56 protein-coding genes and 1 other RNA gene (1 of these 57 running past the window's edge) are annotated in these 57,671 nt (G+C 38.3%); 51 read left to right on the top strand and 6 right to left on the bottom strand.

Annotated elements, in window-relative coordinates; translation table 11 throughout:
- Positions 1 to 320: 320 nt before the first annotated feature.
- Positions 321 to 1,007, bottom strand: coding sequence for a lytic transglycosylase domain-containing protein (locus tag EFD62_RS11160; protein ID WP_128706142.1), 687 nt, complete (start codon positions 1,005 to 1,007; stop codon positions 321 to 323).
- A 167-nt stretch (positions 1,008 to 1,174) separates the two neighbouring features.
- Entirely contained in the window at positions 1,175 to 1,495 is a 321-nt protein-coding gene (locus tag EFD62_RS11165) for a hypothetical protein (RefSeq protein WP_069195771.1), read from the bottom strand.
- 351 nt (positions 1,496 to 1,846) lie between these two features.
- Between EFD62_RS11165 and EFD62_RS11170 the strand changes: the two genes are divergently transcribed.
- The 23 genes from EFD62_RS11170 to EFD62_RS11285 all read left to right on the top strand — a co-directional run bounded on the left by EFD62_RS11170 (position 1,847) and on the right by EFD62_RS11285 (position 25,855).
- Complete coding sequence (locus EFD62_RS11170) at positions 1,847 to 2,317, top strand: DUF402 domain-containing protein (protein ID WP_069196405.1); 471 nt, start codon at positions 1,847 to 1,849, stop codon at positions 2,315 to 2,317.
- A gap of 36 nt (positions 2,318 to 2,353) precedes the next feature.
- Positions 2,354 to 3,208 carry a PHP domain-containing protein gene (locus tag EFD62_RS11175; RefSeq protein ID WP_069195772.1) on the top strand — a complete coding sequence of 285 codons (855 nt, stop codon included), beginning with the start codon at positions 2,354 to 2,356 and terminating at the stop codon, positions 3,206 to 3,208.
- A gap of 153 nt (positions 3,209 to 3,361) precedes the next feature.
- On the top strand, positions 3,362 to 3,826 hold the full coding sequence (gene smpB / locus EFD62_RS11180; RefSeq protein ID WP_069195773.1) for an SsrA-binding protein SmpB: 465 nt from the start codon (positions 3,362 to 3,364) through the stop codon (positions 3,824 to 3,826).
- Positions 3,827 to 3,860: 34 nt separating this feature from the next.
- Positions 3,861 to 4,246: a transfer-messenger RNA gene (gene ssrA, locus EFD62_RS11185) on the top strand.
- Between the two features lie 325 nt (positions 4,247 to 4,571).
- The gene (locus EFD62_RS11190; RefSeq protein WP_128706143.1) at positions 4,572 to 5,858 is read left to right on the top strand and encodes a ComEC/Rec2 family competence protein; all 1,287 of its coding nucleotides are present in this window, start codon (positions 4,572 to 4,574) and stop codon (positions 5,856 to 5,858) included.
- 10 nt (positions 5,859 to 5,868) lie between these two features.
- Positions 5,869 to 6,081 (top strand): DUF3006 domain-containing protein, encoded by a 213-nt coding sequence (locus EFD62_RS11195; RefSeq protein ID WP_069195878.1) that lies wholly within the window; start codon positions 5,869 to 5,871, stop codon positions 6,079 to 6,081.
- Positions 6,082 to 6,177: 96 nt separating this feature from the next.
- The gene (locus EFD62_RS11200) at positions 6,178 to 6,360 is read left to right on the top strand and encodes a hypothetical protein (RefSeq protein WP_128706144.1); all 183 of its coding nucleotides are present in this window, start codon (positions 6,178 to 6,180) and stop codon (positions 6,358 to 6,360) included.
- 114 nt (positions 6,361 to 6,474) lie between these two features.
- A complete protein-coding gene (locus EFD62_RS11205) occupies positions 6,475 to 7,116 on the top strand; it encodes a TetR/AcrR family transcriptional regulator (protein ID WP_069195879.1) in 642 nt (213 codons plus the stop codon).
- On the top strand, positions 7,113 to 8,477 hold the full coding sequence (locus EFD62_RS11210) for a phenylacetate--CoA ligase family protein (RefSeq protein ID WP_128706145.1): 1,365 nt from the start codon (positions 7,113 to 7,115) through the stop codon (positions 8,475 to 8,477). The genes EFD62_RS11205 and EFD62_RS11210 overlap by 4 nt, the downstream gene beginning before the upstream one ends.
- A gap of 157 nt (positions 8,478 to 8,634) precedes the next feature.
- Positions 8,635 to 10,245: a potassium/proton antiporter gene (locus tag EFD62_RS11215; protein ID WP_069195881.1), complete on the top strand. Its 1,611-nt coding sequence runs from the start codon at positions 8,635 to 8,637 to the stop codon at positions 10,243 to 10,245.
- A 204-nt stretch (positions 10,246 to 10,449) separates the two neighbouring features.
- Entirely contained in the window at positions 10,450 to 10,899 is a 450-nt protein-coding gene (locus EFD62_RS11220; protein ID WP_069195882.1) for an HD domain-containing protein, read from the top strand.
- A gap of 317 nt (positions 10,900 to 11,216) precedes the next feature.
- Entirely contained in the window at positions 11,217 to 12,032 is an 816-nt protein-coding gene (locus tag EFD62_RS11225; RefSeq protein WP_128706146.1) for an ADP-ribosylglycohydrolase family protein, read from the top strand.
- Positions 12,033 to 12,423: 391 nt separating this feature from the next.
- The gene (locus EFD62_RS11230; protein ID WP_128706147.1) at positions 12,424 to 12,918 is read left to right on the top strand and encodes an RNA polymerase sigma factor; all 495 of its coding nucleotides are present in this window, start codon (positions 12,424 to 12,426) and stop codon (positions 12,916 to 12,918) included.
- Complete coding sequence (locus EFD62_RS11235; protein ID WP_128706148.1) at positions 12,918 to 13,649, top strand: zf-HC2 domain-containing protein; 732 nt, start codon at positions 12,918 to 12,920, stop codon at positions 13,647 to 13,649. The genes EFD62_RS11230 and EFD62_RS11235 overlap by 1 nt, the downstream gene beginning before the upstream one ends.
- Positions 13,650 to 13,757: 108 nt before the next feature.
- The gene (locus EFD62_RS11240) at positions 13,758 to 14,252 is read left to right on the top strand and encodes a hypothetical protein (protein ID WP_128706149.1); all 495 of its coding nucleotides are present in this window, start codon (positions 13,758 to 13,760) and stop codon (positions 14,250 to 14,252) included.
- Positions 14,253 to 14,436: 184 nt separating this feature from the next.
- A complete protein-coding gene (locus tag EFD62_RS11245) occupies positions 14,437 to 15,735 on the top strand; it encodes a helix-turn-helix transcriptional regulator (RefSeq protein ID WP_128706150.1) in 1,299 nt (432 codons plus the stop codon).
- Positions 15,722 to 16,774 carry a WYL domain-containing protein gene (locus EFD62_RS11250; protein WP_128706151.1) on the top strand — a complete coding sequence of 351 codons (1,053 nt, stop codon included), beginning with the start codon at positions 15,722 to 15,724 and terminating at the stop codon, positions 16,772 to 16,774. Before EFD62_RS11245 ends, EFD62_RS11250 begins: the two co-directional genes overlap by 14 nt.
- A gap of 456 nt (positions 16,775 to 17,230) precedes the next feature.
- Positions 17,231 to 18,697: a TROVE domain-containing protein gene (locus tag EFD62_RS11260; RefSeq protein ID WP_128706152.1), complete on the top strand. Its 1,467-nt coding sequence runs from the start codon at positions 17,231 to 17,233 to the stop codon at positions 18,695 to 18,697.
- Between the two features lie 596 nt (positions 18,698 to 19,293).
- Complete coding sequence (locus EFD62_RS11265) at positions 19,294 to 20,538, top strand: RNA ligase (RefSeq protein WP_069195890.1); 1,245 nt, start codon at positions 19,294 to 19,296, stop codon at positions 20,536 to 20,538.
- A complete protein-coding gene (locus tag EFD62_RS11270; protein WP_069195891.1) occupies positions 20,539 to 21,441 on the top strand; it encodes an AAA family ATPase in 903 nt (300 codons plus the stop codon).
- A 31-nt stretch (positions 21,442 to 21,472) separates the two neighbouring features.
- Positions 21,473 to 22,870, top strand: a complete 1,398-nt coding sequence (locus EFD62_RS11275; RefSeq protein WP_069195892.1) for a 3' terminal RNA ribose 2'-O-methyltransferase Hen1 — start codon at positions 21,473 to 21,475, stop codon at positions 22,868 to 22,870.
- Entirely contained in the window at positions 22,867 to 25,479 is a 2,613-nt protein-coding gene (locus tag EFD62_RS11280) for a polynucleotide kinase-phosphatase (RefSeq protein ID WP_128706153.1), read from the top strand. The genes EFD62_RS11275 and EFD62_RS11280 overlap by 4 nt, the downstream gene beginning before the upstream one ends.
- 190 nt (positions 25,480 to 25,669) lie before the next feature.
- Positions 25,670 to 25,855 carry an ankyrin repeat domain-containing protein gene (locus EFD62_RS11285; protein WP_268919983.1) on the top strand — a complete coding sequence of 62 codons (186 nt, stop codon included), beginning with the start codon at positions 25,670 to 25,672 and terminating at the stop codon, positions 25,853 to 25,855.
- Positions 25,856 to 26,007: 152 nt separating this feature from the next.
- On the opposite strand, the gene ric is transcribed toward EFD62_RS11285, so the two are convergent.
- The 3 genes from ric to EFD62_RS11300 form a co-directional block, all read right to left on the bottom strand.
- Positions 26,008 to 26,709, bottom strand: a complete 702-nt coding sequence (gene ric / locus EFD62_RS11290) for an iron-sulfur cluster repair di-iron protein (RefSeq protein ID WP_128706154.1) — start codon at positions 26,707 to 26,709, stop codon at positions 26,008 to 26,010.
- A gap of 20 nt (positions 26,710 to 26,729) precedes the next feature.
- Positions 26,730 to 27,959: an FprA family A-type flavoprotein gene (locus EFD62_RS11295; RefSeq protein ID WP_069195895.1), complete on the bottom strand. Its 1,230-nt coding sequence runs from the start codon at positions 27,957 to 27,959 to the stop codon at positions 26,730 to 26,732.
- Positions 27,960 to 28,111: 152 nt separating this feature from the next.
- On the bottom strand, positions 28,112 to 28,810 hold the full coding sequence (locus tag EFD62_RS11300; protein ID WP_128706155.1) for a Crp/Fnr family transcriptional regulator: 699 nt from the start codon (positions 28,808 to 28,810) through the stop codon (positions 28,112 to 28,114).
- Positions 28,811 to 29,044: 234 nt separating this feature from the next.
- Between EFD62_RS11300 and EFD62_RS11305 the strand changes: the two genes are divergently transcribed.
- From EFD62_RS11305 to nadR, 4 genes are all read left to right on the top strand, one after another.
- A complete protein-coding gene (locus EFD62_RS11305) occupies positions 29,045 to 29,404 on the top strand; it encodes a PadR family transcriptional regulator (RefSeq protein ID WP_069195897.1) in 360 nt (119 codons plus the stop codon).
- Positions 29,368 to 30,030, top strand: a complete 663-nt coding sequence (locus EFD62_RS11310; protein WP_128706156.1) for a permease prefix domain 1-containing protein — start codon at positions 29,368 to 29,370, stop codon at positions 30,028 to 30,030. The genes EFD62_RS11305 and EFD62_RS11310 overlap by 37 nt, the downstream gene beginning before the upstream one ends.
- A gap of 1,243 nt (positions 30,031 to 31,273) precedes the next feature.
- The gene (gene pnuC / locus EFD62_RS11315) at positions 31,274 to 31,978 is read left to right on the top strand and encodes a nicotinamide riboside transporter PnuC (RefSeq protein ID WP_128706157.1); all 705 of its coding nucleotides are present in this window, start codon (positions 31,274 to 31,276) and stop codon (positions 31,976 to 31,978) included.
- Complete coding sequence (gene nadR / locus EFD62_RS11320; protein ID WP_128706158.1) at positions 31,971 to 32,993, top strand: multifunctional transcriptional regulator/nicotinamide-nucleotide adenylyltransferase/ribosylnicotinamide kinase NadR; 1,023 nt, start codon at positions 31,971 to 31,973, stop codon at positions 32,991 to 32,993. Before pnuC ends, nadR begins: the two co-directional genes overlap by 8 nt.
- 238 nt (positions 32,994 to 33,231) lie before the next feature.
- On the opposite strand, the gene EFD62_RS11325 is transcribed toward nadR, so the two are convergent.
- Positions 33,232 to 33,474 (bottom strand): PepSY domain-containing protein, encoded by a 243-nt coding sequence (locus EFD62_RS11325; RefSeq protein ID WP_069195901.1) that lies wholly within the window; start codon positions 33,472 to 33,474, stop codon positions 33,232 to 33,234.
- A gap of 231 nt (positions 33,475 to 33,705) precedes the next feature.
- Here EFD62_RS11325 and EFD62_RS11330 point away from each other — a divergent pair, with 231 nt between their 5' ends.
- The 24 genes from EFD62_RS11330 to EFD62_RS11445 form a co-directional block, all read left to right on the top strand.
- Entirely contained in the window at positions 33,706 to 34,392 is a 687-nt protein-coding gene (locus EFD62_RS11330) for a hypothetical protein (RefSeq protein ID WP_069195902.1), read from the top strand.
- A gap of 381 nt (positions 34,393 to 34,773) precedes the next feature.
- Positions 34,774 to 35,514 (top strand): N-acetylmuramoyl-L-alanine amidase, encoded by a 741-nt coding sequence (locus EFD62_RS11335; protein ID WP_069195903.1) that lies wholly within the window; start codon positions 34,774 to 34,776, stop codon positions 35,512 to 35,514.
- 247 nt (positions 35,515 to 35,761) lie between these two features.
- Positions 35,762 to 37,054, top strand: coding sequence for an O-acetylhomoserine aminocarboxypropyltransferase/cysteine synthase family protein (locus tag EFD62_RS11340; protein WP_069195904.1), 1,293 nt, complete (start codon positions 35,762 to 35,764; stop codon positions 37,052 to 37,054).
- A 216-nt stretch (positions 37,055 to 37,270) separates the two neighbouring features.
- Positions 37,271 to 38,317 carry an ABC transporter substrate-binding protein gene (locus EFD62_RS11345; protein WP_069195905.1) on the top strand — a complete coding sequence of 349 codons (1,047 nt, stop codon included), beginning with the start codon at positions 37,271 to 37,273 and terminating at the stop codon, positions 38,315 to 38,317.
- Between the two features lie 27 nt (positions 38,318 to 38,344).
- Positions 38,345 to 39,364, top strand: a complete 1,020-nt coding sequence (locus tag EFD62_RS11350) for an ABC transporter permease (RefSeq protein ID WP_069195906.1) — start codon at positions 38,345 to 38,347, stop codon at positions 39,362 to 39,364.
- Entirely contained in the window at positions 39,358 to 40,155 is a 798-nt protein-coding gene (locus EFD62_RS11355) for an ABC transporter ATP-binding protein (protein WP_069195907.1), read from the top strand. The genes EFD62_RS11350 and EFD62_RS11355 overlap by 7 nt, the downstream gene beginning before the upstream one ends.
- A 67-nt stretch (positions 40,156 to 40,222) precedes the next feature.
- The gene (locus EFD62_RS11360; RefSeq protein WP_083225265.1) at positions 40,223 to 40,384 is read left to right on the top strand and encodes a YezD family protein; all 162 of its coding nucleotides are present in this window, start codon (positions 40,223 to 40,225) and stop codon (positions 40,382 to 40,384) included.
- A 14-nt stretch (positions 40,385 to 40,398) separates the two neighbouring features.
- Complete coding sequence (locus EFD62_RS11365) at positions 40,399 to 41,736, top strand: nitrogenase component 1 (protein WP_069195908.1); 1,338 nt, start codon at positions 40,399 to 40,401, stop codon at positions 41,734 to 41,736.
- Between the two features lie 15 nt (positions 41,737 to 41,751).
- A complete protein-coding gene (locus EFD62_RS11370; RefSeq protein WP_128706159.1) occupies positions 41,752 to 43,272 on the top strand; it encodes a nitrogenase component 1 in 1,521 nt (506 codons plus the stop codon).
- Between the two features lie 22 nt (positions 43,273 to 43,294).
- Positions 43,295 to 44,185 carry a radical SAM protein gene (locus EFD62_RS11375; protein WP_083225266.1) on the top strand — a complete coding sequence of 297 codons (891 nt, stop codon included), beginning with the start codon at positions 43,295 to 43,297 and terminating at the stop codon, positions 44,183 to 44,185.
- Positions 44,186 to 44,212: 27 nt separating this feature from the next.
- Complete coding sequence (locus tag EFD62_RS11380) at positions 44,213 to 44,548, top strand: NifB/NifX family molybdenum-iron cluster-binding protein (protein WP_069195910.1); 336 nt, start codon at positions 44,213 to 44,215, stop codon at positions 44,546 to 44,548.
- 18 nt (positions 44,549 to 44,566) lie between these two features.
- Positions 44,567 to 45,445, top strand: coding sequence for a nitrogenase iron protein (gene nifH, locus EFD62_RS11385; protein ID WP_069195911.1), 879 nt, complete (start codon positions 44,567 to 44,569; stop codon positions 45,443 to 45,445).
- 18 nt (positions 45,446 to 45,463) lie between these two features.
- Complete coding sequence (locus EFD62_RS11390; RefSeq protein ID WP_069195912.1) at positions 45,464 to 46,939, top strand: nitrogenase component 1; 1,476 nt, start codon at positions 45,464 to 45,466, stop codon at positions 46,937 to 46,939.
- Entirely contained in the window at positions 46,936 to 48,252 is a 1,317-nt protein-coding gene (locus tag EFD62_RS11395) for a nitrogenase component 1 (protein WP_069195913.1), read from the top strand. The genes EFD62_RS11390 and EFD62_RS11395 overlap by 4 nt, the downstream gene beginning before the upstream one ends.
- A 26-nt stretch (positions 48,253 to 48,278) precedes the next feature.
- Entirely contained in the window at positions 48,279 to 48,491 is a 213-nt protein-coding gene (locus EFD62_RS11400; RefSeq protein ID WP_069195914.1) for a hypothetical protein, read from the top strand.
- Positions 48,492 to 48,672: 181 nt separating this feature from the next.
- Positions 48,673 to 49,608, top strand: coding sequence for a cysteine synthase A (gene cysK, locus EFD62_RS11405; RefSeq protein ID WP_069195915.1), 936 nt, complete (start codon positions 48,673 to 48,675; stop codon positions 49,606 to 49,608).
- A 144-nt stretch (positions 49,609 to 49,752) separates the two neighbouring features.
- Positions 49,753 to 50,409 carry a corrinoid protein gene (locus EFD62_RS11410; protein ID WP_128706160.1) on the top strand — a complete coding sequence of 219 codons (657 nt, stop codon included), beginning with the start codon at positions 49,753 to 49,755 and terminating at the stop codon, positions 50,407 to 50,409.
- The gene (locus tag EFD62_RS11415) at positions 50,409 to 51,527 is read left to right on the top strand and encodes a uroporphyrinogen decarboxylase family protein (protein ID WP_128706161.1); all 1,119 of its coding nucleotides are present in this window, start codon (positions 50,409 to 50,411) and stop codon (positions 51,525 to 51,527) included. The genes EFD62_RS11410 and EFD62_RS11415 overlap by 1 nt, the downstream gene beginning before the upstream one ends.
- A gap of 37 nt (positions 51,528 to 51,564) precedes the next feature.
- A complete protein-coding gene (locus EFD62_RS11420) occupies positions 51,565 to 52,632 on the top strand; it encodes a methylcobamide:CoM methyltransferase MtbA (protein WP_069195918.1) in 1,068 nt (355 codons plus the stop codon).
- Entirely contained in the window at positions 52,592 to 54,268 is a 1,677-nt protein-coding gene (locus EFD62_RS11425; protein ID WP_128706162.1) for an ASKHA domain-containing protein, read from the top strand. Before EFD62_RS11420 ends, EFD62_RS11425 begins: the two co-directional genes overlap by 41 nt.
- 11 nt (positions 54,269 to 54,279) lie before the next feature.
- Complete coding sequence (locus EFD62_RS11430) at positions 54,280 to 54,936, top strand: DUF1847 domain-containing protein (RefSeq protein ID WP_069195920.1); 657 nt, start codon at positions 54,280 to 54,282, stop codon at positions 54,934 to 54,936.
- A gap of 28 nt (positions 54,937 to 54,964) precedes the next feature.
- Positions 54,965 to 56,029: an ABC transporter substrate-binding protein gene (locus tag EFD62_RS11435; RefSeq protein ID WP_235832637.1), complete on the top strand. Its 1,065-nt coding sequence runs from the start codon at positions 54,965 to 54,967 to the stop codon at positions 56,027 to 56,029.
- A 15-nt stretch (positions 56,030 to 56,044) separates the two neighbouring features.
- On the top strand, positions 56,045 to 56,851 hold the full coding sequence (locus EFD62_RS11440; protein ID WP_128706163.1) for an ABC transporter ATP-binding protein: 807 nt from the start codon (positions 56,045 to 56,047) through the stop codon (positions 56,849 to 56,851).
- Between the two features lie 26 nt (positions 56,852 to 56,877).
- Positions 56,878 to 57,671, top strand: the 5' portion of a protein-coding gene (locus EFD62_RS11445; RefSeq protein ID WP_069195922.1) for an ABC transporter permease. Its footprint extends 115 nt past the window's final position; the window shows 794 of its 909 coding nt (coding positions 1-794); the start codon lies at positions 56,878 to 56,880; its stop codon lies off the right edge, out of view.

The raw sequence follows: 57,671 nt of genomic DNA on the forward strand, positions 1-57,671 counted from the left end.
ATGGTATCAAGGGGAAAACCGCCCTTGACACCATTTCACCCGCCTGTTGAAGAATGGTTAAGGTTGGAATGATAAATATCATCAGGTTTCTTTAAAAAGTGTTGCATTTAATATTGCAATTTAAGATCAAAAAGATATTTTCATTTTTTGATTTCCAATGTTGTAGAAGGTTTTGCTGAATTGTGAATTCAATTTTTGCTGTATAGCTTGTAAAAAATTATGTCAACTTCTGCTAATATATTCTATTGATATGATTAAATCTCCTATGAGGTGAAAGTATTTAGAAAGGGCCTTATAAAAGGTATTCGGGTGGATAAATATCATCCACCCGAATACAGAGAGTAGTACTGCATAACTTTTTTAACGTAATTTTGGGTTTCATTAAAAGGCGGAACACCGCCGTACTTGATAACGTTGTACGGTCCGGCATTATATGCTGCGAGGGCAAGAACCATATCACCGTCAAACCTTGCAAGCTGGTCCTTAATGTACCTTGTTCCACCGTCAATATTCTGTGCAATATCCCAAGGGTCAGTGACTTTCAAGGCATCGGCGGTACCCGGCATGAGCTGCATCAGACCTTGGGCACCCGAGTGGGAAAGAGCATAAGGGTCAAAGCCCGATTCCTGTTTGATAATTGCTCTTATTAGATTTTTGTTGACACCGTACTTTGCAGAGGCATTGTCAATACACTGATTTATTAAATCCATGCGAGCATTTTTGTCCTCGGGAATGTATGCGGTGCTCTTTGCACGGGAAAGCTTGGCTCTTTGAACATCAAGACTTCTGTCATTGCCTTCTTTGTCCACTGCTTTTGCTGTTGAAGTCGAACTGGTAGCGCCATAGGTTTCCAAGCTGAAGGTGCCGATATTTTCATTAACAGCATTGCTGCTATCCATGACCGAGTTTAACACCTTGTTGAAGCTATTGGAAGATTTGCTTAATTTAATCGGAACTCTGCTTTGAATCTCATTTAATTTTTGATTAAATATATCGCTGACTCTCAAGTTTTATCACCCGTCCTGCTTTAATATTTTGATGGTAAACTATAAAACTCTATGCAATTTACATACAAAGCGTATAACTTTAAATAGAATATCGGCATCAATAACCTAGAGCATAACACCAAATGTATAAAACGGGTGAGGATCGCGAACTGGCAATTAAAAGCTATCTAGCAAACTTCTTTTTTTATCCTTTTAAGAAATTTGGAGCACACCTTTTTCTTTCTGCCGTCATATTTCCGCACAGTAAATAATTGGCATATACCGACAGCCCTATCTTCTATATTGGAGGTATCGAAGATAATAAAGTGCTCACAGTCCATGCAGGTATTTATCTTCCTATTTATAGAGCAGAGAGCGGGCATAAACCTGTGTTTCGAACAAACGTAATCCGATGACACTATTCCTTTTTCAATGCATAATATATCACTATTAATATTTATTGCGGTTCCTTTAAGACAATTGCTGCATGTTCTTTTTACTTTCTTCAAAGTTTACTCCTCCCAACCAAATATTACTGGAATACCTATTATCTTCGTAAAGCTAACTTAAAATCAAATAGCTTTAGCAGTTGAGACTTTGGAAATGTCAAGCGGACATATTACCCTTCGACTCTTATATAAAAAATAGTGAAAAATGACTATATTACTAATGCAATTTTTCTGATTAATAATATTCTGATTAATAATATGTAGTTGTCTTAGCACACAATATTATAACATTAGAAAACGGCCTGTGGAAGGATGTGGGAAATAATATTCATGAATTTTGTTTCAAAAAACTGCTCATTGAGGTATAATAGTGTAAAATACCTCGGAATAATATTTTTAAAGGAGACGGTTATGAAAAACCCAATTATATTGAGAAAAAGATACATACCCTCTGAAGTTATTGATATATCTGGCGACGAGCTGATTTTGAGGAATGAAGAGCTTTTGGTGACAAAGTGGAAGCCAATAAGGGAAAGGGCGGATATTTCCGGAGGGATTTCGTTTACATTTCTAAAGGAGGGCTATAAGGCCAGTAAATTCTTTGGCCCATCCGGTGAGTTTAAATACTGGTACTGCGACATAATAAATGTTTTATATGACGAAGAGCAGGATAAATACACATTGGTGGATTTGCTTCTTGATGTGAAAATAATGCCTGACGGTCGAGTAGAAGTGCTTGATGCCGATGAACTGGCCGAGGCATTGAAGAATAATATTATAAGTATGGAGGAAGCCTGCATGTCGCTTGGTATATTGGATAAAATACTTAAGATGGCATATAGCGGCAAGTTTCCGCCGGAGATTTGTTTGAAGGATTATTAATTGCAGCATATTAAACTATCTAAGGAGCATTTAATAATGGATAAATTTGTTGACATGCATACCCACTCTGTTGCATCCGATGGTAGCATGCTTCCGTCAGAGCTTATAAGGCATGCAAAGGAAAGCGGTTTGTCGGCGGTGGCACTTACGGATCACGATACTGTCGATGGTATAAAGGAGGCCCTCGAGGAAGGCGAAAGGATTGGATTTGAGGTTGTTCCTGGGGTGGAGATAAGTCTCGATTTTGATACTGAAATGCATATGCTGGGCTACTTTTTCGGTCAAAGCTATCTTAATATTGAACCCCTCCTTAAGAGAATGAGGGCAAACAGGGAAATAAGGAATCCCAAAATTGTTGAGAAGCTTAACCGCTTGGGATTTGATATCACCATTGATGAGGTTATAGCCGAGGCCAAGGGTAGGGTGGTGGCAAGGCCGCATATAGCAAGTGTAATGGTGAAAAAGGGCTATGTAAAAAGCGTTAGCGAAGCTTTTGAAAAGTATATTTCCAACGGCAAGCCTGCCTACGTAAAAAGGGACACGTTGACCCCGGAAGAGGGTATAAGGGCAATAAGGGATGCGGGAGGAATTCCCGTTTTGGCTCATCCCATTTACCTAGGACTTAGCCTGGAAAAGCTTGATGGGCTTATTGCAAGGTTGGTTGCGGTCGGTCTAAAAGGGATTGAAGCATACTATGTAGATAACTCCAGTGACGATACCGGCAATCTCTTGAGGTTGGCGATAAAGCATAATATTATACCTACAGGGGGAAGCGATTTTCACGGCAGGTTTAAGCCTGATATCAGTATAGGAAAGGGCAGGGGAAATTTGAGAGTGCCTTATGAGGTTCTTGAGAGGTTGAAAAGTATCGGAAGCTTGCAAAATACTTAAATTAAATCCCAATTCAAGGGTGTTGACAGATAAATTAAAAGTGGTATAATATTTACGAATGATGAATACACTTTGATATATGCCCTTTCTCTGTGAAGGGTTATTTTTATCCGGTCAATTTGTAACATTAAAGTGACAGGCGGTAGTATAATAATGGCAAAGGAAGAAAAAAGAGTTATAGCACAAAATAGAAAAGCAAGGCATGACTATTTTATCGAACAGAGTATTGAGGCTGGCATAGTCCTGTCAGGTACTGAAGTTAAGTCGATAAGGGCTGGCAAAGTAAGTCTCAAGGATAGCTATGCCAATATTAAAAACGGTGAAGTATTCATATACGGCATGCATATTAGTCCCTATGAACAGGGTAACATATTCAATAAGGATCCTTTGAGGGACAGGAAGCTTCTTTTGCACAAAGCTGAAATAAATAAGCTTATAGGTTATATTCAGCAGAAGGGAATGACTTTAGTGCCGCTGGAAGTCTACTTTACACACGGCAAAGTGAAGATTGAACTGGGTATAGGAAAAGGTAAGAAGCTCTACGACAAGAGAGAGGATATTGCTAAAAAGGACGCACAGAGGGAGATTGACAGAAGGCTCAAGGAGAGCTTTAAGTAGTGAAGTTTAAGATTAATATTTGAAAATTTAATATGGGGGCGTATTGGTTTCGACGGGATTGTTGAGACTTGAGTAGCGGGTAGAGGATTCTCGTTGGCCTCTTAAAAAAACGGGAAACTAAAATAAACGCTAAAAACGATAATTTCGCTTTAGCTGCTGCCTAATATAGGCGGCCCGTCAGTCCAGGGTTCCTGCGCCTTGGGTAGCTGGCGTCATTAAGTCAGGCCTTTTGAGCGGGAAGGTTAAACTCTAGAACTATCACAGTGGTAGCCTTGAGCTGTGACGGATTTTAAAGGATACTGATATCCAAAGCCTGCCCTTGGGCGTTGGGTTGAGGGAATTTTAAAATGAGGGCTGCACCCGGAGAAGCTCTTGTGGAGATGGTTTCGGACAGGGGTTCGACTCCCCTCGCCTCCACCAGCAAAAGTCACTAATATAGTGGCTTTTATTATTTTTACGGATTAGATATTTATACCTTAGTAACAACTCATTTCTATATTATTGGCGCTGCTTAGGAATTATTCGAACAGGAAAGTATCCCCCAAATACGCAGTTATCAGTGAGTGGAAAAATAATAGTTATAGACATCTGGATAGTTTCCATAATAACATGTATAATAAATGTTATTGTAAAGTTTTTATAAGATAATAGATAGAATAAATACATGAAATAGAATAAGTGTTGTTAAGCAAGTTAATGAATATATTAAATTAGTACAGCCAAAAAATTTTTAGGGGCGTTTATTATGCGTAGGTCTTCCAACAGAAACAGGGATTGCCGGTACTATATTAGACCTGGATACCTTGTTCAAGTTTTACTTATTACTGCTTTTATTATATTATCGGGGTGTGGTGTTGATAGTAGGGAATCCAATAGTGATCGTTCAACAGTAATGTCAGAAGGAACTCATGCCGATAATGACAATTCTACATCTATTGATATAACCAAAATACCACAATCATCTCATAGTCTGAATACGCCACAGAAATTCGTTAAATCACAACAATCAGATACAATAGAAAATAGTGTTTTGAATGATCAACTGCAAATAACATTTCTTGATGTCGGGCAGGCAGACTCAATCCTTATATCGCAAGGCCAACGCTACATGCTTATTGATGCCGGAAATAATGCCGATGAGGAGCTGGTGGTTAATTATCTCAAAAGCAAAGGAATAGGTAAGCTGGACTATGTGATTGGAACCCATGCCCATGAAGACCATATCGGCGGCCTTGATGCCGTCATTAACGATTTTGAAATAGGCAAAGTTTTAATGCCAAAGCAAATAAGTACAACAAAGACTTTTGAGGATGTATTGGTTGCAATAAAGAATAAAGGTATGAAGGTTACTACTCCTAAAGTCGGAGATGTTTATGAACTTGGTAAGGCAAAGTGGACTATTTTAGCCCCAAATAAGGAAAAATACGAGAATATCAATAACTCTTCGCTAGTGGTCCGGATGACCTTTGGCAATAACTCCTTTATATTTATGGGCGATGCTGAGGAATTATCCGAACGGGAAATTTTATCAAATAACCTTGAAATACAATCAGACTTAATAAAAATTGGACATCATGGAAGCGGTTCATCTACTACAGCTCTTTTTCTAAAGAAAGTTTCCGCGAAGTACGCAGTTATCAGCGTAGGGAAAGATAATAGTTATGGACATCCGGATAGCCTCATATTAAATCGACTTAAGACCTTTGGAGTAGAAGTGTTTCGCACAGATGAAATTGGAACTATTGTTGTAACCAGTGATGGTGACACAATAAAATTTGACAAGAACGCTTCAGCCATAAAAGAGCAAGCGCCACCCGTGGAAAGTAAAGCACCAAATACACATTCAAGTGTCGTAACGAGCTCACCCGAGAAGACAGAAATAAAGGAAATCACGGTCTATATAACAAAAAACGAAGAAAAATACCATGCGGCAGGCTGTAGCTATCTAAGAAAAAGCAGTATTCCCATAGAATTATTTGATGCAAAGAACAGCGGATATACACCTTGCAGTAGGTGTAATCCACCAAGATAGGAGGATGATTATGAGATTAATTGTAGATAGGTTTGAAGGTGATTTTGCTGTGTGCGAAAATGATAACAAAGAAATGATTAATATTAGTAAGTCAAAATTGCCCCCGGATGTCAAAGAGGGAGATGTTCTACTGAAAATAGATGACAAATATATAATTGACACTGAAGAGACGGAAGCCAGGAAGCAAAAAATATCGAATATGCTTGACGACCTTTGGGAGTAATTTTGGACATATAAGAGACCGTTTCTTAAGGTTTACAGAATATAACTCCGAACTAGCTTTCCAATCTACCCCAATACTGGAACATCAATTGGCAGAGTGCTAGAACCCAATTCTTATAGCTTTGAATCCGCTGCGGCCTCTCCTACCGCAACACTTACAGTAGAGGGAATACTAATTGCCACTTTTGCATCTGTACAAGAGGCAGTAGATGCGGTTACGACTACTCCAGGAAGCAACTTTATGTTGATGTTAAATATAAATAATTATAATGGAGCATAGCACTCACTACACGGTGGTGCATTTTTCTGTATTTGCACAGAACTTGACTGGTGAGTCAATAAAATATATAATAGATTTATAGAGTTTGACTAACTAGTCAATGTGGAGGCGTATATGGTAAGAGATGCATTTAAGAAATTATCGGAGGATAAGAAAAATACTATTATTAAAAGCGGGATAACTGAATTTTCAAAGAAATCCTATTCAGAAGCAAGTACAGATGAAATAACGAAAAATAGCGGTATATCTAAGGGGATACTCTTTCACTACTTCGGAAGCAAAAAAGAATTCTATTGTTATTGTCTGCAACAGGCCTTAGAACGACTTATTACAGAACAGCTGGAGCATAAAGAAAATGATTTTTATGAAATTATCTTTTCCTTTATGGAGGAGAAATTCAGCGTGTGCCGCAAGTTTCCGGAGGAGATGCGGTTTGTAAACATGGCAGCACGAGAAACAAATAGTCAGGTCTTTGAGCAAAGAAATGAAGTTCTAGCAAAGTATATGAAAAAAGTCAAGGAAAAATCAGCTAAAGTAATGGCTAAGGCCGTGGCAACCCTCAATCTGAAAGAATCAAATACAAAGAAAATAACAGAAGCGTTTATCTTGTACACCGGAGCAATTATTAACAGATATTTGGAGGTATATAAAGAGGCGCCGGATCAATTCTTTCAACAATCAGAAGAGATAAAAGCGGAAATAAGAGAGTATATGGACTTTTTATTATACGGTGTAGTGAAGGGGGAAGGGGAATGAAGAAAACTGGGATCATTAAAGCTATGATGCTATGTTGGAAGTATGAAAAAATGAGCGATGCTAAAAAGTCAAGTATACGCCAAGAACGGCTTCATAAGCTTGTAAGTTATGCAAAACAGTATAGCCCCTATTACAAAGAGCGATATAAAAACTTAGGGGATAAGTTCGAGCTCTCAGATTTACCGCCGACAAATAAGAGGGAGCTGATGGCTCATTTCGATGAGTGGGTAACGGACCGTTCTATAAAGCTGTCAGATATAAATGAATTTATGAAAGACCTTGATAATATTGGGCGCAAACTAAAGGGGGATTACCTGGTGTTTACCACCAGCGGGTCAACAGGCGATCCGCTGGTAATGCTTTGCGATAGAAATACCAATAATGTGATGGGTGGAATTAGCGCGACACGAACTTTCGCTAGAAAACAAGATATGAAAGCATTTTTAAAGTCCAGAAAAAAGACAATAGGAGTATTTGCAACAGGTGGATTCTATTTGGGCAACAGTTCGGTACGCTCAAGATTACTGGCGATGCCTTGGAAGAAAAGGCAGATGGCCGTGACGAGTGCGCTGTTGCCTATATCCCAGATAGTAAATGAACTGAATGATTTTCAACCTGCGATGCTTGGAGGATATCCAACTATTTTGGAACTCCTTATTGATGAACAAAAAAGTGGTCGTCTGAATATAAAGCCTGTGATTATTATGACTGGTGGTGAGTATTTGGGTGACTCTCTGCGTGAAAAACTATCGGAGGCCTTTAAATGTTATGTTCAGACCAGTTATTCCTGTACAGAAGCAGGAACGATTGCGTGTGAATGTACAGAACGTCATTTTCATATCAATGACGATTGGGTAATTGTTGAACCTGTTGATAAGAATAATAAACCGGTTTCCAATGGCATCCAGTCCGATAAAATTCTCCTAACAAACCTATTTAATTATACTCAGCCATTTATTCGTTATGAGGTTACTGACCGTGTAGTAATGCATCATGAGCCTTGTCCATGCGGCAATCCATCTCCATGGTTGACTTTAGAGGGACGTACTGATGATATTGTCACATTTTTCGAGGAAGGGAAAGAAATAAAAATTGCTCCTCTTGCCATATATGCAGTACTGAAAGAGGTAAATAATCTTCAAAGATTCCAAGTCGTGGTTCATAAGAATAATAAAATAGAATTAAGAATTAATTTGAAAAACGGATATAACAAAGAAGAAGTATTTCAATCGGCTTGTTTGGCTTTAACAGAGTTTCTTGCATCCCATGATATTGAACATGTTGAGATTTCTCTTTCTAAAGAAGAACCAAAGCAGCATCCTAAAAGTGGTAAGTTTAAACATATAATAAACAAGCAATGAACAACCTAGAGGGATATTAATAGCTTTGAAATAACTAAGAATATATGATAATATAATTATTAATGATATTCTCCATAAAAAATTCAGAAGAATGATTATAAAAATTTATGATTAATTTAGCTATTATTTAATCATGTATAGTTGGAAGGGATTATATATGAGTTATTTAACTATTGGTATTATTTTTATCCTTGCATTATTTGCTATTCGATTTTCAAATAAACATGGGATACCTGCGCTATTATTATTTATTGTGCTGGGTATGATTTTTGGTATAGGGATTGATTTTGGCGATTACGAATTTGCTGATAGCTTTGCTACAGTGGCACTAATGGTCATTATGTTTTATGGTGGTTTCGGGACCAATTGGAAGATGGGTAAACCGGTGGCAAAAGAAGCGATTGTACTGAGTTCCTTAGGTGTTGTTGCGACTGCATTAATAACAGGTCTGTTTTGTCATTATGTTTTAGGTTTGGGATTGTTGGAAGGTATGCTCATTGGTTCTATTGTTGGTTCCACAGATTACGCCAGTGTCTCAAATATTTTACGTTCAAAAAACTTGAATTTAAAATACAATACAGCATCTTTACTGGAACTTGAAAGCGGATCAAACGACCCGACAGCGTTTACAATGACGATGGTGTTTTTATCTGCAATAATAGGCTCAAAGCTCTCTATACCGATTTTAGTTCTATCTCAGGTAGTTCTTGGAATTGCTATGGGTTGTATTTTTTCATTTGTTATTGGAAAATTGCTAAAAAATTATTCACTGGAATCAGAAGGACTTTATGCCGTCCTCATGGCTTCTATAATGCTTATTACATACGCCACGACAGATCTTTTGGGTGGTAATGGATACTTGGCGCTCTATATCCTAGGGATTTATCTAGGTAATATAGAGTTTAAAGGTAAGCGTAATATCATCTTTTTCTTTGATGGCTTTACTGAAATTATGCAGATAGGTTTGTTTTTCATCTTGGGTCTATTGTCCGACTTAAATAAATTCATTATGGCATTACCGTTGGCCCTTGCTATTATGTTATTTATGACTATCATTGCTCGTCCGGTAACCGTTTATGGATTAATGTTGCCATTTAGACTTAAACTCAATCAACTAAACATAATTTCATTAGCGGGCATTCGTGGTGCTGCTGCTATTGCCTTTGCAATCATGGCTGTGAATAGTCCGGCGGTTTTATCTGTCGATATTTATCATATAGTATTTGGTATATGTGTGCTTTCATCATTGATTCAGGGCGGCTTAATGCCATTTGCGGCAAAACGGTTGAAAATGCTGGATCCTGGGGATACGGTCTTAAAAACCTTCAACTATTATCAAGACAAAGCAGAAATTGGCTTCTTAGAAACAAGAATTCGCCCGAATAGTAGTTTAATAGGTAAAAAGGTAAAGGATTTGAACCTCACATTCGACTTCATAGTTGCAAAGATCGAGCGTAATGGCAAAACTATTGTACCTAGAGGAAATGTCACAATAAAAGAAAATGATCTGATTGTCATAGCTGGGGAAGTACATTTTGATAAAACTGGTCAAGAGCTTACTGAATTTACTATTTCAAAAGGTCACAAATGGCAAAACAAATATATCAAGGACCTAGAATTGCCGTATAACAACCTTATCATCATGGTGCAACGCAAAGGTAGTAAAATCATTGTTCCTGTTGGCGATACCCTACTTTTAGAAGACGATAAAGTCATTATGATTAAAGTGGAGCGTTCCCTTGAGTTTACGGTGGCTAATGTGAAATGATGACGTAATTTTTAGCTTAAGACATAAGCTTGAAAACAAGCGCCCTTGGAAAAGGGCGTTTGTTTCCTTTTAACAGCCGTTTACTTTTTGCAATATCAGATATAGCTATCGGCATCTATACATGATATAGTTTTAGGAATTGTAGCAGGGATTATTAGAAATACACAGCTCTAAGAATTACAGAACTTAAAAGGAGGATTATTTATGCTTAACAAAGCCATAGAAATTGCGGCCCGTGCGCATGCAAGGCAGGTTGATAAGGGAGGAGAGCCTTATATACTGCATCCACTAAGGGTCATGCTTTCAACAAAAAATGAACTTGAAAGGATATGTGCAGTTTTGCACGATGTTGTGGAAGATTCGGAGATTACCTTTGAGGATCTTCGCAAAGAGGGATTTTCAGAGGATGTTATTACTGTACTGGATTGCCTGACCAAGCGCAAGGGTGAAAGCTATGATGAGTTTATTGATAGGGTATTAAAGAATGAAACAGCATGTAGAGTTAAGCTCGCAGATTTGCATGACAATATGGATTTAACAAGAATTAAAGACCCAACGGATGAGGATATAGCAAGAATTAAAAAGTACAGAGAAGCTGCAGACAGGATTTTTGATGCCTTGCCTTTAAAGGATGGTATAAAGGATGAGCGGTAATCAGGATAGATGGGTGTGTATATATCCAGCCATTCCTAAGCCACGATGATTTTTTAAACACATTTATTGACTTCATTGAAATGCATGTATGGTACTTGGGAGGTGGTACGAAAGATGTTACATATGAAGATGAAGAATAACACTAAGGAAATGTTGTGTACGGTAAGATATAAAAGAAAACTTTCTTTATATATTAACTATAAATATTGAGTGATCTTCATGATGGTATTATGATTAGAAGAGAATTACTCATATTTGAGTCGAAAGTTTGATAAAAATGGCTATATAAGAAATAGTAAAAGAATTAGGAGATATTTATGTTAGGTGCAATTATAGGTGATGTTATCGGTTCAAGGTTTGAATGGCATAATGTGAAGACTGTTGATTTTAAATTGTTTAACAGTCAGTCAAGATTTACTGATGATACAGTTATGACAATAGCAATAGCTGATGCCATATTGAATAAAGAACACCATAAGAATTTTATAATTGATACAATTCAATCAAAGAGAAGCTATGCATATAAGTTAAAGGAGTATGGCAAGAAATATCCTAATGTGGGTTATGGGCGAATGTTTGAGCAATGGTTATCAAGCGAGGAATTGAAACCCTACAATAGTTATGGAAATGGCTCTGCAATGAGGGTTAGCCCTATCGGTTTTGCTTTTGATACTTTGGAAGATGTGATGAAAGAAGCTAAGAGAAGTGCAATTGTAACACATAATCACAGGGAAGGAATAAAAGGTGCTCAAGCTGTTGCCAGTGCAGTTTTTTTAGCCAGGACAGGCAAAAGTAAGAAGGAAATAAAAGATTTTATTGAGAAGAAGTTTAGATACAACCTTGACCAGCGATTGGATGATATAAGACCTAATTATAAGTTTGATTCCTCATGCAAAGGTTCAGTGCCACAAGCCATTATCGCTTTTCTTGAGTCAGAAAGTTTTGAAGATGCCATAAGGAAGGCTATTTCTATTGGAGGGGATAGCGATACGATAGCCTGTATTACAGGAGGAATAGCACAAGCTTACTATAGAGAAATACCTGGATTTATTGTAGATAGAGTAAGGCTTATTCTAGATTCGGGACTAAAAAGGGTATTAGATAGATTTAATGATAAATACGATAATAAATAGTGTTAAGTAAGTGAATTGGGTTTGTACAGTCTTTTCATAGAAATGTATTTTAGTACTTCTGTTTCATATTAACTTGAGTATTTACTATAAAAAGTGTTTCAAGTTAAGTCATAAAAGATATTCCTTCACATTTTAATATCCAATCAAGATGTACCAAATTGCATCGAAATTATATTATAAAACTATGCCATTAGAACATGGACTGTTATAAAAATCTAGTACAAGATTAAAGGCTTACTTAAATTTATGAAGATTTTAAGTTCAGGTAAAAAGTAGGGAGCTACTTATAGGTATTAATATAAGTCTTTTTAATATAAAAAATGATAAAATAATAAAAATTTGTAACAAAATCCACTTATGAAAGTCTTATATATAGAACGGTGGTGAAATAGTGAAGAAAGAATTTGATGAAATATACAGGCTTTATGTCAATGATGTATATAGATTCTTGATATCCATTACAGGGGACGAAAAAATAGCAGAGGAACTAACGCAGGAAACATTTTACAGAGCACTGCGAGGCATTGATAAATTTAAGGGGAATTGCAAAATGTCTGTCTGGCTCTGCCAGATAGCTAAAAATCTATATTATAGCTATAGCAAAAAAGAAAAGGCAAATTATAAACAAGAACTCAATGAAACTTTACATACGGATACAGAGATTGATGAAAGGGTTATTACTTCACAAAATAATATCTCTCTTCACAAAATTCTTCACTCCATCGAAGAACCGTACAAGGAGGTTTTTAGTTTAAAAGTGTTTGCAGAACTATCCTATCGGCAGATCAGTGAAATATTCGGAAAGAGTGAAGCTTGGGCTCGAGTTACATATTACCGTGCAAAAGAAAAGATTAAATCATTGTATATGGAAAGCGAGGGGCTATAATGAAAATAAATTGTAATATAATCCAGGATTTGCTGCCATTATATATAGATGATTTTTGCAGCAAGGAAAGCAGCTCATTGGTAGAAGAGCATTTAAGAGAGTGCGAGACTTGCAGTAAAATATATAATGAGCAGAAAAGTGAAATAAAAGTAAACGCAGAAGTTATCAAGGATAATTTAAAAGCTAAAAAACCCTTCAAGAAAATTACTAGAAATTTTATAGTATCGTTAGTTTTAGTTTTCATCTTATCAGTTACAGCAATATTGACTTATAATACTTTAGACGGTGAAAGGGTAGGGTTTTCTACCATATCCGGAAGAGTAAAATCTGAAATATTTCTAAGACACCTTGAAAAAGGCGAGTTTGAAAAAGCAGCTGAAAAGTTACGATTTTTTGGAGTAATTTATGAGGGACTCACAGCGGAAGAGGAAAAAAGCCAATGGATTAATGGAATGAAAAAGTTAAAAAATGAGGGTATAGAAATTGTTTCGCATAGGGAAACAGTAATTGAAACTGATGACGGTTTTACTTGTGGGTATACAACAATAGAAATAAAGTATAATAATAAGCTTTATGATTTTACTCTCGGATTATATACGAATTCAGAAAAGGTTGAGTTAGGCTATTTGGGATATTCAGTTGACCCTACTCTAAGTGAAGCTGAGGTTGAGATTAAAGAAATGATCGCGAACAAGTTTAATGAATTTATTAGAACATACTATCCGGGATAAGACGATTTGAGTTGATATTGAGAAAAATTTAGTTATAAATTTATCAAGAACAAGTGATAAAAAAATCTAGTCTATTTTAGATTTTTACCAAGTAGTAAGGAGGACATTATGCATTGTATAAGATGTTTTATCGGAAAAAAAGACTTGATGAATGCTTTTGCAGATAGATGGGTAGAGGCTGAAACTATTGACTTATCTCAAGGATTTTCACTTATTTTTTTGACAGATGAATTATATGACGGTATTGAGGAATTAGTCAATAGCAAGCTTGATGTTGCTTATAACGAATTTTTTAATTACTTATCTCCGTCCATTTATGAAGTTTTAGTTCAAGAGTCAAGAAAAGGAATGATAGCTTACATTGAAACCGATTATTTTGGAGGTGTTGGTAGACAGTCAGCTATTTTATTTGAAAATTCAAAGGTTAAAATGGAACCCCTTAAGACTGAAAGTTTTTGGGATGAAAAGACTTATAGTTATTATCATAAACCTGAAGGAGAAAAGGCCATTAATTTAGTACTAAAAGAACTGGGAGTATACAAGCAAAAAGAAAAGGATGAGTTTGATAGCGTAGGATTGGGAAATTTTAGGCGTATGGATTAAATTTATTGGGCAAATGTGATAAGAAATGAATCATAATTATTTTGAAGAGAGAGCTACATCTGCTGAATATAAGTTATTATCAAGTTATACATTTAAGAAGTTAATCTGTTTGCTGGTTTTGAATTCTACTTCCAAATAGTATATTATAGAATGAGAACATGGATTTATATATAGGAGTTGTTTCATGTTTAATGATTTTATAAAGCATTACAATATCATAAGGGATATCCTTAGGGATTGTTTCCTATACGGATGCTATTCAAGAGATGGCTTGGAAAGCAAAAGAAATGTGAGTTCAAGAAAAGTAAGCTATGAGATGCGTCGTATCCAGCAGTATGTGGAGGAGAAATATATCAAGGTTGACAAAGACGGCAGATACAAGCTTCTAAATCTGACTTACGATTTTATGCGGCATTCAGATAATTTTCTTGTGAGCACCTATATGACCAAGAGTTTTACACGCGCAGACTTGCTTACATATTTTTTTATTCTGTTATATATACAGTCACAAAATTGCCCTTGTTGTCTAAGTGATATTGAAGACGGACTGGCACAGGGTGGGTATTTGTCCTATGACAAAATCAGCAGCAAGACCATTGAAAGAAAACTTTCAGAAATGTGCACAAGTTTTGGAATGTTATCATGTGAAGTGGTAAAGCGAACAAAATTCTATTCCATTGCTCCGGACATATTAAAGACACTGGATAATAATGAGTTGGTAGAATTGCTTATAGCTATTGGTCTGTTTAAAAATATAATCTTTCCGGTAGTTTCGGGCTACTTCTGTGAACAGACGCTTAAAGATTATATGCATTTTGAGAGAAATGTCAGTGGAATTGATAACCATTACTTTAATTATAGGAATGTGCATTTTCATCCTGCAATTGAAGAACAAGTTTTGTGGGAGATTTTGAAGGCCATACACCTGAGGCAGAAAGTAAAGCTTTTCTACCATTTGCCTAAAAAATGGGACAATGCTTGTGAACAGCACAGCAGCAATGTTCTAATTCCATATAAAATAAGATATGATGTGCGTCATGGTAGATTTTATCTGGTATCCTTCAACAGTAATAAAAATTGCATAGTATCAAGACTTGATAGGATAGAGTGTATAGAAATATTGGAGGATACATTTCAAAGAGAGGACTATGATGAATTATACGATAAACAGATGTGCTGCAGTTGGTCCAGTGTATCTCTAGAAGGTAGAAATGAACCGGAGAAGGTAAAACTTGAAGTTGTTATTGATGAAAAAACAGAAGGATATATTGTTGAAAAGATTCTTAATGAATCACCTAACGGTATATTGAATAAGATTGAAGATGGGCGATATCACATAACAATTGAAGTTAACGATAGTGGGGAGCTTATTCCTTGGATCAGAGGATATGCAGGATATGTTAGAGTACTAGAGAGCAAAAAACTGGCAGATAAAATTCTTGATGACTGGAAGGAGATGCTTTCATCCTATGGAGTTGTTTAGTGAAATTAAAAACAGGTACTTTCAGTTGATGTTTAGAATTATAAATGAATGTGCCGGTGGTAAGACAAAAAATGAAATAATGAGAATCATCGATGAAGGAGAATTTGAACAGAAGGTTATAGGAAAGAATCAAAAGTCTTTTGCAGACTTTGTTTTAAATAAATGTGAACCGGATGAAAATTTTAATCTGTTAACTGAGAAGAATGGCATGTACTATCCCTCTATTGAGATTGCTGATAAGTCAAAAGGTACTGAGAGTGATACAGCGAAGCACAATAATCAGCCTCCTCTTCCGGTGCGCTTTTCTATAATTGAAAAGGCGTGGCTGAAGGCCCTTTTGGATAAAGAGGGGGTAAAAATGGTTCTTAGTAAAGAAACCTATGACAAACTTCAAAAAGAGCTCGCTGATATTGATACTCCCATAAAAGACGAGTATTTTGAACTCACAAACACAATAAAACTACCTGCAATTACAGATCAGGATGCGTATGAAGCGAATTTCCGACTGTTATTGAATGCTATAATACAAGAAAAACCTATAAGATATAACAATACCGATAGAAATGGAAACATATACAGTAACAGGCTAGCTCTGCCTGTAAGCATTGAGTATTCCATGAGAGATGGGAGATTTCGCGTTTCCATGTACCTATTGGATGAAAATCGTCCTATCATGGCCAACATTTTCACCTTATCGGATATAAGGATTGTGGATGAAGAGGGTGATATTGATAGAGAAACAGCCAAAAGGCTGCTGTTTGAACAGAAACATTCGGAAGAGCCGATAGTTTTAGAGGTAACCGATAAAAAGGCAGCAATGGAACGGTGCTTTATGTGCTTTTCAGGAATGGAGAGAACAGCAAGAAGCTTAGGCAATAATAAATATGAGATTAGGCTCAATTACTACCTTTTTGAAGAAGAAAATCTTATCCGAAACATCATCTCACTAGGGCCCTATGTGAAGGTCATATCTCCCCAAAGGATTGCCGATGAGATTATAGCAAGGGTTAAAAAGTCTATAAGCTTGTATAATATATAAAAAGTTTGCATTACTTTAAAAGTTGCAAACTTTTTGTCTGTAAATTGGTAAATTATTCTCGTATACTAAAAATGTAGTGAGCAGTGCAGAAAAGAGTTACTTCATATCAGGGAAAAATACTCTTCTCGATTTTCTCTCACTAAAAAATAGAGGTTGGGCAGTGCAGATTAGAGATACTTCGCCTTTTAAGCGAGAGGTCGCCGGTTCGAGTCCGGTCATGGACATTCCATGTAGCTCAGATGGATAGAGCACTTTATAAGCTCTAATCGATTTTCTCCCAACAAACACTTGGGAAGTGCAGGAAGGAGTTACTTCGTTGGGGCCGGTACGTGAAAACGTGTGCAGGTGAGAATCCTGCTCTCAAATTTTGGGGTGGCGGAAAAATAAGACGCGCCGGATAATAGTCTCCTTCCGATTTTCTCCCAAGTAATAATTTCCTATGAAAGGGGAGTAACTATGTCAAAGTTTAATTTAGGAGTCTTTAGAGCAAATAAAACGGTAAATAACGAGGGAGCAATCGCTTATTCTATGAGTGATAAGGAAAAGTTGGTAACGCAAGTATTGACGAGCTTTTTCAATGAGAATAAATTTTATGGAGACAACTCCCAGGATATATTGAACACCGTTAGAAATGTAATAAAAACTGATCCAAGATTTGTAGCTAACTTGAGTGTTTTTGCAAGGAAAGAGATGCATTTGAGAACAATATCTCATGTTTTGGTGTCCGAGCTTGCAAAAAGTATAGAAGGTAAAGAGTATGTGAGAAGAACTTTGAATAAGGTAATTGAGCGCCCCGATGATATGACTGAGGTCTTGGCATATTACATGAATACATATGGTAAACCTATACCAAACTCGATAAAGAAAGGTTTGGCCGATAGCTTCGGTAAATTTGACGAGTACCAGTTGGCTAAATACAACAGAAAAAATTCAATTAAATTAAAAGATATCTTATGCCTGGTTCACCCAAAGGCTAAGGATGAAGCTCAAAATGATCTCTGGAAGAGACTATTGGATGATAGGCTTGAAACTCCTGTTACATGGGAGACAGAGTTGTCATCAAAAGGGAATAGCAAAGGAACTTGGGAAAGCTTAATTGATGAAAACAGACTGGGATATATGGCCATGATGAGAAATCTTCGTAATATAATCAACTCGGGAGCGTCAAATATAGATAAAGTATACGCGTACTTGACTAATGAAGAGAGGGTTTTAAAGAACAAGCAGTTGCCTTTCAGGTACTATAGCGCGTATAAGGTATTGAAAAATGAAGGAATAGGAACCTCAAAGATTTATGATGCTTTGGAAACCGCTATAAAAACATCAACAAAAAATATTAACAGACTCCCGGGTAAAACATTAATCGCTGCGGACGTTTCCGGTTCTATGAATTCTCGTATAAGTGCCAAAAGCGATCTGACCTGTGCTGAAATTGCCGTATTGATGCTGTCAATTGCAAACTATATATGTGAAGAAACCATTACGATGACTTTTGACGACAGTCTATATGCATGTAATTTGTCAACACAAAACGGTATAATTGCCAATGCCAACAGTATCAAAGTAAACGGCGGGGGAACTGATATTACTTTACCGTTGCGTTATTTACTGGACAAGAGGATATTTGTTGACCGTATTATTTTATTGTCTGACAATGAGATAAACAGAGGATATTCCTATAGTATGGGTTATGGCGGAACTAAGACCACCTGCCAAGCATTGGTCGAGAGATATAAGAAGTGGATAAATCCTGATGTTTGGGTTCATGCGATAGATATGCAGGGATATGGTACGCAGCAGTTTGAAGGTAGAAATGTAAACATTATCGCTGGATGGAATGAGAAAGTATTCGATTTTATTTCCTCCATTGAACAAGGTGTGGACTCTTTGATTGACAAAATCAACAGCTACTATTTTAAGTAGGGCCGTCTTGCTATCAGCCAGCTATAATAATTGCAAAAGTACTGGATTTACATTGATTGGCAGATGATGGATGGTATAGTAAAATAAACTCAGAGTTATTGGTATAATACAGTAAATTAGTTTTTTGAAAGGAGGATGGACAATGTATATAGCTAATTACCGAGAATCGATAAAAAACTACATATCCCTTCAACTGATTCATAAACCAAGTATAAATATGCATATACAGTGGCTTAATCCTCTATTATTCAAGTTCAAAGACAGATGATACTTTCAGTGAATAAGACATTACATATATAATAAATAATAGGTGGTTAAGTCTAGCAAATAGATTTAGCCACTTTTTTATTACCTAAGAAAATACATTTATTTTTTATCTACTAACAGTTGATAGGTGAGTAAAGAAAAATATGGAAGAAACATTGTGAAGCAAGTTGTAGAGCCTGTTAATACGACGAGGAAAGGGAGAGCATTGTTTGAGCGAAGCGAGTTTTGCTCGACCCCGAGGAGTATTTACAGGATCTAAACTGCGAAACTTTAGTTTCTGGAATATTTTCTTTATCTCAGTTCTTAATGTTGAAATTTGAGGTGAGGTTATGAGTATTTACAATTGGAATCCTGTGTTTAATTTGGCAATGCAAATTAAAAGCGATTATAAGGATAAATTCGGTTCAATTGATACTGTCAGGTTTGAAGACTGGCTGTCTAGACTTGATAATAAAGAATACAATAATATTTTTTTCCATTTGAAAGTAAAACAGCATAATAACTTTATTTTAATTCGATACAGTATGGATGAAATGCATGAAAGTATGTGGACAAATCCCGAGAGTATTTACAGGGAATGTAGAAGCATTGTTATTGACGTTGTAAATGAGCAATTGGTTATAGCTCCTTTCAGAAAGTTTTTCAATCTCAACGAAGTTGAGGAAAACAAGCTTGAAAACGTTTTAAATGAAATCAAAAATGCTAAATCAATTGAAATTACCGATAAACTTGATGGTTCAATGCAAAATGCAAGGTATTATAATGGGGAAATTTACATTTCCGGAAGTATGGCTATTGACAGAAATAGCTCTTGGAGGCTAGAGGATGGCTATAGTAAATTAACCGAATACCATAAAAAGATGATTATAGACAACCCTAATTTTACCTTTATTTTTGAGTACATAAGCATTAAAGACGCGCATGTAGTTAATTATTTGCCTGAGCAGGAAGACATGTACTTAATCGGAATGAGGAATGTTTTAACCGGGAGACAACTATCTTACAACGAGGTACAACAGTATGCATCCATGTATAAAGTTCCTATGACTAAGATAGAAAACCGATCTTTTGAGGAGATAATGCAAGATGTTAAGAGGTTAAAATCCAGCGAAAAGGAAGGATGGGTTTTAAATATTGACGGGCACATGATAAAGATTAAGTGTGATGACTACGTTAATCTGCATAGAGCATTAAGCAAATTTTCCTCAGTTAATGCAATAATCAAGAGTATTGCAGACGGTATGTATGATGACCTAATCAGTAAGGTGCCCTATAACTATAAGCAAAGAATAAATTGCGTTGCAAGGCTTATTTATGACTACATGAAAAACATGAATCAAAAGATCGAGGCTTATTACAGCATAGCTCCTAAGGAAGATAAAAAGGTATATATGATTTGGGTCACTGAAAACTGCCCAAAAGAAGTACAGGGATATCTACGGCAGAAATACCTAAATGGCGAATACCATGTCTTAAAAACTTGCTACGTTAATAGTATAAAATACAAAAAAATAAGCGAGATGGGGCTGGAACAAACATATGCTGCTTTATTTGATGGCTTGGAGGCAGGATAGATGAATAAGCTTATAATGATGGTTGGACTACCCGGAAGCGGGAAAAGCACCCTTGCAAAAGAACTATCTCTTAGAGAAAATGCTGTCTTACATTCTTCAGATGATTTGAGAGAAGAGTTGTTTGGGGATGCCGGCAATCAAGATAGTAATGAGCTGATTTTTCAAGAATTGCATAGAAGAATCTATCGTGATTTGTCAGATGGCAAAAGTGTAGTTTATGATGCAACCAATTCAAGTTACAAAAAGAGAAAAGTCTTTTTAGAGGCGTTGAGAATAGAATGTTATAAAGAATGCTATATGGTTGTTACCCCATATGAAAAGTGTTTGAGACAGAATAGCACCAGGAGCAGAAGAGTCCCTGATACAGTAATAGAGAATATCTATAAAGGTATTTTTATTCCTCAATATTTCGAGGGGTGGGATAATATTGAGGTTGCAAGAAACTATGATGATACTTTTGACATAGCTGAACTTTTCGATGATCTGGATGCAATTTCCCAGGATAATCCTTATCATACATTAACGATAGGAGAGCACTGTAAAAAGTGCATGGAGTATATCAAGGAGTATTGCGATAATGATGTCCTGGAAATCGCAGCATTAATGCATGATGTTGGTAAAAAGTTCACCAAAAAATTTGAGGATTCAAAGGGAAATCCCACTGAGGTTGCACATTTCTATGGTCATCAAAATGTATCGGCATACATGAGCTTATTTTATTTAAAGCAACTGCCAAAGGGAAAAATGCTTGAAATAGCGAAATATATCCAATGGCACATGCACCCAATGAATATTTCAACATCAAAGGCAAGACGCAGAACAATTAACCTATTAGGTGACGAGTTTTACAATAACTTACTAATGTTGCATGAGGCAGATATCTATGCCAAGCAATTAACATAATACTTATAAATGAAAGATTAGAGGTGTAAACATGATACTTACAATTACATATACTCAGCCACCGGCAACGGATTTAGGGTATCTATTATATAAAAATCCATCAAGACCCCAAACCTTTGAGTTAAGCCATGGGAAAGCTCATATATTCTATCCGGAGGCAACAAAAGAAAGATGTACAGTTGCACTAATCCTCGATATCGACCCTATTGATTTGGCCCGAGGAAAGAAAGGCTCCTCGGGAGAAGGCGGATTGTTTGATTATGTAAACGACAGACCTTATGTTGCATCTTCCTTCTTGAGTGTAGCAATGTCAAGAGTGTTTGGAACAGCAATGTCCGGTAAATCTAAGGATAGGCCTGAGCTGGCAGCAATGGAATTACCGCTGCAGGCCAAAATAACGATGCTTCCCTGTAAAGGAGGGGAAGAAATCATCCACCGGCTGTTTGAACCCTTAGGTTACAAGGTAGCCGTCGAAGGATATATGCTGGATGAGAAATTCCCTGAATGGGGTAAAAGCAAGTATTATACGGTTTCTATTGAGGGGAAAGTCAAGCTTCGGGATTTGTTAAATCATATCTATGTTCTAATACCTGTACTTGACACTGAAAAGCACTACTGGGTCGGGGAAGATGAAATTGACAAGCTGCTTCAACATGGAGAGGGTTGGCTCATTAATCATCCTGAAAAAGGGCTAATCACGGGAAGGTATCTAAAGAGAAAGAAGAGTCTTATTAATCAGGCATTTAAAAGACTAGTAGAAGATAGTGGTGTAATAGATGAAGAAGACGAACCGGATCAGCCTTCACAGCCACAGGAAACTGAAAAGAAGCTCAATTTAAATCAGCAAAGACTCGGCACTGTAGTTGCGGTACTAAAAAGTGTTAATGCAAAAAGAGTAATAGACATAGGGTGCGGAGAAGGGAATCTTATCTCATTGCTTTTAAAGGATAAGGAGTTTGAGCAAATCACTGGTGTTGATGTTTCATACAATGTTCTTGAAAGGGCTAAGGATAGATTGAAAATTGATAGACTGCCCGAAATGAAAAGGAAAAGAATTAACTTATTTCAGGGTTCCTTGGTGTACAGGGATAAGCGATTTTCAGGATATGACGCAGCAACTGTTATTGAGGTTATAGAACACCTTGATGAAAATAGACTTAAAGCCTTTGAGAAGGTATTATTTAAGTTTGCAAGGCCGCAGACAGTAATTGTATCTACCCCAAACAAGGAATATAACACGCATTACTCAAACCTCCTTGAAGGAGATGTGCGTCACAGGGATCATCGTTTTGAGTGGACCCGTAAAGAGTTTGAAACGTGGGCAGCAGGGGTTGCTGAGAGTTACGGTTATAATGTGAGATTTTTACAAATAGGCGAGATCGATGATGAATTCGGAAGCCCTACACAGATGGGAGTGTTTACATTATGAAATTAACTATACCGGAGTTATCTTTAATAGTATTAATAGGTTCTTCAGGAAGTGGTAAGTCCACTTTTGCTAAAAAGCACTTTAAGCCGACAGAGATAATATCTTCGGATTTTTGCAGAGGTCTAGTCTCTGACGATGAAAATGATCAGACAGTTACTCAGACAGCGTTTGATGTCCTACATTATATAGCCTCAAAAAGGCTTCAGTTGGGGAAGCTTACAGTTGTTGATGCCACAAATGTGCAGGAAGCTGCAAGAAAGCCCCTTGTACAGATTGCCAGAGATTATCACTGTTTTCCTGTGGCTGTGGTATTTAACCTTCCGGAAAAGGTGTGTCATGAAAGGAATAAAAGTAGGACTGACAGACAGGTAGAAGAGTATGTAATAAAAAAGCACACCCAGCAACTTAAAAAGTCAATCAAAGGACTTCAAAGGGAAGGCTTCAGATATGTGTATGTACTTAACTCTCCTGAAGAGGTGGAAGAGGTTATATTTGAAAGACAACCTTTATGGAATAATAGGAAAGATGAGCACGGTCCTTTCGATATTATAGGAGATATTCACGGCTGCTTCGATGAGCTAAAGATGCTGCTTGAGAAATTGGGATACTGTGTTGAGAAAGTTAAAGATGGCACTGGAAGCGAAAATTACAGGGCAATGCATCCTGAGGGAAGAAAAGCTGTGTTCCTTGGGGACTTGGTAGACCGTGGTCCTAAAATTACAGAAGTGTTAAAGCTTGTTATGAGTATGGTAAAATCGGGAGCAGCACTTTGTGTACCGGGCAATCATGATATCAAGCTTTTAAAGAAGCTAAGGGGAAGTAATGTTCAGATCACTCATGGTTTGGATAATACTTTGGAGCAGCTTGAAAGAGAGTCTCCTGAATTTATTGAAGAAGTCAAAACCTTTATTGACGGGCTGGTAAGCCACTATGTATTAGATGATGGCAAGCTCGTTGTGGCCCATGCCGGGATGAAAGAAGAACTTCAGGGTAGAGGCTCGGGTAGAGTAAGGGAATTTGCCCTTTATGGAGAGACTACCGGTGAAACCGATGAATATGGATTGCCTGTGAGATATGATTGGGCTTCCGATTACCGCGGCAAGGCTACGGTCATTTATGGGCATACTCCCCATGCCGAGGCCTTAAAGATAAACAATACAATAAACATTGATACCGGATGCGTTTTTGGGGGAAAATTAACGGCTTATCGGTATCCTGAAAAAGAATTTGTGGATATCAAGGCCTCAAAAACCTACTATGAGCCTGCGAAGCCGTTTCTTCCTGAGGAAGAGAAGGCTGATGTTTTTGAAGCAAGGGGAGATAATGATACTCTGGATATCAATGATGTTCTGGGTAAGAGGATTATCGGAACCAGACTGATGAACAGCATTACAATACATGAAGAAAACTCTATTGCTGCTTTGGAGGTAATGAGCAGGTTTGCTGCTGATCCCCATTGGCTTATATATTTGCCACCTACTATGTCGCCAAGCGAGACCAGTAAAAAAGAAGGGATGCTGGAACACCCTGCTGAAGCTTTTGAGTACTTCCGTACAAGGGGAGTGGATAAAGTAGTGTGTGAACAGAAGCATATGGGTTCCCGTGCAGTGGTAATCGTATGCAAAGATAGCCAGGCAGCAGCAAAAAGATTCGGGGTTGTAGATGGAACCTCCGGAATATGCTACACTCGTACCGGAAGACATTTCTTTGATAATATGGAGCTTGAGGCAGCATTGATTGACAGAGTAAGAAAGGTTCTAGACAAGTCGGGATTCTGGAACGACTTTAATACTGACTGGGTATGCCTTGACTGTGAGTTGATGCCCTGGTCAGCCAAGGCACAGATGCTTTTGAAGGATCAATATTCGGCAGTGGGTGTTTCCAGTAGAGTTGCGTTGGATGAAGCTGTTAAGCTACTTGAGCAAGCATCTATGAATAAAACTGTTTCCTTTGATGTGGATAAGCAAACTTCAGGGAAGAATGCAGATATAAATGCACTTTTGCAAAGATTCAGGGAACGTTCAGAGCTGATGCACAAGTATGTGGATGCATACAGAGAATACTGTTGGCCTGTTAATTCTATCGATGACTTAAGGCTAGCACCCTTCCATATCCTTGCTACAGAAGGGAATGTGCATTCCGATAAAAACCACCTATGGCACATGGATAACATTGCTAAATACTGTGCGCAGGATGACAGCTTAATTATAGCAACAAACCATATTCTTGTTGATGTTACTGATACAGAAAGTATAGCCAAGGGCACAAAATGGTGGGAAGACCTGACCGCTTCCGGTGGAGAGGGAATGGTGGTAAAACCATACGACTTTATTGTAAAGAATGGCAGAGAACTTTTGCAGCCCGCTGTAAAATGCCGTGGAAAAGAATATCTCAGGATTATTTACGGACCTGAGTACACAATGGAAGAGAATATTCAAAGACTTCGAAACAGGGCTGTGGGAAAGAAACGCTCGTTGGCTCTTCGTGAATTTGCACTGGGAATGGAGTCTCTTGAACGTTTTGTAAGGAATGAGCCACTCTATAGAGTACATGAGTGTGTATTCGGAGTTCTGGCCATGGAAAGTGAACCGGTGGACCCGAGACTCTAGTTTTTTTGTTAGAGGACCTTGAATTCGGGGATTGATAATATTATATAAGGGCTTCAGCAAACCCTCAATTCCCTTTAACATTATTTAATATACTTAGTGACTATGGTGAATTTACCCTTTTTATCGGGACACTCTCGATTATGGAAGTTATGTCAGTGTTGATGCCTAAAGCTAAACGATAGATGTAAACATTACAGATAACGAGAGCAAAACCCCTTTGCATGTACAGGCTTCTGACGGAGAAGAACGATTTGATGTTATAGAGATTTTATTGGAAAATGGGGTGGATAAAACAATTAAGAACAAAAATGGAGAACGAGCATATGATATAGCAGTAAGCAGACAAGATAAAGACAATGCAGAAATACTTAGATAAAGCTGTATATAAGAAGATAGAAATCTCCTTCTTGGTAAGAATTATGAAAATAATATCCAAGAAGGAGATTCTTTATGTCAACATTAACGAAAGAGCAGATAAAAGAATTCTAGGTTAATCTTTTATCTGCTCTTTTACAACTTGTGGGTATACTATTGTATCGAATTAAATCGCCTAAACAGGATGTTGTTCTCAAGGTGTATGTGCTGGAACAAGTCGGATTCAAGCTCCTGAAGCTTGTCAAATGCTCTGCAATAGGTGCTGCAGCCATCTTTTGGCACGCTATAATCATTTGTTATTTTTCTAAGCTCCTTCAGAATACCACCTGCCGTATCGTGTTCATCTTCTGTTTCCTTCATGGTGGCGGAAATCCGATTCAATAGTTCGCCTGATGGATTGACATCATATTCCTTGATGATCGGAAAAAGAATTTCTTCTTCTTTAATCAAATGCTGCTCCAATTCTGTCTTGAGGCTATGAAACAGCTTGTGAACTTTGAAAAGGCTGGCATGGTTTGAACCGTGAACTCTTAATATCTTTGTTATAAGCTCACTGAGCTCAGGAAGAGTCCTTTTCAAAAATACATGGTGTGTATTTACTATATAATCAATCAACTTGGTTGAGGACATTTCCATAAAATTTGTCTGACTTGAAATGTTTTTGGACTCCTCATAGGCAGTATCCAATTTTCTCAATAATTGCTGTTCGTCTACCTTATCATTCTTTATTACCTCAGCGAGGGTTCTATGACCTCCACAACAAAAATCAATATTAAATTCTTTGAAAATCTCGCTAGCTTTTGGCATGATGGATACAATTTCTCCAATACTTTGTGAGCTACTAAATGTACTCATAATATCCTCCTCCAATTCTATCAATGTGTTAGTACTTGTTCCCCAAAGACTCTTCCTGCTTCTTCAGCAACTTCCAGACCCTCCTCATATGCGAACTTAATTCGCAGTGGGAATAATGGGATATCAACACCCGTACTGCCAATGAGATATTTTTGATTAATCACATTAAAGCCAACTTTATCAAGATAGTTTTCAATGTGCATGATTGCTTCTCCGCTCCAACCGTAGGAACCGAAAGCAGCTGCAAACTTATTCTTGACTTCCGCGCCCTCTAAGGATTTAAGAATCTCTTCAACATTTCCAACCATATCGGCATATTTGGTGGAGCTTCCTACCAAGACACCGTCGCTTTCTAGGATCCGCTTCTTTACTTCCTCCAAATCAGCATTTTTAAGATTGAATATGGAGGTTTCCACTCCTGTTTTTTCAAGCCCTTGAGCAAGTTTTTGTGCTATCTTTGTAGTATTACCTGTCATGGTAGAATATACGATTGTAACCTTCTTGGGTTCTTCTTGAACTGGGAGACTGCTCATTTCATCATACATTTGAATAAACTTTGCAGCATCCTCACGCAGGATATATCCATGGGAAGGAGCAATCACCTCTATATCAAGGTTTTTAATCTTCTCCAGCATATCCCTCACATAAGGTCTGTGGGGTGCCATGATGAGTGTATAGTAGACCTTAAAGTCTTCAATATATTCACCTTTTGCCAAATCATTAAACAGCTCGTAGTTTGCTATGTGAGTACTGAATATATCGCAAGGGAAAAGGATTTTATTTTCTTCCACGTAGGTAATCATTGTTTCCTCAGTGTGAAGGTAAGGTGTCTCGAAAAATCGTAGTGTCTTGCCGCCTATATCCAATGTATCTCCGTCTTTGATTACTATAAATTCCCTATGATGCAGCTTAAACATATCCTTTAGTAATTCTGCGGCTAATTTTGTAGTCACGATTTTTGCCTTCTTTGCTTTAGCTGCCAAGGCTGGCAGTGCCCCTGCATGATCCGGTTCAACATGGTTGATTACGATATATTCGATATCTTCCGGGTCAATAACTTTACTTAGGTTGTCAACATATTCCTTTCCATATGCGATATCCACCGTATCAATTACAGTTGGTTTTTCTGTCGCTAATAGATAACTGTTATATGTTGTTCCACGTTCTAGAATTAGACGATGAAAGGGTACTTTTCGGTCATCCACTTTTCCTACCCAAAATATATTATCAGCTATTTTTATAGTATCCATAATCAATACCTCCTTGATTCTTTTATATTTACGTTTCCTTTGTTATGATTAAATCATACACTGTTTTTAATTTTAAAACTGTGACCTATGTCATAATTTTGGACAATTAAAAAAACCAAGCGTTTTAATCTAACTTCCGCTTGGCTTTTATGCTATAGAGCATCAATGTTTCGAATAATAACTTTTTTGTTTCCAACCATTTCGATAATTCCTTCCTCTTGTAAGAGATTCATTTTCCGACTGACGGTTTCCCGTGCAACTCCTATATAATTGGCAATTCCTTCGCGACTTAACGGCAGTTCAACAATGATTCCGTTTTGACTCTCTTTACCGTATTTTCTTGCAAATTCGAGAAGGACTTCATTCACTCTTTCCTCTGCATTTTTTGTTCCCATACTTTCAACTGCGTTTTCCAGCCGTTCTAGCCTACTGCATAGCTCCTCAATGATTTTTAAGCCAATTTCGGGATATTCTCGAAGCAGTTTTTTGAAGTCATCCTTCTTAATGGTGCAAACATGGGTTACTTCCAATGCTTCAACATTATATTGGGCGTTTTGATTTATTAAAAGGTTCTTTTCTCCAAAAAAATCACCCTGAGAAAAGATATATATAATTTGCTCTTTTCCTTCGAAGGTATTCCTAAAAGCTTTCACTTTTCCGCTGTTAATTATAATTAAACTGTCTAGGTGTGAGCCCTCAAGAATAATCATTTCTCCCCGGGAATATCGTTTTCTTATTATCAAGTTTACAACCCTGTTGATTTCCTCTGCATTCAAGGTAGAAAATATCGGCACTCTTTTTGCACAAATTTTATGCTGACATCTCTCACAGTTACAACTATGATTATTCATATGATTACTCTCCTTTTGAGCATGTAGACTTCTATTACATTTTATTATTACACCAACTTGAATACAATCATATCATAAAATTATATTTTTCCCGGCATATGCCAAGAAATTTTCATGGTTTTAACTAAAACTTTGAATTTGAATATTTATATCACAAAATTTTTATATACCTTGTATTACGATGTAGTTTGTAATACAATATAATTAGCATTACAATACTGGAGGTGATTTGTTTTGAATAAAGAGCTTATGAAAGGCAGTATTGATATACTTCTGCTACTATTAATAGCTAAAGAGGACTTGTACGGGTATGAAATTGCTAAGAGGTTAAAAGAAAAAAGCAATCATCTATATAATATTGGTGAAGGAACTTTGTATCCTGCACTTCAAAGGATGGAGAAAAAAGGACTGATTAGATCCTACTGGGGTGATTCTGATGGTGGCGGCAGGCGCAAGTATTATTCTATTACGGATGAAGGCAAAAAACAGCTTGCTAAAAGATTGGACGAATGGGATGCACTGAGTAAGTTGGTAAATTCATGTAAGGAGGGGTTGGTATGGGCCAATTTGATGATTACATTAACTCAATCATAAAAGGCTTGAGGATAACCGAAGAGAAAAAAGCTGAAATGGCTGAAGAGTTTTTAGATCATTTACAAATGCTGAAGATAGAATATTTATCAAAAGGTATGAGCGAGAGCGATGCTACCAAACAAGCTATGATTACTTTTGGTGAGGAGAAACGCCTGAAAAGAGAGTTGTCAAAAAGTTTGTCAAGCTATAAGAGTTTGCATAATATTATTGGCGGTGTAATCATACTTCTTATTGCTTTTATAATTGGAAGATATGTTCCTGTACCGGGGTATGATCTAGAGTATTCACATTCTCCTATTTATGGTGTGTTATATACTGTTATGCCAAACAATATATTATTTATTGCTCTAGGATACTATCTTCCTATCTTTTTAAAGAGGATGGAAAAAATACAGAATATCCTGTTAGCATCTATTGTGACGGGAGTTGTATACAGGTTATTTATACATTTACTCTTTTCAACATCGTGGAATAGCTTGGAAATTACAACGAAGTTAATTATGCTCGCATCTCCATTGGTTATTATTTCGAATATTATTGAATCTATGCTTGGTTTTACTCTGCTGCAATTGTTTCATAGGATGCCGAATATTTGTAAAAAATCGGTGATTAAGCATTTTGATTAATTATATTATGGGATAATAGAATTCTAAAGTAAATTTACAAAAAAGAATCTGAACTTGAATTCAGGTTCTATTTTTTATGTCATCCATAGTTTTTTTACCCCGACTTATCTGTGGTTGGCAATTCGGGTATTTTAAATATCTTTTATGAATGAAGCTACTTGTATTCATTTTGATAGGATTGTAGTTTCCAACAATACAAATTATCCACTGACTAGTTAAATTTAGCTAAGAATTATGATAAAATTTTAATAAGCTTAAGTAAATTAAATGGAAGGAAATGAGAAGGGGGTTAGTATGAGAGAACGCAAAAGTTTATAAGTTTTATTTTGAGGTGCGCAAAAAATAAGCTTGATGAAAATTCAGATGCAGAAATACTTATTGTATTGACTAATGGGGATATACCCATATATGACTATAAAAGTGACAAGTTATTGAATTCTATTAAAATTTATAGAGTGGAGTAATTGATTTTGGTGAAATTTTTCATGGCTTTAATGTAAATTGCTTTTCAAGACAAAAATGACAATATGGATAGGGGGAGAAAAATGGCGTGGTGCCCTAAGTGTAACTTGGAATATATAGATGGAAGTAATGCTTGTAGTGGATGTGGAAGTCATCTTGAAGAAAAGCATATACAAATATACAGGCAGACTGTATATAAAAAGAATATGGTGCTTAAAGTTATTTTGATTTTATGTTTGCTATATGCCTTGATTGGATTTAAACTTTGGGTATTAAGTATGATAGATACAGATTGGAGTATTATAAGACCCTTGTGTTGCGGAGACTGTGACAAGGTATGGTATAGTCAATATTGGAATTCTTATTTTTGGTATACACTTCCGTTTGCTATAATGACTTTTCCTATTTATATAAATATTGGGAGTATTGGAAATTCACTAGTTATGTCAGTTTTAAATATATATTTGATTTTTGTTCCGTTACTGATATTTTTGATTTATACAAAGTTAAGGCAACTATATGGTAGAGTGCTGAGAAAAGTCAAAAAGTAAATTAGAGTTGCGATGGCACCATATTTCAGGCAGCAAGTCCATTGGAGTAAAGGACATGTTTACGAGGTATGATTGCCATATCCATTCATCGGGGTAAATCCGCTCACGGGTATTTGCAGCGGGTCTGGTTCATCGATGTTTCAAAAGGTAAATGTTCTACAATATCTTTTTTTATCATACATAATCTGATAATCTATTTATATTAATAAAATGAAGAATGGAAGGTAAACATGGAAAAAATCACTGCTTTTTTACGGGATGAACTGTCAGGCTGGAAGCCTTGGGAGGTTTTATGGATTATCATATCTACCGTAACAATTTTGTCGCTTTCTATATATTTAAACGAAAGCTTGATTGGAATTATTATGGCTATAACTGGAGTGATATGTGTTGTATTGACCGGCAAAGGTAAACTTTCATCTTATGTGTTTGGAATGGTTAATACTGTGCTATATGCTTATGTTGCCTATGGCGCAAAATATTATGGTGATGCTATGCTCAATATTTTATACTATGCTCCTATGAATGTAGTTGGTTGGGTGATGTGGAATAAGCATATAAGCGTGGAGACAAAAGAAGTAGAAAAGAAAAGGCTGAAAGGAACTGGGATCGTCAGTGTATTTATTGGCTCTGCCATAGGGATTTTCCTATATGGTTTGATTTTAAAGAGGATGGGAGGAAGCCTTCCTTTTGTAGATGCTTTAACCACAGTATTTTCTGTTGTTGCACAGATTCTATGTGTAAAGAGATATATGGAACAGTGGATACTTTGGATTATTATTGATGTAGTTTCGGTATACATGTGGGCAGTAGCTTTTATAAACGGAGGAGAGAGCATTGCAACATTAATAATGTGGAGCATTTATCTGTTAAATGCTATTTTCATGTTTGTTAAATGGTATAGAGAAAGCAGGAGGAGTGAGGCAAATGTATAACGTTGGGATATATGGAGGGTCTTTTAATCCTCTGCATCTAGGACATATCCGATGCATAATTGAAGCGGCGAATCAGTGCAAGGAATTGCACATCATTATCAGTTGCGGCTTAAATCGGAACGAGATACCGCCGAGAATACGGTATCGCTGGATTTATCAAGTGACAAAGCATATTGGCAATGTAAAAATACACTTTCTTGAGGATGATGCCCCTGATAAGATTGCTTATTCAAAAGAGTATTGGCATAAAGATGCACAGAAAGTAAAAGATATGATAGGACAACCGATTGATGTAGTTTTCTGTGGAAGCGACTATGATGAAAATAGTTTTTGGAAACGGTGTTATGAAGAAAGCGAGCTTTATATCATCAAACGAAATGGAATTAGTTCGACAGAGGTACGAAAGAATCCTTATGCTAATTGGGATAGCATTCCAAATGTTGTGAGAGAATATTTTACTAAAAAAGTTCTGCTTATTGGTGGTGAAAGTACCGGAAAATCAACGCTTACAATAAATTTAGCAAATTATTATAATACTAATTATATTGACGAAGCCGGAAGAGAAATTTCAATGCGCTCAGGAACAGATATGCTTATGCTACCAAGTGATTTCACCGATATCCTTTTGACGCATAAAATGAATGAAATAGAGGCAATTAAACATAGTAATAAAGTTTTGTTTATTGACACAGATTGTTTGATTACCAGATTCTATATTGATTTTCTGGACGATGCGCAAAATGAAAAACAGAAGAATAAGGCGCTGGCTGATGCACTTTCAGATTTAAACCATTACGATTTGGTTTTTTATTTAGAGCCCGACGTGGAATTTGTACAGGATGGCGACAGAAGTGAAGTTATAGCCGCCGATCGGCAAAAGTACGGAAATCAAATAAAGAAACTATTTGATGAGCGCGGTATAAAGTATATTAGTGTTGGTGGTAGTTACCATGAGCGCTTTCTTCGTGTGACATCGGAGGTTGATAAGCTACTCGGTATTAATAGGATAGAATAGAGAAGGTGGTTTATTCTTAAAGGCTTTGGGCTTAATGACAAAATGCTGAAGAAGGATAAGCTATTTGAAGTAAACAAAGGGGTTTTTAAGACATTGGGATTTTCTCTTGGCTGCTATGCCGGAGGCACCAATGCTGCAAAACCCTATTTTTATTGTATGAAGACACATATCAATTGTAGAGGAGACTTTCAGTGGATTCTTTACATTAAGAAAATTGTATTATACAGCCTTCATAAGTTCAATCATTATCAAAATCAATATCCACTATTGCCCCGTTGGCAGCATTTACTTTTACTTCGTAAACTCCATATGCTGTTCTGATATTTACTTCATAAACCAATATGCCATTCTCAGTGTCCATTTCTACTCTGATTACCTGTCCTGGAATACGTTGCAAGGCTATTTGTACGGCGTGTTGCTGGGTAATTAGCCTATTGTACCAAGGGTTATGCCAGTAACTGGCCCAAGGGTTATATGGCATATAAGATTACCTCCTTTCCGAGAGAATGTTTACATAATACATAATATGCAAATCTAAGTACTTTAGTGTTGGGGAGTGTCCGGAATGGACAAATGATTTTACACATCTATAAAAAACTAAAAGATTAATATAAGCCCAGAACTATATAGTTTAAATTTTATAATCAAAATTTAGTCCCACATATGCTATATACGCACTATAATAAAATATAACTTATCAGAAGGTGGGAACATGATAAGAATAAATGATGTTTTTGCAATTTTATTATTGATATTGCCAGGGGTCTTAACTGAAAAAATAGTCCGCTTTTGCGGAAGTGCCAATGAAGAAGAAAAGCAAAGTGATTTTAAAAGCACTATGAATGGCATACTATATAGCTTGCCGATTATGCTTTTTGTAGGAGTTATCGTAGACTATTTTGAGGGCTTGGACAGCATACCCGAAATATTTGATGCTTTTAGTTCTATCCGTTTTGTAATGGTATTTGCGGTAATGTCAGTTACTACTTCAATTATTTTTGGTATTGTTATAGCGTGGTTTAAAAGAAAATATCAAAACCCCATAAGGGCATTTGTACAGAAAAAAATATTTAGAAAGAATATATTGACCAGCGAAGATACCTGCTGGGAATCATTTTTTTCCAGCAGAGATTCTATGTATCTAGAAGTAATTCGAGATGGCGAATCTTATTTTGGCTTTCATACTCAATTTTCTTTGAATGATGAGGAAAAGGAGCTAATACTCCATCCAATAAAATACTTGGATTATTATCCTGAAGAAGAGATACGGCCATTATTTCAAGACGTAAATAGAATCTTTATAAATTTTGAAAAAAATATCGTAATCAAGGATTACGATACCACAAAATATATAGAATGGTTGAAAGGGAAAGTAGAAAGAGAAAATACTATTCCTTAGGTTTTGGTGGTGGGGCTGGCGGAGGATTAATTGGAGTTCCGGACCGTGTTCCTCCGTTTGGTTTATCTGGCATTTAATAAGCCCTCCTTTTTTATGTTCAACGTCTATCCATAAAGTATATGCCATGAATATATCATAAAAGCACTGGCGTAATCCTTGATAATGAAAAGCGTGATCCGATAGATAAGGGCAGGGTTATGCTACCTTCTAAACTGTTTCTCAAAGCTTGTAGCTGAAATAGAATTGTTTTTGCCGGTTTATTTACACCATATGTATAATTGCATCATATTTTATAAGAGAATTATTATTTTGGATAGGGTGGTAGTTTGGAAGGGAAGGTGCCTTTAGACACAGCATATAACATTGGAGGCGGTGATAATAATGGATTTAATGGCCTGGGCTAAAGAAAATATTCAATTCGTGGGAAACTCACACACCAACAAGTCCAGCCGACAGCAGCGAATTCCCGAAATGATAGTTAACCACATATCGGAAGGAACTATATCTAGTTTGATAAGTTGGTTTACATCCCCCAGTAACACAGTATCCAGTGCCCATTTTGGGGTAAGTAAAACAGGTAACATATATCAGTTTGTTGCTATAGAGGATTGTGCATGGGCTAATGGGCTGACATCCGGAATAGAAAACGCGACAGCTGAGCTGGTGCTAGAGAAAGGTAAGTCTGAAAATCCCAACTGGTATTCGGTAAGCATTGAACATGAAGGGATTTGGGCAGAAACAAAAGGTGCATTAACTCTTGAGCAGTTAGAGGCAACAAAGATGCTTCACAGATACATAATTGAATATGTAAAAGATAAATACGGCCATGATATTGAGCCGTCGGCAAAAACTATAATTGGACATTATGATATAGACAAAAACGAAAGACCCAACTGTCCTGGGGAACTATTTCCGTTTCGGGAGATAATCGACTTTTTGACCTATTATGGACTGCCCTTTAAAGACATAAAAGACCACTGGGCTGAAGACCTGATAGTTGATGCATATGAGCAGGGCATAATAAAAGGTTATCAGGATGGAACCTTCAGGCCCGATGCGCCAATGAGTAGGGCTGAAGGAATCGCTCTTGCGATGGCGATACTGAAAAAACTAAAGAATTAATTATCCAAAGGGTTGTGAAAAGTCTCATTGTAATCTTACAGGGACTTTTCTTTTTTTAAACACGAGTAAATAAATATGAAAAATAACAAATAAAGTATTGACATTTGATTAGTTATGATTTAAAATAAAATACAATAAAACATATATGAGAACTAAGGATTAGAGTTGACCAGAAAACTGGAGGCTAGGTAATTCACTTCGAAGTGGAAACAATGCCTCTTATTTTTTTACAAGGAGATGATGGTAATTGAGTAAAAGAGAGTTTGGATTTGATACTCTACAGGTTCACGCAGGCCAGGTGCCGGACCCTGCGACAGGTTCTAGGGCTGTTCCGATTTATCAAACAGCATCATATTCAATAGAAAACCAAGAACGTGCAGAAATCTTATTTTCACTAAAGGAATTTGGATATACATATACAAGAATAGTAAACCCAACAAATGAGGTGTTGGAGCAGAGAATAGCCGCGTTAGAGGGAGGTTCTGGAGCTTTGGCTCTTGCATCCGGTTCGGCGGCAGTTACATATTCAATATTGAATATTGCCAAGGCTGGAGATGAAATTGTTGCTGCAAGCACTTTGTATGGGGGCACATATAATCTGTTTTCCATTACTTTACCTGACCTTGGAATAAAAACTATTTTTGTGGATCCCGATGACCCTGAAAACTTCAGAAAGGCTATCACAGAAAAAACGAAAGCACTTTACATTGAGTCGATAGGAAATCCCGGGATTAATATTATTGACATTGAAAAGGTAGCCGATATTGCCCATCAAAATGGAATTCCTCTAATTGTGGACAATACCTTCGGAACGCCTTATCTTATCAAACCCTTTGAATACGGGGCAGACGTTGTAGTCCATTCGGCAACAAAATTTATTGGCGGCCATGGTACCTCCATAGGTGGACTTATAGTTGATGGGGGAAAGTTTGACTGGTCTAAAAGCGGGAAGTTTTCGGGATTTACAGAGCCGGACAGAAGCTATGGGGGTCTTAGGTTTTATGAACGTTTCAAGGAGACAGCATACATAGTAAAGGCTAGAGTCAAGCTTTTACGAGACACCGGTGCAGCTATAAGTCCCTTTAATTCATTTTTGTTCCTTCAAGGCTTGGAGACCCTTTCTCTGCGGGTACAAAAGCATGTATCCAACGCTCAAAAAATAGCAGAGTTTTTAAAGGAGCATCCTGCTGTTTCATGGGTCAATTATCCGAGCCTTCCTGGCAATAAATATTATGATCTGGCTAAAAGGTATTTTCCCAAGGGCGCGGGTTCTATTTTTACCTTTGGCATAAAAGGTGGAGTTGATGCAGCCAAGAGGTTTATTGATAACCTTGAAATTTTCTCACTTCTAGCAAATGTTGCAGATGCAAAATCATTGGTAATCCATCCTGCAAGTTCAACACACGCACAGCTGTCGGAGGAGGAACAGCGATCGGCAGGAGTACTGCCCGACTTAATTCGTCTTTCCATAGGTATAGAAGATGCAGATGATTTGATTTTCGATTTGGATCAGGCTTTAAGAAAGGCAACTAACGTCTAAGGTTATTGAAGTTCCCAATACTGTTTTAAATAAGTTCCTAAAAGAGTTTAGGAATTTTAAATTAATAAAAACACGACTAAACAAGTATGAATACTAATGAAAGTGGATGGAGATATGACTGAATTTACAAAGCAGCTTTATTGTTCAAAACAATTGGTAAGGGAAGAGTATGAAATACTTGAAGAAATATAACAAATTAAGGGGGAGGATTTTAAGATGAAAAGAAGGGTTTTGTCGGTAATTGCTATAGTTGTGTTGCTTACTTTGGTGTTGTCGGGATGCAGAAAAGAGGAAAATACATCGGGGAGGGATGTCACAAAACACACAGGATCAACAGCGGTAAGTCCCGATGATGGCTCAAAGAAATTGAAGAAGATAACGGTATCCTATGCCGGAGGAACATGCGAAGCACCATTGTTTGTTGCATACCATAAAGGCTTTTTCGAGGATGAGGGCTTAGAGGTTGAGTTCGTAAAAGCAGATTTCGAAAAGCTAAAAACCGGAATAGCTTCAGGAAAAATTGACGCATCTGTGGGTAACTTCGCATGGTTTAAAGCTATTGAACAAGGCTTGAAGGTTAAGCTTACTGCAGGAATTCACGCAGGATGTATTGTAGCCGTGGCACCGCCGGATTCCGGTATAAAAAGTGTTACAGACTTAAAAGGCAAAACCATAGGTGTGGAATCAATAGGCGGAGGACCAATGATTATTCTGTCCTTTGAGCTTCAAAAAGCCGGGGTCGACCCTAAAAAAGATGTTCAGTGGAAGGCATTTCCTTCTGCGCAGCTTGAAACGGCGATAGACAAAAAGGAAATTGATGCCTTTATCACTTGGGACCCGTTCGGAACAAAGCTTGTCAGGGAAAAGAATTATCTTGCCTTGGTTGATATAGCCAAAGATGAGCCCTATAAATCCGGATACTGCTGCTATACTGTGGTAAGTGAAAAGCTGGTAAAGGAAGATCCTGATGCTGCAGCCAGATATACCAGAGCAATCTTGAGATCCGCTGAGTGGGTAGGTGAAAATATTGATGAAGCCTCTAAAATTGAGGTTGAAAACAATTATGTATCTGTTGGTGTAGAGGAAAATGCAGATTTCCTCAGAGGCTATGTTTGGAGACCGGGTGTAAAGGGCGCTAAAGAAAACATCAAATTCTTTATTCATGAACAAAAAGAGCAAGGTATACTTGATGCTTCTACCGATGAAACAGAATTATTTAACAAGATATTTGCAGAAGTCATACCTGACTTTAATGGAAACTAAATAAATCCTAAAAGGGGGGATAAAACAATGGCTGTAAATCAGTTAAACTACTCCGAAAATATCAGCATACATACAAATGAGGGTATAAACTGCAAAACAAGAAAAGCATTTTTCCCAATAATATTTTTACCGCTACTTGCTTTTGCATTAGCCCTGCATCTTCATCTAACCGTACCGAACAATCAGGAATTAAGCATCCGTTACACATATGCAGCAGTTTTAGTGGCAGCAACAGCTTTGTATTCGATACTATGCTTGCTTTCGTTAAAGATTGAAATACTCTCACAGAAGCTTAAACATTTTGTACCCCTTATTACGGTGGCAGTCTTGTTAGTGGAGCTATGGGACCTGGTAACGCTGAAGCTTGCATTGCTTGAACTTCCCTACTTTCCGGGGCCCGACAAAGTCCTCTCGGTATTTAAGGATGATTGGCAACTGCTTCTTAAAAGCACATTATATTCTTTGAGGCTTATGTTTATAGCCTATTTAATAGGAGTGCTTCTCGGATTGGTTACAGGTATAACTATGGGCTGGAGCAAAAAGGTCAACTACTGGGTAACACCATTTCTTAGAGTAATAGGCCCTGTTCCTGCCACCGCATGGATTCCAGTAGCAATGGTAGTTTTTCCGACAACTTTTTCGGCAAGTGTATTTCTGATTGTTCTTGCGGTTTGGTTTCCGGTGACGGTTATGACCAGCTCAGGCATAGCAAATGTGAGAAATTCCTTCTTTGAAGTAGCCAGAACCCTTGGGGCTGATAAGAAATATCTGATATTTAAAGTTGCCATACCAGCAGCCTATCCAAATATATTTATCGGATTATTTATGGGAATGGGCTCTTCATTTCTGACCCTCATAGTAGGGGAAATGATAGGTGTAAAAGCCGGGCTCGGATGGTATATCAACTGGGCGCAAGGCTGGGCGGAGCTTCACAAGGTATATGCAAGTCTCATTTTAATGGCAGTAATATTCTCAAGCCTTTTGACCTTGTTGTTCAAGGTTAAGGACAAAGTTCTAATCTGGCAGAAGGGGCTGATAAAATGGTAAATTCCCGAAAGATAGATTCCGGAAAGCTAGAGATTAAAAATGTAAAACGCACTTTTGTGGATGTTAACGGCAATGAAATTGTGGCGCTAAATGATGCAAGTCTTACAGTAAATGAAGGAGAATTTGTTTCCCTAGTTGGCCCCAGTGGCTGCGGTAAATCAACTTTACTTAGGCTCATAGCAGGACTTGATAATCCAGACTTGGGAGAAGTGCTGCTTGACGGGACAGCAATTTTGGGTCCGGGGTATGAAAGAGGCTTGGTATTTCAAGATCCAACACTTTTCCCGTGGCTGAATGTAAAAAATAATGTGGCATCGGGATTAATTGCAAGAAAGGTCTATAACAAAAAGCAAAATGAGGTGCAGGACTATATTAATCTTGTGGGCCTTACCGGCTTTGAAAACTCTTACCCTCATCAATTGTCGGGAGGAATGGCTCAGCGTGTGGCCCTTGCCAGAGCCCTTGTAAACCACCCGAAGGTGCTGTTGTTGGATGAACCGCTGGGAGCATTGGATGCTTTTACCCGGATGCAAATGCAGGATGAGATTTTGAGAATATGGCAGGAGCGCCAAATCACCGTTGTTTTAGTAACCCATGATATAGATGAGGCAATCTATATGAGCGACAGAATTATAATTATGACACCACGGCCGGGAAAGATTCAAGAGATAATAAATGTCGAGATTGGAAGGCCAAGAAGGAGAAACGATCCCGACTTCTTCAGAATAAGATCAAAAATCCTTGAACTCTTGAATTTTGCCAAAGAGGAGCAATTAAGCTATTATCTCTAATCGCTCAAATAAACCTGGGGTTTCTTATACGATTTAAAAATCTATAAAGTGTTTGGGGGAAGTATCTATGTCAGAGATAAATAAAAGTGATAGAAGAGCACTTACTGAGGAAGATACAAAAAGACTAATTCAAATCATCAATAATATAAAATTCGGAACAGTCACGATTATTATTCAAGACGGCAAGGTGATTCAAATTGAAAAGAATGAAAAAATAAGGCTTGTCTAAAGGTGGGGTTATAAATGGGGAAGTTTGTTGATCGTCCAAAATATATTTGTGCAATGGGAGGTGCCGTTGCTACACTTAATGCCTTGCCCGGTGTTGTTCCTATACTTCATGCAGCAGCCGGGTGTGGATTCAATATATCAAATGCAATTAATGGAGGCGGCGGCTATGTGGGAAGCGGATATTGCGGAGGCCAGTCGCTACCAAGCTCAAATGTTTTTGAAAAGGAAATTGTTTTCGGCGGTGAGGGAAGGCTCGAACAGCAGATTTTAAGCACAATGGAAATTGCAGAGGCAGATATTTATTTTGTCATTACAGGCTGCATGGTGGAAATGATAGGAGATGATGCGGTATCTGTAGTTAAAAGGCTCAACAAGGGCAAGAGGTTATTTGCTGCCGATACCGGAGGGTTTAGAGGAAACTCTTATAAAGGCTATGATATTGTTTTGTCAAAGCTCTTCAGTGAGTACGTCCAAACCGGTCTTGAAAAGGATGAAAGGCTGGTTAACCTCTGGGGCATTGTACCTGTACAGGATGTTTACTGGAAGGGAAACTTAAGGGTTTTAAAAAAGCTTGTTGAAGGTCTGGGGTATAAGGTCAACACATTTTTTGGAGAAGATGAAACCCTTGAGGACTTAAAAGAATCGTCAAAAGCAATTCTAAATATTGTTGTCTCGGATACATACGGGATTGATGCGGCCAAAACCTTTAAAGAAGTGCATGACACTGATTATATCACCACTGATTTTCCCATTGGAGACCATGGAACAGCAAGATTTATTAAAGAAGTGGGAACAGCCCTTGGTGCAAGTAATGAAGTAATCAATGCGCTTATTAAAAAGGAAAGAAAAAGGTATTACGGGTACTTAGAGAGGGTTGTGGATGCCTATAGCGATTTTGATCTTCAAAGATACGCAGTTATTGTAGGGGATGCAAATTATACTCAGGGACTTACAAGATTCCTTTCCGATGATTTGGGCTGGCTTCCTGAATTGGTTATTATAAATGATTTGCTGGAGGAAGAACAAAAGGAATTCTTAAGAAGGAAATTTAGTGACTATGAATCGGGGATAAAGCCTGAGTTGGTATTTGATACAGATGCCTCTAGTGTATTGAAACATATAAACCGCCATTGGGAAGTGAATAAAAACCCCAGATATTATGATTCAATGACTCCAGCTTTTCTCATCGGCAGTAGTTTTGAAAAAGAAACTGCCCAAAAAATTAAAGCTCAACACTTAAGTGTAATGTATCCGGTTTCCAACCGTGTTGTTTTGGATAGGGCATACGCAGGCTTCGAGGGAGCACTTACATTAACGGAGGATATTTTCAGTGTGCTTTTGGAGAGTAGATGATGGGAGGATTTATCAATGGAAAATAGAGTATACAATTATCTCAATGAAAAAGCTCCGCCGGTAAGGGAGGACAGACTGAAGGCCTGCAGCGCCTTTGGCGGAAGCTGCTGTGCCCTTTCTGAAGGAATCAGGAAAGGTTGCCTTAACGGAACAAGAAGGCAGTTTTCGCAAACCCAGGGATGTACGCTTGTTTTGAGCCTGGCAATTCTAAATACCGTACGCAATGCAGTTATTGTTGTGCACGGCCCTATCGGGTGCGGTGGAGGCAATATTTTCTTTGCCGGGATTTCAAAGATGTTTAAGCAGCTAAGAGACCCAAAAGCTGAAGGACTGATTTGGATTAACACCAATCTTGACGAGGCAGACAGTATATCTGGCGGAGAAGCAAAACTCAAAGAAGCAATATTATTTGCAGAAGAAGAATTCCGGCCTGAGGCAATTATTGTAGTAAACAGCTGTGTTCCTGCCATTATCGGGGATGATGTGGAAAGTGTGGCTAAGGACCTGCAAAAAAGGATAGCAGCAAAAATAGTAACAGTACATTGTGAGGGCTTTAAAAGCAAAATTATGGCGACAGCTTATGACTCGGTTTACCATGGGATACTTAGAAATCTCGTAATCGGTAATGAAAAGCCTCAAAAAGACTTTATAGATGACGAGGAGAGATACAAAGCAGAGCTTGTAAAAAGCAAAACCGTAAATCTTTTAAATGTTTCGTCAATGAGTCATAGCGATGAATTGGAGCTTAAGCGTATACTGGAGGCTTTAGGACTAAAGGTCAGGATTCTTCCTTGTTATTCGACTCCTGAAGACTTTGAAGAGATTCATGAGGCGGCCTTGAACGTAAGTATCTGTTCAACCCATGATGATTATTTTGTGGGGCATTTGAAAGAACATTACAACATACCCTATATCCTTGAAACCATACCGATAGGCATTGAAAATACAAATAAATGGGTGCTGGATATTGCTGAGCATTTCGGTCTTCGCCAGGAGGCACAGAGGTTGGTTGAGTATGAAACCCGAGAACTCAATAAAGCACTGGAACCATATAAAAAAGCCCTTGCCAATAAAACCGTATTCTTGGCAGGAGGAGAAATAAGGGTTCTTGCAACTGCAGAGCTGTTGCAGGACTTGGGGCTCGAGGTTTTGGGAATGAAGGGCTATCACTTTGATGAATTTGGTGAAAAGCTGATTCCGACGGTAAAGAACAATGACAAGATGGTCTTTAACATAGCAACAGGTCAACCCTTTGAACAATCCAACCTCTTAAAGAACCTTAAGCCTGATGTATATGTAGGGCATGTGGGCGGAAATGTGTGGGCTGCCAAGCAAGGCTTGCCGGTATTCCCTATTTTCTCGCAGGCAGTAAACTATATGGGATACTCAGGGGTATTTGAGGTGGCACGAAGATTAAACAGGATACTAAAGAACAATTCTTTTAATAAAAACATTTCAAAACATACAAGGCTTCCATATTATGACAGTTGGTACGAGGAGGATCCGTTTAAATATATTGAAAATCAGGGGAAATGAAGAAAATGGGAGGCGATTTAAGATGGTATATGACAGCGCGAATTTAAATGTTACGATGCGCCCAGAGCTTCGCCGGCATCCATGTCTGGATGCCGGAAGCCATAATAAATACGGAAGAATTCACTTGCCGGTAAGTCCTATATGTAATATACAGTGCAAGTTTTGCCGCAGATGCTTTAACAAATGGGAGGAACGACCCGGAGTGACCAGAAAAATACTTTCCCCAAAAGAAGCCTTAACTATAGTGGATAGAGCTTTAGAATTATGCCCTCAAATTACGGTTGTGGGTATTGCCGGTCCCGGGGACTCTCTTGCCAGCAATCATGCCATTGACACTTTCAGGGTGGTACATGAAAAATATCCTGAGCTGATTAAGTGCCTTAGCACAAATGGTCTGATGCTTCCGGATAGGGCAAAGGACCTTGTGGAGGTGGGGGTTAGTACCTTGACAGTTACTGTTAATGCTGTAGATGCTGATATATTGTCCAATATCTGTACACATATAGTATGGGATGGAAAAGTTAATTATGGGAAGGAAGCAGCATTAAGGCTCCTCGCTTCTCAGACCAGAGGAATATGGGAAGCGCACAAGAGAGGAATCTTTGTAAAAATCAATACTGTTTTAATACCGGGAATAAATGATGAACATGTGGGTGACGTGGCAAGGACTGTAGCCGGACTTGGAGCGAGCAAAATCAATATTATACCTTTGATTCCCCAATTCGAAATGGCAGATATTGAGGCCCCCGATTGTGCGATGCTAAATAAAGCAAGAGAGGATGCGGAGCAGTATTTAGAGGTGTTCAGGCATTGCACCCACTGTAGGGCTGACGCATGTGGAATACCGGGAAGTAATGAGGATTTGGCCGATAGGCTTTATGAGCAAAGGATAGAAACATTTTCCCACGGATAACAGGTTTATGAAAGAAGGTTTTATTATATGGGTTATAAGGTGGCTGTTGCAAGCAGTGATGGGAAAGTAGTAAATACCCACTTTGGAAGAGCATTGAACTTTTTGATTTTTGAAATTAATGAAGATGGATGGGAGTTTTTGGAGTCCAGAGAAAATCGTCCTGCATGCTCTTATGGTGAACATAGTGAAGGTGGGCTATTATATTCAGCCGAACTACTTGCCGATTGTAAAATTGTTTTAGCGTCTATGATTGGATCCGGAGCAATACAAGTACTTGAGCAGAAAGGAATAAAAGCTTTTGCTGCGGCCGGATATATTGATGAGCTGTTGGATAGATTGGTAAATCCCAAAATAAAAATCTAAAGGTTAGGAGTGTTTAAATTGGCAAATAAAAAGATTAAGCAGATAGCTATTTACGGAAAAGGTGGAATCGGAAAATCCACAACCACATCCAATATAAGTGCAGCTTTGGTAAAACAGGGTTTTAAAGTAATGCAGTTTGGATGTGACCCCAAAAGTGATTCCACCAATACTTTAAGAGGTGGTAAATATATACCTACAGTTTTGGACACATTGAGGGAAAAGACCACAGTAAAGGCCAGTGAGGTTATACATGAAGGATTCGGCGGAGTGTACTGCGTTGAAGCAGGAGGGCCGGCTCCAGGAGTTGGCTGTGCCGGAAGAGGAATAATAACTGCTGTCCAATTATTCAAGCAACAAAGGGTTTTTGAAGAGCTGGATCTGGATTTTGTAATATATGATGTCCTTGGAGATGTGGTTTGCGGAGGATTTGCCGTTCCCATCAGGGAAGGTATTGCAGAGCATGTATTTACAGTATCGTCAGCAGATTTTATGGCTGTTTATGCGGCAAATAACCTTTTTAGAGGAATACACAAGTATTCAAATGCCGGAGGTGCCTTGTTGGGAGGCGTCATAGCCAACTCAATAAATGCCCCCTATGCCAAAGAGATAATAGATGATTTTGTCAAACAAACAAAAACCCAGGTGGTAGAATACGTTCCAAGATCGGTCACTGTCACGCAAAGTGAGCTTCAGGGCAAAACCACAATTGAAGCGGCTCCAAATTCAGAGCAGGCAAAGATATATACAAGACTTGCATTAAAAATTGCGGAGCACACTGAGTCAAAGGTACCTGAGCCTTTGGATGTCCATGAGCTTCGGGAATGGGCTTCTAAATGGGCGGATCATTTGCTGGCCCTTGAAACGGGTGAAGTCACAAGCAAAGCGTCTTGCATTTGAGAGGAGTGGGAGATTTCTATGGGGGTCAGTTTTAGAGGAAGAGAAAGTGAAGCAAGGGAAAGCAGGCTAGGCTCAGTTACAGGATATTGCGGTACATTAAGGGGGCTTTATGCCGAAACTGGCTGCGGCGGGCCTTCCGACAGGCAAAGATGCTACAGCCAGGCAAGCTTGTGCAGTGCTGCCTGCGCTTTGTCCATATTAAGCTATATTACCGATGCCGCTATAGTTCATCATTCTCCGTCAGGATGTGCTGTGACAGCTATGCAGGTCAGCAACAACAAGGATCAACTTGCAGCAAAATTAGGTCTTGATAACTCAAAGTCCTGCTATGTTTGCACCGATATGAATGAATCGGACACAGTTTTTGGAGCAACCGAAAACCTGCGTGAAGTGGTTTTGGAGACCTACAGGAGATATAAGCCCAATGCAATTTTTGTGGCCGCTTCCTGTGTAAGCGGTGTTATCGGGGAGGATTTGGGAAGTGTTGTGGAGGATCTGAAGGAGGAGTTGGATATTCCGATAGCGCCAATCCATTGCGAGGGGTTTAAAAGCAAAATATGGGCATCGGGATTTGATGCAGCCTTTCACGCAATTTTAAATTCTATTGTTAAACCACCGGAGAAAAAGCGCAATATTGTGAATGTTATCAATTTTTTCGGTGGAGCAAGAAAGGAAATCACAGAAATATTTAAAAATCTTGGGGTTGAGCCTTTGTTTTTGCTTTCAAATACAAATATAGAGCAGCTTTCAAGACTGTCTGAATCAGTAGCCACAGTAAGCACCTGCGGAACTTTGGGGACTTACCTTGGCAACGGACTTCAGGAAAAATACGGTGTACCTTATGTGAGATCCCTTCAGCCTCATGGTATTGCAGGCTTTGAAAGCTGGCTTGTGGAACTTGCGAAAGCTTTGGGGAAGGAAGCAGAGGCCCGAGAATATTTAGCCCTCGAAAAGGAGAAGTATCTTCCGAAAATTGAGGAAGCTAAGAAAAAGCTTACAGGTCTAAGAGCAGTTATAGGCATGGGACCGGGCTTTAACTTCAACACCACCCGTGCATTACAGGAACTGGGGATAGAGATTGTGTATTCTGCGGCATGGCATTTTGATAAGCAATATGATGATGGCTTGGCACCGGCTGCATTTAAATACTTGGTGGATCATTCACCCAATGATTATAATCTCTCTGTCAATGATCTTCAAAACCAAGAGCTTGTAAACATATTAAAAAGGGTTAAGCCCGATATTTATTTTTCCCGTCATGTAGGCTCTACTGTATGGGCAATGAAGTTGGGGATTCCGGCACTTTGTGTGTATGACGAATATGCAATATTCGGATATAGGGGCCTTCTTAATTTTGCTTATTCTATTTTGGATATAGTGACCAACAGAAGCTTTACAGAGAATCTATCTAAACGTGTTAAGCTTCCTTATACCGACTGGTGGCTAAAGCAAAATAACAGTCATTTCCTTATAGATGGAGGTGTTACGGCTTGATTAAAATATTGGATCAACCCAGATATGTTTGCGCTTTGGGTGCAATGCAGACTGTTCAAGGCATTTACAGAGGAGTTCCTGTACTGCACGCAGGACCGGGCTGCGCAGGAAAGCTGGCAGCGGGGATTGCAGGCAACAATGGAGATTCGGGATATATATCACCTCAGATTTATCCATGCTCCAACGTAACCGAGAAGGAGATAATATTCGGAGGAGAAGAGCGCCTTGCCGAAACTATTGAGAATGCACTTCGGGTGGTGGATGGAGATATTTTTGTGGTTCTCTCGGGATGCACTGCTGAAATTGTTGGAGATGATATAGCTAAGGTTTCAAGCCGTTTTGCAAATATGGAAAAACCCGTGGTGTATGTTGAAACTGCAGGATTTAAAGGGAATAACCTTGAAGGCCATGAATGGGTGATTAATGCCATAATAGAGCAATACCTTGCCAAAAAGCCTGTTAAAGAGAAAGTGAAAGGGCTGGTTAATATCTGGGGCCCTGTCCCCTCCTATGATCCTTTCTGGGTAGGAAACATAAGGGAGCTGGAAAAGCTTTTAATTGAGATTGGACTTACTCCCAATGCAATTTTTGGCGAGTACAGGGGAATTGAAAATATAGATAAGATTCCCCAGGCTGAGTTCAATTTGTTGGTTTCACCATGGGTTGGGCTTAAAAATGTTAAACTGCTGGAGGAAAAATTCCAGACACCTTATCTGCATTATCCAACACTTCCCATAGGCGCATTTGAAACCGGCAAGTTTCTAAGGACGGTGGGCAAGTATGCGGGAGTAGATGTTGAGGTTGTTGAGGCTGTAATTGAACGCCATGAGAAGGAGTATTATTACCATATTGAAAGAACCTCGGATGTATTTCTTGAAAATAGAACCATGTCAAGGCGTTTTTCCACTGTAACAAATGCCACCGATGCCTTGGCCATTTCCAAGTTTTTAGTGAACGATTTTGGACTTGTACCCGAGAAGCAATACATAACCGATGACACACCTGAAGAATACAGGGACAGTATCGAGAAATATTTTACAGAGTTTGAATATGGCATAGAAGCTAAGGTAACCTTTTCAAAAGATGCCTACCGGATACATGAGGAAATCCGCAATTGCGATTACTTTGGCCCACCTTTAATTATCGGAAGTATTTTTGAAAAGAAGCTCACCAAAGAGCTTAGTGGCAACTTTCTGGCGGTATCTGTGCCCATAAAGGAAAGACTAATACTACACAGCTCTTATGTAGGATATCATGGAGGGCTGAGACTTTTAGAAGACATTTATACCTATGTTTTAAAGCAATTTAATTAATATGATGAGATTAAGGAGTGAGGTAAATGAGTCTAATAAGAAATAAGAAAATAGTTGCAATTATCCTTGGGGTCATAACCATTTTTATAACATTGGCGATTTTAGCAAGTTTCAGACTGCACAATATTCGTGCTATTGGTGCTGATGAACCTGAGATTCTGCATCAAGGGGAAGATGAGATTGATTTAAGCAAAATAAATATAGATGACAGTATGCCGGATTGCTGCCATGCAAAATAGGGTTTAAACACGAGTAAACCTATAGAAATAAAAATATTTTTGTGGATAGTATTGACAAAAGAGAAATTATAGAATAAAATTAAACCATACAAAACATATATGATTAATGCGAATTAATGAAACGGCTAAAATCTTAAGAGGTCGGGAAAGAAAAGCGAATAAAATATTAGGAGGCGATTTTATGTCAAAGATTGCAAAAAATTTAACCGAACTTATCGGCAACACACCCTTGTTGGAATTGTCAAATTACAACAACCAAAACGGTTTGGAAGGAAAAGTTATTGCAAAACTAGAATCCTTCAATCCGGCAAGCAGTGTTAAAGACCGGATAGGATATGCAATGATCCAGGATGCCGAAGAGAAGGGGCTTATCAATAAGGATACGGTAATTATCGAACCTACAAGCGGAAACACAGGGATTGCTCTTGCTCTTGTGGCAGCGGCAAAGGGGTATAAACTAATAATTGCTTTGCCGGAAACCTTCAGTATTGAGAGAAGGAATTTGCTAAAAGCCCTTGGTGCCGAATTGGTTCTGACTCCCGGAAGTGAAGGGATGCCGGGAGCTATAAAGAAGGCGGAAGAATTGGCAGCACAAACCCCCAATTCCTTCATACCCCAACAATTCAAGAACCCGGCCAATCCGGAAATACACAGAAAGACTACTGCCGAAGAGATTTGGCGTGATACTGATGGAAATGTGGACATTTTTGTTGCAGGAGTTGGCACAGGAGGAACAGTCACCGGTGTGGGCGAAGCTTTAAAAGCTAAAAACCCAAATATTAAGGTGGTTGCAGTAGAGCCCTTTGATTCACCGGTTTTATCGGGAGGTACTAAAGGACCCCACAAGATTCAGGGAATAGGAGCTGGCTTTGTTCCGGATATATTTAATAAGGACGTAGTTGATGAGATCTTTAAGGTTAAAAATGAAGAAGCTTTTGAAACTTCCAGAAAACTTGCAAGAACGGAAGGACTCGTTGTGGGAATTTCTTCAGGAGCTGCTGCTTTTGCAGCGACGCAAATTGCTAAACGGCCGGAGAATAGAGGCAAAAATATAGTTGTTGTGCTTCCTGATACCGGCGAAAGATACCTTTCTACACCTTTATTCCAAGAAGATTAAATTACAGGTGTTAACTCTGGAGAGAAAAGAGAAATCAATTATTTCATACAATAGTATAAATTATGTTCATGGGAGGGTAACCTCCAAAAATAATCAGCTAAACACGACTAAAATGATATGTTTACTATTCTAGGAGGTTGCAAAATGTCAGTAGGTAAAGAGGAGTTGTTTAAAGAGCTGTCGGATGCAGTAGTTAATATGGATGAAGATGAGACTGTCCTGCTTTCCACAAAGGTCATTGTTGACGGATATGATGCCTATGAAGCAATTGACAAAGGCCTTGCCGACGGTATGGATAGGGCGGGGAAGCTATTTGAGGAAGAGGAGTATTTCATTCCCGAGTTATTAATGTGTTCCGATGCGATGTATGCAGGATTGGATGTGCTAAAGCCCCATATAAAATTAGATAGCGAGGGTGAAAGATATAGGGTTGTAATTGGAGTTGTCGAAGGAGATACCCATGACATCGGTAAGAACTTGGTAAAAATAATGTTGGAATCCGCAGGCTTTGAGGTTTTTGATCTTGGCAGGGACATTCCACCTATACGGTTTGTTGAAAAAGCAAAGGAAGTCAACGCTAAAATTATCGCCCTATCTACTCTGATGACTACTACCATGGATGGAATGGAGGAAGTAATTAATATATTAAATCAGCATAACATAAGAGACCAATATAAAGTAATGGTGGGTGGAGGGCCTATTTCTCAACGGTTTGCGGATAAAATCGGGGCAGATGGATACTCGGTCAATGCTGCAGAGGCTGTGAGACTGGCAAGGAAGCTGGTTGGAGGTGCTGCCTAGTGATTAAAGACCAAATGACTCCTATTGAAAGAATGGCTGCATACAATAAAGGACAGCAGATAGATAGGCTCCCCTGTGTGCCGATTGTAGGCAACACCGCTGCGAGGGTAATAAATGCCAGAATATCAGAGCTTAGAGGTAACGGCAAATTGATCGCCAAAGCTCATGTTGTAGCCTACAAGTTGTTTGGATATGACGTCATAAGGGTTTTTACAGACTTATATGTTCAGGCGGAGGCAATGGGTGCAAAAATACATTACCCCTATGATCAAACGGCATATCTTGAAGTTCCTGCCATTGATGATATCTCAGAGATTGATTCATTAGAACCTGCAGATCCATATAAGGACGGCAATTTGCCCCATCATATTGAGGCCATGAAAATAGTAGCGGAAGAGGTGGGCAATGAAGTAACGGTAACAGGGCCTGTCACATGCCCTTTTACCAATGCGTCTTTTCTGATAGGTGCCGAAAACCTTGTTAGACTGACCCTTAAAGATCCTGATAAAGTACATAAATTATGTGAGATATCTTTAGAAACCAATTTGAGATATGCAAAGGCAATTATTGATGCGGGATGTACACCAAGCCTCACCGATGCAATGTCTTCAAACACTGTAATAAGCCCCAAGCAATTTAAGGAATTCTCATATCCGTACTTGAAAAGATTGATTGATTATATTCATTCAAGGGGCAAAAGCGTAACTTTACACATTTGCGGAAAGACAAATAAAATATGGGAGCTGATGGCCGAAGCTGGTGCCGACTGTATAAGTATTGACAATGATGCCAACCTTCTTGAAGCAAAGCAAAAAGTGGGCCATAAAGTAAGGCTGATGGGAAATATAAAACCCTCGGAAACTATGCTTCAAGGAACGGTCTCCGATGTAAAAAAAGCCGTTTTTGAATGCATACGTCAGGCTTATGATAGCCCAAAAGGCTATATTGTGGCTTCGGGATGCAGTCTTCCTACAGAGACGCCCTTTAGAAATATTCATGCAATGATGGATGCGGTAAGAGAAATCGGATATCCTCCCAATGAAGATGTATTTAATTACATGATTTACAAGGGGCATTTTCCATCGCAGTATGACTCTTATTGTTCAGATTATATTTAGAGGTTGGTGCAAGTATGTATGCTGAGAGGAGAAAGAAATGAGTATTATAAGTCCCAAGGAGAGAATACTAAGAGTTTTAAATAAGGAAAAGGTCGATCGACCGCCTGTAATTTGTCCCGGAGGCATGATGAACGCTGCGATTGTGGATGTTATGAAAAGTACCGGTCATACCCTTCCGGAAGCGCACCATGATGATAAGCTTATGGCGGAGCTTGCGAAGGATATATTTAAATATACGGGCTTTGAGAACTTTGGCATTCCCTTTTGCATGACTGTAGAAGCAGAGGTATTGGGCAGCGAAATAAACTTTGGAACATTAGCTTGTGAGCCAAAAATCGAAAAAGAAGTATTTGATTCGGTATCGGATGTAGTATATCAGGATATCGGCAAAATACTTAAGAAGGGCAGGATAGAATCTGTTATTCAAGCAGGCTACCTACTGTCTAAAAGAAATAAGGATGTGCCTGTTGTGGGGAATTTAACAGGTCCTTTGAGCACCTCTGCATCTATTGTAAATCCTATATCCTTTCTCAAGGAGCTGAGAAAAGATAGGGAAAATGCCCATCGGGTAATAAATTATGTCACGGATTTTCTGATTGAATATGCAAAACTTATGATAGATAACGGTGTGGATTTGATATCTATAGGCGATCCCACTGCAACGGGCGAGATCTTAGGGCCGAAGATGTTTGAAGAATATGCATTAAGGTATCTAAATAAGCTGATCGATGGAATACATTCCTTTAAGGTTCCCGTAATTGTACATATTTGCGGAAATATAAATACGGTAAAACGTTTTATTCCCTATATCAAGTCTGATGCAATCAGCACGGATGCAATAATAAACCTTCGGATATTAAAGGATGAGTTCCCTTCTCTTACAACAATGGGCAATTTAAGCACTTTTCTTCTTCAATTCGGTAACCCTGAAAAAGTCGCAGACCAGACAGAGCGCCTGTTGAGGGATGGAATTGATATTATATCACCGGCTTGTGGCTTAAGTACGTCATCTTCAATTCACAACATACGAGCCCTGACCACAACGGTAAAGGAGCATAGCAGTTATGGCAGAAGTAATATTTTACCCGCAAAACAAATCCATTAATGTCAAAGAAGGGACCACTATTCTTCAGGCAGCCCGCAATGCAGGGGTAATAATAGAATCTCCGTGTAACGGTGCGGGGACTTGCGGAAAGTGTAAAGTAAGACTGGATAGGGAATCTTTGCAGAAGGTTTTAGCCAAAGGCAAACATCATCTTTCCGAAGATGAAGAAAAACAAGGCTATGTACTGGCCTGTGAAACACAAATAATCGGAGATATCAAGGTTTATGTAAGTGAAAATCAGCAAAACAGCACGTTGAAAATTTTAAGCAGGGGGCAGAGTTTTGATATAAGCTTGGAGCCCTTGATAAGAAAGGAATATTTCATTGAAGAAAACCTTACCAAGGTGTTTGCCGGAAGAAACCAATTGGGGATGGAGGTTGGAGATACAAGAGAAAAAAATTATGGAGCTGTTGTTGATATAGGGACTACTACCTTGGTGGTTTCTCTTGTGAACTTAAACGACGGAACCGAAATAGGTACTTCTTCATCCTTAAATCCACAAGCTGTCCATGCCCAGGATGTATTATCAAGAATCAAGTTCTCATCAGATGCCAAAGGACTTGGGATTATGTATTCCGGTTTGATACATGAGATTAACTTTATGATTGGTGAAATAGCTTTTAGCGCAGGTATCAGTCAAAAAAATATATATGAGATTATCTTTAGCGGCAATACATGCATGATTCATTTGGCTTCAAATACCAGCCCCGAAGCCTTGGGAAAGTATCCGTATACTCCTAAAATAAATGGTGCGGCATATCTTAGTGCTTTACAACACAATATTGATATTTCACCTTTTGGAATTATATATTTGCCTCCGATTATATCGGCGTATGTAGGGGCTGACATTGTTTCCGGAGTTTTGGCATCACAGCTTCATAAGAAAAAGGGTATCACTTTATTTATTGATATAGGTACTAATGGGGAAATGGTAATAGGTCTAAACGGAAATCTTTCGGCTGCATCCACGGCGGCAGGGCCTGCCTTTGAAGGAATGAACATAACTTGTGGCATGAGGGCCGGCAAAGGTGCAATAGAGTTTTTTGAAATTGATAAGCACGGGAGTATTAATATTAAGGTTATCGGTGAAACGGAAGCGACAGGAATCTGTGGAAGTGGGCTATTGGATATAGTGGGCGAGCTTGTAGCCCATGGTGTTATTAAGAAGAATGGCAACTTCGTTGACCCGGAAAGCACAAATAATTTATACCCGGCTCTAACGGAAAGATTGGTAAAACAGGACGGAAAGTTGACTTTCAAAATTACCGACAAGGTTTTCCTTTCTCAAAAAGATGTGAGGCAGGTTCAGCTTGCAAAGGGAGCAATAAGGGCCGGAATTGAATTCTTGCTGGAAAACAAGGGTGTAAAAGTTACTGAGGTGGATAAAGTGCTTATTGCCGGTTCTTTTGGATATCACCTCAGGGGAAAGAGCCTTATAAATATAGGTCTTCTTCCAAAGGAGTTTGACGGGAAAATTGAATTTATCGGCAACACTTCATTGTCCGGTGCCAAAGCCTTTCTTTTGAATCGAACTTACAGAGGAAGAATGGAAGAAGCGGTTAGAAGTGTCGAGGTGTTGGAGCTGGCAAATCATAAGGATTTTGACAAGGTCTTTGTCAAATGTCTAAGTTTCTAAGGGGAGATAATATGAAGAATAGAGATAAAAAAATGAGCTGCTCCGATTGCGGAGTGTTAAATTGCTATAGACGAGAAAAGAGTTTTCCGGACTTTTGCCTGACTACCAACATATCGGAGAAAGAAATTGAGAAAGTTAACGAACTCTACAGAAATGATAGCCTAGTCTCTAAAATATCCCATGCAGCAGCAGAAATTGAAGGTACTTATTATGGGAAGCTTACAAGGGTGGAGGAGATTATTGCATTTGCCAAAAGGATTGGAGCAAAGAAAATAGGAATTGCCACCTGTATTGGTCTTATGAATGAAGCAAAGATTTTTACCAAGATATTAAAAGCAAAGGGAATTGAAAGCTACAGCGTCATTTGCAAGGTTGGGTCAACGGATAAAACAGAAGTTGGAATTTTGGAAGAGCTAAAAATCCAGAAAGGATGTCACGAGGCGCTGTGCAACCCGATTTTGCAGGCGAAGCTGCTCAACAAGGAGAAAACGGATCTCAATGTAATTGTAGGGCTGTGCGTGGGGCATGATTCATTGTTTATTAAATACTCCAAAGCCCCAGTAACGACCCTGATAACCAAGGACCGGGTATTAGGACATAATCCGGCGGCAGCCCTATACACCAGCGGATTCTATTATAAAAGGCTTCTTGAGGAAGGCGATATTTGAAAAATTATTAATTTTACGGAGGGAAAAAATGAAAAAGAGAATTTTGATAAGTTTAATATCATTACTGCTTGCAAGCACGTTGTTAAGCGGATGTGGGGGACAGAGGGCACAAAAAGCCGGCTCAGAAGACCCGAAGGAAAAAAAGGAATTAAAGAAATTTAGTATAGGCTATCTGGCTTCTCCGGGTCATGTGCTTTATTTTGTAGCAAAAGAAAAGGGATTTTTCGAAGAAGAAGGACTGGATGTAGAGCTGTTTTTGTTTACAAACTCCGGGGAAGGCTTAAATGCCATTAGCTCGGGAAAAGTAGACGCTGGTTCCTTTGGTACAGCTGCACCGTTAACTTTCATTTCAAAAGGTACTGATTTTACCATCTTTGGCGGACAGCAAACTGAAGGACATGGAATTGTGGCCCTTCCGGAAAAAGCAAAAGAGTTTACAGATTTAAACAGCTTTAAAGGTAAAACGATTGCTACTGTAAGACTTGCTACGGGAGATGTTATTTTCAGGGCTGCATTAACAGAGGCAGGCATCGACTGGAAAAACGATCTGACAATTAACGAATTGGATTCACCGGCAGCGGTGATTGAGGCTGTCAAGAAAGGAAGTGTCGATGCGGGTATTGTATGGACTCCTTTTATTAAGCTGGGGGAAAAGCAGGGACTTCAAATAGTAAAGTATTCAGGAGACTTGGTCAAGATGCATACTTGCTGCCGTCAGGTTGCCCTTTCTTCTAAAATAAAGGAAAAACCCGAAGACTTTGTAAGGTTTGAAGCAGCCTTGATAAAGGCATATAAATTCTATCTGGAAAATCAGGATGAAACGGTTGATATTATTTCAAAATATGCAAAGGTAGACAAAGATATTATAAAGGAAGAAACGTACGGCGGTCATATATATAGCATACCCGACCCTGATAAAGATGGAGTTATAAAGTTCTGGGATCTTATTAATAAGTCCGGATATATTACCTCTGATCTCAATATTGAAGATTACATAGACACATCAATTTATAAGCTTGCCCTTGAAGATGTTCTTCAGCAACATCCGGACGATGCAGTTTATAAAAAGCTTAAATCAGATTTTAAGGAGTAAAGGGGAAGTAAAATTATGAGTAAAATTTGCTTGCAAAATGTGTCCTTAAAATACCAAGAGCAAAATAGCAGCTTTTGCGCCATCAAGGATATTAGTGTCTCTATAAACGAAGGCGAGTTTGTAAGTATCATTGGCCCAAGTGGCTGCGGTAAAAGTACGCTGCTAAGTTTGCTGACAGGTCTTAATTTTCCTACCGATGGATATATTTTGCTGGATGGAAAGCAGATTCAGGGTACCGGCACTGAAAGAGGAGTTGTTTTTCAGCATTATTCATTATTTCCATGGATGAGTGCCCGTAAAAATCTGATTTTTGGTTTAAAGCAGGTTTATAAGTCAAAGGGCAGAAAAGAGATAGAAGAGATTGCCGATAAATACCTGGATTTGGTGGGACTTGGAGACTTCAAAAACAAATATCCGTCCCAATTGTCAGGAGGTATGCAGCAGAGAGTTGCCATTGCCAGAGCCTTTGCAATGAATCCCGGTATTTTGCTGATGGATGAACCCTTTGGTGCAATAGATGCAAAAAACAGAGTGATTTTGCAAGAGCTTCTTTTAAATCTTTGGGATAATGGAAATGAAAGAAAAACGGTAATACTGGTTACTCATGACATAGATGAAGCAATACTTTTATCTGACAAGATTATTGTAATGTCAGCCGGGCCGGGTACTATTAAAAAGCAAATAAATGTTGAATTTAAAAGACCTAGAGACAGGACATCTCTTATAAGATCTGAGGAGTATACAAATCTTAGAAACAAGCTTGTTGGCCTTTTCTATGATGACTTGATAGAAAAAATAGGCGGGGATGAGGTCGTTCTATAAGTGATTTTAGAAAGGGGGGGATTTTTGTGAGGAGAATACTCAATCTAACGAATGTGTTGTTTCTGGCCACATTGATACTTGAGCTTTTTCCGTCCAAAAGGGATGGTATAAATGCCTGGTATTATATCGGATTGGTACTACTACTAGAAATTTTCTATATACTAAATGTTATATTAAAAAAAGATGAAGAGAAAACTCAGACTATTGGTGATGTTACAGCTATTGTATATGGTGTTTTGATAATATGGGAGATTTTTACAACAAAAACGGATTTGGCCGATAAGCTGCTTTTTCCTTCTCCTTCGTCTATTCTTTCATTATTGATATCGGAATTGCCCGAGCTTTTGAAAGGAACTGTAAGTTCATTTCAGCTGTTATTGACAGGTTATATTCTGGCGTTGGCTTTAGCCATTCCTTTAGCCTTGGTTATTGGTTGGAGGAAGAGACTTTACAAGGCTATAAATCCACTTACAAAAGTATTTGGACCGATACCTCCCATAGTGTATATTCCTTATGCCATTGCTATACTTCCCACGTTTAAAGCAGCATCCATATTCATTATTTTTATTGGAGCCTTCTGGCCGGTGTTTATTAACACTTTAAACGGTGTGTTTAATGTGGATAGAAGAATTATTGACTCGGCAAAAGCTCTGAGTGTAAGTGAAGGATCAATGCTTTTTCAGGTGATATTGCCGGCCACTTTGCCTTCAATTATAAGCGGTGCCACTATTGGGCTTGTCATGTCCTTTATTCTTTTGACTGCTGCAGAAATGATTGGAGCAACTTCAGGCTTGGGCTGGTATGTAAAGTATTTCTCTGA

The organism is Acetivibrio mesophilus (assembly GCF_004102745.1).
Taxonomy (GTDB): Bacteria; Bacillota; Clostridia; order Acetivibrionales; family Acetivibrionaceae; genus Hungateiclostridium; species Hungateiclostridium mesophilum.

What these genes read in the sequence shown, in the direction of transcription:
- EFD62_RS11170 (WP_069196405.1), top strand. Translation starts at nt 1,847, where the DNA reads ATGAAAAACCCAATTATATTGAGAAAAAGATACATACCCTCTGAAGTT.
- EFD62_RS11175 (WP_069195772.1), top strand. Translation starts at nt 2,354, where the DNA reads ATGGATAAATTTGTTGACATGCATACCCACTCTGTTGCATCCGATGGT.
- smpB (WP_069195773.1), top strand. Translation starts at nt 3,362, where the DNA reads ATGGCAAAGGAAGAAAAAAGAGTTATAGCACAAAATAGAAAAGCAAGG.
- EFD62_RS11190 (WP_128706143.1), top strand. Translation starts at nt 4,572, where the DNA reads ATGCGTAGGTCTTCCAACAGAAACAGGGATTGCCGGTACTATATTAGA.
- EFD62_RS11195 (WP_069195878.1), top strand. Translation starts at nt 5,869, where the DNA reads ATGAGATTAATTGTAGATAGGTTTGAAGGTGATTTTGCTGTGTGCGAA.
- EFD62_RS11205 (WP_069195879.1), top strand. Translation starts at nt 6,475, where the DNA reads ATGGTAAGAGATGCATTTAAGAAATTATCGGAGGATAAGAAAAATACT.
- EFD62_RS11210 (WP_128706145.1), top strand. Translation starts at nt 7,113, where the DNA reads ATGAAGAAAACTGGGATCATTAAAGCTATGATGCTATGTTGGAAGTAT.
- EFD62_RS11215 (WP_069195881.1), top strand. Translation starts at nt 8,635, where the DNA reads ATGAGTTATTTAACTATTGGTATTATTTTTATCCTTGCATTATTTGCT.
- EFD62_RS11220 (WP_069195882.1), top strand. Translation starts at nt 10,450, where the DNA reads ATGCTTAACAAAGCCATAGAAATTGCGGCCCGTGCGCATGCAAGGCAG.
- EFD62_RS11225 (WP_128706146.1), top strand. Translation starts at nt 11,217, where the DNA reads ATGTTAGGTGCAATTATAGGTGATGTTATCGGTTCAAGGTTTGAATGG.
- EFD62_RS11235 (WP_128706148.1), top strand. Translation starts at nt 12,918, where the DNA reads ATGAAAATAAATTGTAATATAATCCAGGATTTGCTGCCATTATATATA.
- EFD62_RS11240 (WP_128706149.1), top strand. Translation starts at nt 13,758, where the DNA reads ATGCATTGTATAAGATGTTTTATCGGAAAAAAAGACTTGATGAATGCT.
- EFD62_RS11245 (WP_128706150.1), top strand. Translation starts at nt 14,437, where the DNA reads ATGTTTAATGATTTTATAAAGCATTACAATATCATAAGGGATATCCTT.
- EFD62_RS11250 (WP_128706151.1), top strand. Translation starts at nt 15,722, where the DNA reads ATGGAGTTGTTTAGTGAAATTAAAAACAGGTACTTTCAGTTGATGTTT.
- EFD62_RS11260 (WP_128706152.1), top strand. Translation starts at nt 17,231, where the DNA reads ATGTCAAAGTTTAATTTAGGAGTCTTTAGAGCAAATAAAACGGTAAAT.
- EFD62_RS11265 (WP_069195890.1), top strand. Translation starts at nt 19,294, where the DNA reads ATGAGTATTTACAATTGGAATCCTGTGTTTAATTTGGCAATGCAAATT.
- EFD62_RS11270 (WP_069195891.1), top strand. Translation starts at nt 20,539, where the DNA reads ATGAATAAGCTTATAATGATGGTTGGACTACCCGGAAGCGGGAAAAGC.
- EFD62_RS11275 (WP_069195892.1), top strand. Translation starts at nt 21,473, where the DNA reads ATGATACTTACAATTACATATACTCAGCCACCGGCAACGGATTTAGGG.
- EFD62_RS11280 (WP_128706153.1), top strand. Translation starts at nt 22,867, where the DNA reads ATGAAATTAACTATACCGGAGTTATCTTTAATAGTATTAATAGGTTCT.
- ric (WP_128706154.1), bottom strand. Translation starts at nt 26,709, where the DNA reads ATGAGTACATTTAGTAGCTCACAAAGTATTGGAGAAATTGTATCCATC.
- EFD62_RS11295 (WP_069195895.1), bottom strand. Translation starts at nt 27,959, where the DNA reads ATGGATACTATAAAAATAGCTGATAATATATTTTGGGTAGGAAAAGTG.
- EFD62_RS11300 (WP_128706155.1), bottom strand. Translation starts at nt 28,810, where the DNA reads ATGAATAATCATAGTTGTAACTGTGAGAGATGTCAGCATAAAATTTGT.
- EFD62_RS11310 (WP_128706156.1), top strand. Translation starts at nt 29,368, where the DNA reads ATGGGCCAATTTGATGATTACATTAACTCAATCATAAAAGGCTTGAGG.
- pnuC (WP_128706157.1), top strand. Translation starts at nt 31,274, where the DNA reads ATGGAAAAAATCACTGCTTTTTTACGGGATGAACTGTCAGGCTGGAAG.
- nadR (WP_128706158.1), top strand. Translation starts at nt 31,971, where the DNA reads ATGTATAACGTTGGGATATATGGAGGGTCTTTTAATCCTCTGCATCTA.
- EFD62_RS11325 (WP_069195901.1), bottom strand. Translation starts at nt 33,474, where the DNA reads ATGCCATATAACCCTTGGGCCAGTTACTGGCATAACCCTTGGTACAAT.
- EFD62_RS11330 (WP_069195902.1), top strand. Translation starts at nt 33,706, where the DNA reads ATGATAAGAATAAATGATGTTTTTGCAATTTTATTATTGATATTGCCA.
- EFD62_RS11335 (WP_069195903.1), top strand. Translation starts at nt 34,774, where the DNA reads ATGGATTTAATGGCCTGGGCTAAAGAAAATATTCAATTCGTGGGAAAC.
- EFD62_RS11345 (WP_069195905.1), top strand. Translation starts at nt 37,271, where the DNA reads ATGAAAAGAAGGGTTTTGTCGGTAATTGCTATAGTTGTGTTGCTTACT.
- EFD62_RS11350 (WP_069195906.1), top strand. Translation starts at nt 38,345, where the DNA reads ATGGCTGTAAATCAGTTAAACTACTCCGAAAATATCAGCATACATACA.
- EFD62_RS11355 (WP_069195907.1), top strand. Translation starts at nt 39,358, where the DNA reads ATGGTAAATTCCCGAAAGATAGATTCCGGAAAGCTAGAGATTAAAAAT.
- EFD62_RS11360 (WP_083225265.1), top strand. Translation starts at nt 40,223, where the DNA reads ATGTCAGAGATAAATAAAAGTGATAGAAGAGCACTTACTGAGGAAGAT.
- EFD62_RS11365 (WP_069195908.1), top strand. Translation starts at nt 40,399, where the DNA reads ATGGGGAAGTTTGTTGATCGTCCAAAATATATTTGTGCAATGGGAGGT.
- EFD62_RS11370 (WP_128706159.1), top strand. Translation starts at nt 41,752, where the DNA reads ATGGAAAATAGAGTATACAATTATCTCAATGAAAAAGCTCCGCCGGTA.
- EFD62_RS11375 (WP_083225266.1), top strand. Translation starts at nt 43,295, where the DNA reads ATGGTATATGACAGCGCGAATTTAAATGTTACGATGCGCCCAGAGCTT.
- EFD62_RS11380 (WP_069195910.1), top strand. Translation starts at nt 44,213, where the DNA reads ATGGGTTATAAGGTGGCTGTTGCAAGCAGTGATGGGAAAGTAGTAAAT.
- EFD62_RS11390 (WP_069195912.1), top strand. Translation starts at nt 45,464, where the DNA reads ATGGGGGTCAGTTTTAGAGGAAGAGAAAGTGAAGCAAGGGAAAGCAGG.
- EFD62_RS11400 (WP_069195914.1), top strand. Translation starts at nt 48,279, where the DNA reads ATGAGTCTAATAAGAAATAAGAAAATAGTTGCAATTATCCTTGGGGTC.
- cysK (WP_069195915.1), top strand. Translation starts at nt 48,673, where the DNA reads ATGTCAAAGATTGCAAAAAATTTAACCGAACTTATCGGCAACACACCC.
- EFD62_RS11410 (WP_128706160.1), top strand. Translation starts at nt 49,753, where the DNA reads ATGTCAGTAGGTAAAGAGGAGTTGTTTAAAGAGCTGTCGGATGCAGTA.
- EFD62_RS11420 (WP_069195918.1), top strand. Translation starts at nt 51,565, where the DNA reads ATGAGTATTATAAGTCCCAAGGAGAGAATACTAAGAGTTTTAAATAAG.
- EFD62_RS11425 (WP_128706162.1), top strand. Translation starts at nt 52,592, where the DNA reads ATGGCAGAAGTAATATTTTACCCGCAAAACAAATCCATTAATGTCAAA.
- EFD62_RS11430 (WP_069195920.1), top strand. Translation starts at nt 54,280, where the DNA reads ATGAAGAATAGAGATAAAAAAATGAGCTGCTCCGATTGCGGAGTGTTA.
- EFD62_RS11435 (WP_235832637.1), top strand. Translation starts at nt 54,965, where the DNA reads ATGAAAAAGAGAATTTTGATAAGTTTAATATCATTACTGCTTGCAAGC.
- EFD62_RS11440 (WP_128706163.1), top strand. Translation starts at nt 56,045, where the DNA reads ATGAGTAAAATTTGCTTGCAAAATGTGTCCTTAAAATACCAAGAGCAA.